Annotated in this window: 39 protein-coding genes and 2 pseudogenes (1 of these 41 running past the window's edge); 22 read left to right on the top strand and 19 right to left on the bottom strand. The window is 71.9% G+C overall.

The annotated features are described in order from the left end of the window. From M8J73_RS32155 to M8J73_RS32145, 3 genes are all read left to right on the top strand, one after another. Positions 1-1006 carry the 3' portion of a hypothetical protein gene (locus M8J73_RS32155; RefSeq protein WP_283947209.1) on the top strand. It extends 194 nt beyond the left edge of the window, so only the last 1006 of its 1200 coding nucleotides appear in the window; the start codon falls outside the window, past its left edge; the stop codon is at positions 1004-1006. Between the two features lie 68 nt (positions 1007-1074). Then, on the top strand, positions 1075-1584 hold the full coding sequence (locus M8J73_RS32150) for a DUF2690 domain-containing protein (RefSeq protein WP_055543189.1): 510 nt from the start codon (positions 1075-1077) through the stop codon (positions 1582-1584). Positions 1585-1740: 156 nt separating this feature from the next. Further along, on the top strand, positions 1741-3126 hold the full coding sequence (locus tag M8J73_RS32145) for an LCP family protein (protein WP_435025295.1): 1386 nt from the start codon (positions 1741-1743) through the stop codon (positions 3124-3126). Positions 3127-3142: 16 nt separating this feature from the next. Here the strand turns inward: M8J73_RS32145 and M8J73_RS32140 are convergent, their stop codons facing one another. Next, positions 3143-3973: a DUF4394 domain-containing protein gene (locus tag M8J73_RS32140; protein ID WP_055539097.1), complete on the bottom strand. Its 831-nt coding sequence runs from the start codon at positions 3971-3973 to the stop codon at positions 3143-3145. A gap of 345 nt (positions 3974-4318) precedes the next feature. Between M8J73_RS32140 and M8J73_RS32135 the strand changes: the two genes are divergently transcribed. The 4 genes from M8J73_RS32135 (at position 4319) to M8J73_RS32120 (ending at position 9452) form a co-directional block, all read left to right on the top strand. After that, complete coding sequence (locus M8J73_RS32135) at positions 4319-5533, top strand: PucR family transcriptional regulator (protein WP_055539096.1); 1215 nt, start codon at positions 4319-4321, stop codon at positions 5531-5533. 48 nt (positions 5534-5581) lie between these two features. Then, positions 5582-6220 carry a phosphoribosylanthranilate isomerase gene (locus tag M8J73_RS32130; protein WP_055539095.1) on the top strand — a complete coding sequence of 213 codons (639 nt, stop codon included), beginning with the start codon at positions 5582-5584 and terminating at the stop codon, positions 6218-6220. Positions 6221-6353: 133 nt separating this feature from the next. Next, positions 6354-7817, top strand: coding sequence for an aminotransferase class I/II-fold pyridoxal phosphate-dependent enzyme (locus M8J73_RS32125; protein WP_055539094.1), 1464 nt, complete (start codon positions 6354-6356; stop codon positions 7815-7817). A 198-nt stretch (positions 7818-8015) separates the two neighbouring features. After that, entirely contained in the window at positions 8016-9452 is a 1437-nt protein-coding gene (locus tag M8J73_RS32120) for a cytochrome P450 (RefSeq protein WP_055539093.1), read from the top strand. Between the two features lie 7 nt (positions 9453-9459). Here the strand turns inward: M8J73_RS32120 and M8J73_RS32115 are convergent, their stop codons facing one another. Continuing rightward, positions 9460-10368 (bottom strand): amidohydrolase family protein, encoded by a 909-nt coding sequence (locus M8J73_RS32115; RefSeq protein ID WP_055539092.1) that lies wholly within the window; start codon positions 10366-10368, stop codon positions 9460-9462. A 199-nt stretch (positions 10369-10567) separates the two neighbouring features. Between M8J73_RS32115 and M8J73_RS32110 the strand changes: the two genes are divergently transcribed. The 4 genes from M8J73_RS32110 to M8J73_RS32095 all read left to right on the top strand — a co-directional run bounded on the left by M8J73_RS32110 (position 10568) and on the right by M8J73_RS32095 (position 14083). Then, complete coding sequence (locus tag M8J73_RS32110) at positions 10568-11713, top strand: ABC transporter ATP-binding protein (RefSeq protein ID WP_055539091.1); 1146 nt, start codon at positions 10568-10570, stop codon at positions 11711-11713. After that, complete coding sequence (locus M8J73_RS32105) at positions 11710-12375, top strand: ABC transporter permease (RefSeq protein ID WP_055539090.1); 666 nt, start codon at positions 11710-11712, stop codon at positions 12373-12375. Before M8J73_RS32110 ends, M8J73_RS32105 begins: the two co-directional genes overlap by 4 nt. After that, entirely contained in the window at positions 12372-13061 is a 690-nt protein-coding gene (locus tag M8J73_RS32100) for an ABC transporter permease (protein ID WP_055711172.1), read from the top strand. The genes M8J73_RS32105 and M8J73_RS32100 overlap by 4 nt, the downstream gene beginning before the upstream one ends. Positions 13062-13162: 101 nt before the next feature. Beyond that, complete coding sequence (locus tag M8J73_RS32095) at positions 13163-14083, top strand: ABC transporter substrate-binding protein (protein ID WP_079055187.1); 921 nt, start codon at positions 13163-13165, stop codon at positions 14081-14083. Between the two features lie 47 nt (positions 14084-14130). On the opposite strand, the gene M8J73_RS32090 is transcribed toward M8J73_RS32095, so the two are convergent. Then, the gene (locus M8J73_RS32090; protein WP_274757664.1) at positions 14131-15957 is read right to left on the bottom strand and encodes a protein kinase domain-containing protein; all 1827 of its coding nucleotides are present in this window, start codon (positions 15955-15957) and stop codon (positions 14131-14133) included. 322 nt (positions 15958-16279) lie between these two features. Here M8J73_RS32090 and M8J73_RS32085 point away from each other — a divergent pair, with 322 nt between their 5' ends. Then, positions 16280-17674, top strand: a complete 1395-nt coding sequence (locus M8J73_RS32085) for an SMI1/KNR4 family protein (RefSeq protein ID WP_055542174.1) — start codon at positions 16280-16282, stop codon at positions 17672-17674. Between the two features lie 1039 nt (positions 17675-18713). Further along, positions 18714-22088: a pyruvate carboxylase gene (locus M8J73_RS32080; RefSeq protein ID WP_055539910.1), complete on the top strand. Its 3375-nt coding sequence runs from the start codon at positions 18714-18716 to the stop codon at positions 22086-22088. 113 nt (positions 22089-22201) lie between these two features. On the opposite strand, the gene M8J73_RS32075 is transcribed toward M8J73_RS32080, so the two are convergent. The 10 genes and pseudogenes from M8J73_RS32075 to M8J73_RS32030 form a co-directional block, all read right to left on the bottom strand. Next, positions 22202-23908, bottom strand: a complete 1707-nt coding sequence (locus M8J73_RS32075) for an ABC transporter ATP-binding protein (RefSeq protein WP_055539909.1) — start codon at positions 23906-23908, stop codon at positions 22202-22204. Further along, complete coding sequence (locus M8J73_RS32070) at positions 23905-24771, bottom strand: ABC transporter permease (protein WP_055539908.1); 867 nt, start codon at positions 24769-24771, stop codon at positions 23905-23907. Before M8J73_RS32070 ends, M8J73_RS32075 begins: the two co-directional genes overlap by 4 nt. Beyond that, complete coding sequence (locus M8J73_RS32065; RefSeq protein ID WP_055539907.1) at positions 24768-25727, bottom strand: ABC transporter permease; 960 nt, start codon at positions 25725-25727, stop codon at positions 24768-24770. Before M8J73_RS32065 ends, M8J73_RS32070 begins: the two co-directional genes overlap by 4 nt. Then, positions 25724-27313, bottom strand: coding sequence for an ABC transporter substrate-binding protein (locus M8J73_RS32060; protein WP_055539906.1), 1590 nt, complete (start codon positions 27311-27313; stop codon positions 25724-25726). The genes M8J73_RS32065 and M8J73_RS32060 overlap by 4 nt, the downstream gene beginning before the upstream one ends. 122 nt (positions 27314-27435) lie before the next feature. Further along, positions 27436-28263, bottom strand: coding sequence for a class I SAM-dependent DNA methyltransferase (locus M8J73_RS32055; protein ID WP_055539905.1), 828 nt, complete (start codon positions 28261-28263; stop codon positions 27436-27438). Then, positions 28260-29522: an MFS transporter gene (locus tag M8J73_RS32050; protein ID WP_249829406.1), complete on the bottom strand. Its 1263-nt coding sequence runs from the start codon at positions 29520-29522 to the stop codon at positions 28260-28262. The genes M8J73_RS32055 and M8J73_RS32050 overlap by 4 nt, the downstream gene beginning before the upstream one ends. Continuing rightward, positions 29506-30570 (bottom strand): dipeptide epimerase, encoded by a 1065-nt coding sequence (locus M8J73_RS32045; protein ID WP_249829399.1) that lies wholly within the window; start codon positions 30568-30570, stop codon positions 29506-29508. The genes M8J73_RS32050 and M8J73_RS32045 overlap by 17 nt, the downstream gene beginning before the upstream one ends. 215 nt (positions 30571-30785) lie before the next feature. Next, positions 30786-31853 (bottom strand): annotated as a pseudogene (locus tag M8J73_RS32040) (PLP-dependent cysteine synthase family protein); the annotation flags it as partial. Next, positions 31850-32653 carry a Rossmann-like domain-containing protein gene (locus tag M8J73_RS32035; RefSeq protein WP_055538150.1) on the bottom strand — a complete coding sequence of 268 codons (804 nt, stop codon included), beginning with the start codon at positions 32651-32653 and terminating at the stop codon, positions 31850-31852. The gene M8J73_RS32035 and the pseudogene M8J73_RS32040, both read right to left, overlap by 4 nt. Before the next feature lie 41 nt (positions 32654-32694). Continuing rightward, complete coding sequence (locus M8J73_RS32030; protein WP_206187807.1) at positions 32695-33951, bottom strand: ATP-grasp domain-containing protein; 1257 nt, start codon at positions 33949-33951, stop codon at positions 32695-32697. 168 nt (positions 33952-34119) lie between these two features. On the opposite strand from M8J73_RS32030, the gene M8J73_RS32025 reads away from it, so the two are divergent. Beyond that, on the top strand, positions 34120-35481 hold the full coding sequence (locus tag M8J73_RS32025; RefSeq protein ID WP_063799182.1) for a cation:proton antiporter: 1362 nt from the start codon (positions 34120-34122) through the stop codon (positions 35479-35481). Here M8J73_RS32025 and M8J73_RS32020 read toward each other — a convergent pair. The 3 genes from M8J73_RS32020 to M8J73_RS32010 form a co-directional block, all read right to left on the bottom strand. Next, entirely contained in the window at positions 35430-36680 is a 1251-nt protein-coding gene (locus M8J73_RS32020; RefSeq protein ID WP_055538146.1) for a vWA domain-containing protein, read from the bottom strand. The two genes, M8J73_RS32025 and M8J73_RS32020, sit on opposite strands and share 52 nt — an antisense overlap. After that, entirely contained in the window at positions 36677-37936 is a 1260-nt protein-coding gene (locus tag M8J73_RS32015) for an AAA family ATPase (RefSeq protein ID WP_055538147.1), read from the bottom strand. Before M8J73_RS32015 ends, M8J73_RS32020 begins: the two co-directional genes overlap by 4 nt. A 66-nt stretch (positions 37937-38002) precedes the next feature. Then, the gene (locus M8J73_RS32010) at positions 38003-39418 is read right to left on the bottom strand and encodes a hypothetical protein (protein WP_206187808.1); all 1416 of its coding nucleotides are present in this window, start codon (positions 39416-39418) and stop codon (positions 38003-38005) included. A gap of 417 nt (positions 39419-39835) precedes the next feature. Here M8J73_RS32010 and M8J73_RS32005 point away from each other — a divergent pair, with 417 nt between their 5' ends. The 4 genes from M8J73_RS32005 to M8J73_RS31990 all read left to right on the top strand — a co-directional run bounded on the left by M8J73_RS32005 (position 39836) and on the right by M8J73_RS31990 (position 48086). Continuing rightward, on the top strand, positions 39836-41323 hold the full coding sequence (locus tag M8J73_RS32005) for an MFS transporter (protein WP_055538148.1): 1488 nt from the start codon (positions 39836-39838) through the stop codon (positions 41321-41323). A 328-nt stretch (positions 41324-41651) separates the two neighbouring features. Beyond that, complete coding sequence (locus M8J73_RS32000; protein ID WP_157873105.1) at positions 41652-41822, top strand: hypothetical protein; 171 nt, start codon at positions 41652-41654, stop codon at positions 41820-41822. A 95-nt stretch (positions 41823-41917) separates the two neighbouring features. Further along, entirely contained in the window at positions 41918-43186 is a 1269-nt protein-coding gene (locus M8J73_RS31995; RefSeq protein WP_055538149.1) for a KAP family P-loop NTPase fold protein, read from the top strand. 166 nt (positions 43187-43352) lie between these two features. After that, the gene (locus M8J73_RS31990; RefSeq protein WP_169797829.1) at positions 43353-48086 is read left to right on the top strand and encodes a glycosyl hydrolase family 18 protein; all 4734 of its coding nucleotides are present in this window, start codon (positions 43353-43355) and stop codon (positions 48084-48086) included. 84 nt (positions 48087-48170) lie between these two features. Here M8J73_RS31990 and M8J73_RS31985 read toward each other — a convergent pair whose 3' ends face one another. Continuing rightward, positions 48171-49808, bottom strand: a complete 1638-nt coding sequence (locus M8J73_RS31985) for a cellulase family glycosylhydrolase (RefSeq protein ID WP_249829397.1) — start codon at positions 49806-49808, stop codon at positions 48171-48173. 175 nt (positions 49809-49983) lie between these two features. Beyond that, positions 49984-51090, bottom strand: coding sequence for a GDSL-type esterase/lipase family protein (locus tag M8J73_RS31980; protein WP_055543311.1), 1107 nt, complete (start codon positions 51088-51090; stop codon positions 49984-49986). A 215-nt stretch (positions 51091-51305) separates the two neighbouring features. Here M8J73_RS31980 and M8J73_RS31975 point away from each other — a divergent pair, with 215 nt between their 5' ends. After that, a complete protein-coding gene (locus M8J73_RS31975) occupies positions 51306-54965 on the top strand; it encodes a S8 family serine peptidase (RefSeq protein ID WP_249829396.1) in 3660 nt (1219 codons plus the stop codon). Positions 54966-55023: 58 nt separating this feature from the next. Here the strand turns inward: M8J73_RS31975 and M8J73_RS31970 are convergent, their stop codons facing one another. Beyond that, entirely contained in the window at positions 55024-55602 is a 579-nt protein-coding gene (locus M8J73_RS31970) for a TetR/AcrR family transcriptional regulator (protein WP_055541275.1), read from the bottom strand. Between the two features lie 210 nt (positions 55603-55812). Between M8J73_RS31970 and M8J73_RS31965 the strand changes: the two genes are divergently transcribed. From M8J73_RS31965 to M8J73_RS31955, 3 genes and pseudogenes are all read left to right on the top strand, one after another. Continuing rightward, entirely contained in the window at positions 55813-56376 is a 564-nt protein-coding gene (locus tag M8J73_RS31965) for a 2Fe-2S iron-sulfur cluster-binding protein (RefSeq protein WP_055541274.1), read from the top strand. Continuing rightward, positions 56373-57365 (top strand): FAD binding domain-containing protein, encoded by a 993-nt coding sequence (locus tag M8J73_RS31960; protein ID WP_055541273.1) that lies wholly within the window; start codon positions 56373-56375, stop codon positions 57363-57365. The genes M8J73_RS31965 and M8J73_RS31960 overlap by 4 nt, the downstream gene beginning before the upstream one ends. After that, positions 57362-57671: pseudogene (locus M8J73_RS31955) on the top strand (xanthine dehydrogenase family protein molybdopterin-binding subunit); the annotation flags it as partial. The gene M8J73_RS31960 and the pseudogene M8J73_RS31955, both read left to right, overlap by 4 nt.

Raw genomic sequence — 57671 nt, 5'->3', positions numbered from 1 at the left:
CGGGGTCGCCGTCTTCGACCGGCGGACCGGCAGTTTCACCGAGCAGCTGAACGCGGGCACGCAATTCCGTTCGGCCTCGATCGTCAAACTGCTGATGGTCCTGGACTACTTCTGGAACCGAGACCCCGGCTCCCCTGTTCCGGCCGCCGACCGTGCCTGGCTGGAACCCATGCTCCGCGGCAGCGACGACGACGCGGCCAACTCCTACTGGTCGAACCACGGCTCCACATCGATCGTCACCCGTATGCGCGACAACCTCGAACTGAGCGACACGGAGCCCCCCGCCGACCCGAATTACTGGGGCTACACCGCCATGTCGGCCCGCGACACGGTGACGGTCTACCGCTACATCCTGGAAAAGGCCCCCACGTCCGTACGCACCTTCATCATGGACAACCTGCGTCAGTCGACCCGCTGCGCGTCGGACAAGTTCGACCAGCACTTCGGCATCGCCGGCGCCTTCAAGCGCCCCTGGGCCGTGAAGCAGGGCTGGTCGGGCGACTCGTACCCGGAGGGCACGTGCGGCCCCGCGAGCACCGTCCCGGCCGGGACGGCGACGGATGCCGAGCCCGCCGCCGCCGCGGCCGTGGACCTGACCCGCCCGGTCCTGCACTCCACCGGCACCGTCGGGGCCGGGGACCGCTCCATCGTGGCCGTCTTCACCCAGCACCAGGCAGGTACGTCCTACGGGAAGGCATACACCGACATCGGTCGACTGACCCGTTCGCTGCATGTTCCCGGTGGCGTCGCGCCGACCGGAAAGTGGTACGGAACGTGGAGTTCCGAGGTCGCTGTCCGCAGTGAACCGCGCATCGGGAACAACGCGCTGACCCGACTGCCCGCCGGAGTGGAGGTACTGGTGGGCTGCCAGAAGAAGGGCCAGTCCGTCTCCGTTCCCCCGTACACCAACGACTGGTGGGCGTATCTGCCCCAGTACGGCGGCTACATCTCCAACATCTACATCAGCCATCCGGACAACCAACTGCCGGATGTCCGCCTGTGCTGAAGTCCCTGGCAGTTCCAGGGCCATGAACACACGACCAGGAACCCGACGATCGGAATGGGACACACGACATGCTCGAGTTGAACAGCGGCGGCCGCCGCAAGACGCTGGCGATGGCGTTCGTCGCAGCCGCCTTCGCGACAGTCTTCACCGTGCAGGGCGCTTCCCCCGCCCATGCCGCCAGCCCTTATGACGGCGCAGACCCGGCGGCCACGGGCTGCGCCTCGAACGCCAAGACCCTCGCCTCCGCGCCCCTCTATCTGCCCGGCACGACCCGTCAGGTCGGCACCATCGAGATGCGCTACAGCAACACCTGCCTGACACAGTGGATCCGCGTCCAGTCCAACACCACCAGTTGCAGCGGGCATCCCTGCCGCAACAACGCGGAGATCACCCGCCCCGCCGGCGCCGACGGCCCGGCCCTGACCGTGGGCCGCGGCAACGTGGCCGCGGGCGAGCCCTATCAGTGGAGCCTTATGGTCTACACCCCCAACACCCGCTCCTGCGGCACCGGCAGCGCCGACACAGGTGTCAACACGGGCTACCCGTACGGCGAGTGGGGCCGCCAGATCTGCGGCTGAGCCCCGCACCGGGGCGTGGCCGGCGGGGTGGGTGAGCCGAGTTGGGCGTCCTTGCGTATCTCTCCAGGGATAGAGTCCTCGGGTTCGGTGATCACAAGTGCCGGGCGTGGAGAGTCAGTCGACCGGCCGGGTGCGGCCGAGGCGGGGGGAACGCCGGTGGGTGGTACGGGAAGGCGGCGTGCCGGGATCGGGAGCGGGGGAACGCGGCTCACACGGCGGGGCAGGATCGTCGGCTGGGTCGCGGGCGTGTCCGCGGTGGTCGTGCTCGGTGTCGCGGGGGTCGGCGCCTGGGTGTACAAGGACCTCGACGACAACATCACGGCCGCCGACGTCGACGACAAGCTCGGCGGGAACCGTCCGGTGAACCTCAGCCCCGGGTCCAAGAACATCATGGTCGTGGGCTCGGACAGCCGTGACGGGAAGAACGCCAAGTACGGCCGGAACCTGACCACCATGCAGTCGGACACGCTGATGGTGCTGCACATCCCCGCGGACCGGAAGTGGGCGACCGTGGTGTCGTTCCCCCGTGACTCGTGGGTCGAGATATCGGCGTGCGAGAAAGGCGGCGGCGGCACCTCGGGCCCGCACCGGGCCAAGATCAACGAGGCGTTCGCGATCGGCGGCTCCACCGGCGAGGTCGCCGGGGCCGCCGCCTGCTCGATCCGGACGGTCGAGGCCAACACCGGGCTGCGCATCGACCACTTCATGTCCGTCGACTTCTCCGGCTTCAAGGGGATGGTCGACGCCCTGGAGGGCATAGAGGTCTGCCCCGAGCAGGCCATCCACGACGAGAACGCCCTCCTCGACATGGAACCCGGCTGCCAGACCGTCAAGGGCGAGACCGCCCTCGGCTACGTCCGCACCCGCTACGCCGTCGGCGACGGCACCGACATCGGGCGCATCGGACGCCAGCAGGAGTTCATGGAGGCCCTCGCCGCCAAGGCGAAGTCCAAACTGACCAGCCCCGGCGCGCTGTACGACTTCATGCAGTCCGCCACCAAGTCCCTCACCACGGACGAGGATCTCGCGGGCATCGACCCGCTGTACGACCTCGCCTCCGAACTGAAGGGCATCCCCAGCGACCGGTTGACCTTCCTGACGGTTCCCAACTACCCCCGCGAGGCGGACGTCCCGAGCGATCGCGCCAACGTCGTCTGGCAGTACCCCTACGCGGCCGACCTGTTCACCGCTCTCGCCAAGGACCGCGAGGTCGACAAGAAGCAGTTCCAGACCCGGGCCAAGGAGGGCCTCGTCTACGCCTCGAACGTACGGGTCCAGGTCCTCAACGGCACCGGGGTCACGGGGCGCGCCGCCGCCGTCGCCGAGAAGCTGCGCGCGGCCGGGATCACCGTCGTCGGTACGGGCAACGCCCCCGAGACCACCGCGAAGACGACGGTCACCTACCCGCAGGACCTGGCGAAGCAGGCGAAGGTCCTCACCTCGCGCCTGCCCGACGTCCGGGCCGCCGAGGACGCGGGCGCCGCGCGGGGCGTGGTCACCCTCGTCGTCGGAACGGACCTCGACCCCGCCACCCTGCGGTGACCCGGACGGGGAGGGGTCAGCTGCCGGTGAGGCTGATCGCCAGATCCGTGATGTTGAGCGGGAACTGACGGATCGGGGTCGCCTGGCCGGTGAGGAGTTCGACGGTGTAGAGCGTCGGGGTGCTCGCACCCGACGGGGTGAGGGAGGCGAAGGCGGCGTTGTCGACCGTCCGCCCGCCGCTCAGGGTGCTGTAGATGTCCATGCCGGCCTTCAGCTGGGCATCGACGCCGAGGCTGCCGGTCGGGGCGAGCGTGCCGTTGTTGGCGGGGGACTGGATCACGACCTGGTCGGTGTTCGTGTTGACGTCGAACAGCGTCGTCGCGGTGGCCGCGTTGAGGTCGTTGTTCGTGTAGGCGGCGGCGGTGACACCCTTGGTCGTGCCCTCGGTGGGCGGGGTGGTGAGGTTCAGGTCCTGGATGGTCGAGTGGTCGTTCAGGTTGTGCCGCAGGTTCTGGCCGTTGTCGCTGATCACCCGCAGCCGGTCGGCCGCCGGGTTGAAGTCGACGCCGAACGTGGTGCCGTTCAGCGCGTACTGGAGCTGGGACACCTTGGTGACCACGACGTCCTGGCCGGTCGTCGGGATCTTGATCGTGTAGATGCCGCCCTTGTTGCCGACCCCGTACAGCAGTCCGTCCTGCACCCGGAAGTCGATGCCGACCAGGGCCGTGTCACCGCTGAGCCCGACGACGGCCCTGACCCAGTTGAGGATGTCGGGGCGGTCGGTCGTGAACGTGGCCATCACCGTGCCGTCGCCGGTGATCCCGAACGCCCGCAGGCTGGGCACGGCGGCGGGGGCGGCCGAGGCGGAGCCCGGAGCGCTCAGCAGCAGCGCCGTCGACGTGGCCATGACCGCTGCCGCCGCCGCGATTCTCTTTCGGATACTCGCTTTCACGGTGTGTCCCTCCCGTTTCGGTGGTGCGCCGGCACCCGGCGCGCAGGCTGAGAGATTTCCGGACCGAATCCGTATTGATTCCCCCGGTGATTGCGGGCCGCGGGCCGGAATCGGTCCCCATTAAGCCGACTTCACAGTGCCTCCACAAGTGGAGTCGATGGGCGAGAACGCCCTGATCCGGGAATTTTGCGCACTGTGACAAAAGCGCCGTAGGTATCCCGGCTTCGGCTTTGCGCACAGTGATGAAGGGGTCCGGAACCGGTCTGTCGGCCGGTTCCGGCGGAATGGGATGCTCCTGCCATGGGGAGCCTCTTCGCCGAGCTGGCCCGGCAGGCGTCGACCAACGCCCGCCGGGAGGTCGAGACGTACGCGCGTGAGATTCCGGAGTTCGCGATCCTGGACACGAACCGGCGAGCCAGGGCCGAGACGCTGGAGTACGCGGTGTGGCTGCGGCGGCGTACCGTAGAACTCTCCCCGGACAACGACGAGTTGAGCGACACCGACCTCGACTCCATCTCTCTGATGGGCGAGGTGCGGGCCGATGCGGGAATGTCACCCTCTTCGCGACAGCAAGTACTGCGCCTGCACACCGCGCTCATGCTGCGTGAGATCAACGAGGCGATCGAGGCGCAGCGCGGCAGCGGAGTGGAAGAACTCATGCGGATGATGAGCTGGTTCGCCCCGCAGGGAGAGCGGGGAATAAGCGCCTACCGGCAGGGTTTCGTGACGGTAATGCGACGCCGTTTGCCGTACGTCGAGCAAATCGACCTGCTGGCCCGGTCACTGCTCACCGGTGATCCCATGGCGGCCGAACTCGCCGCCGTCACGGACACGGAACTGCCCGAATTCTGCGCGGTGACGGTGATCCGGGCCCCCGGCCGCCCCGCCGACGACAGCACCCTGGACCCCGACATCGAGATACTGGTGAAAACCCACCACGTACTGGTCACCCGCTCCACCGAGAGCGGTGAAAAGGACGGTGAACTGATCGTCCTGGTGCCGTTGTCCCGGGACCTCGCCGAGACCACGCCGGCGCACTCCGTGCCCGACCTCGTCGCCACCCCCGTACGGGACCTCGCCCGGGCCCTCGGCCGGCCCTGTGCCGTCGGCACCGCCGCCGCGCCGGTCTCCGAGCTGGCCGACGCCCTCGACCGGGCCCGGCGGGTCAGCCGGGCGGCCCCGCTGCGCCCGGTGTCCGAGCGGCTGCGGCCGTACACCGTGGCCGATGTGTTCACCGAGGTCGCCGTCGCGGACGTACCGTTCGTCGACGCGTGGCTCCGCGCGCTGGTGGGGCGGCTGGAGCCGGGCCCCGACCTCCTCGTCACCCTCGACGCGTACTACCGCCACGACATGCACCGCGGTGCCACGGCCGCCGCCCTCAACGTGCACACCCGCACCCTGGACTACCGCCTGCGCCGGGTACGGGAACTCACCGGCATCGACCCCGGCTCCACCCGGGGGGTCCGCGTCCTCAGCACGGTCGTCACCCGGCGGCTGTCCGGGGCGTGGGACTGAGCCGCACACCCTCCGGACAGGCAGGTCGCGGTCCCGTGGGCGCCCCCGATGAGGCAGTCTGGGGCGGTGAGCAACTCCAGTGACTCCCTTTTCATCAAGATCTGCGGGCTGCGGACCGAGGAGGACGTCGACGCGGCCGTCGAGGCGGGCGCCGACGCCATCGGATTCGTCCTCACCGCCAGCCCGCGCCGCGTCGACGCGGCGACCGCCGCCCGGCTGTCCCGCCGGATCCCCGAGCACATCCTCACCGTCGGGGTCTTCCGCGGGGAGAGCCTGGACGACGTACGGTCCCTGGCCGCCGAGTCGGGCATCCGCGCCGTCCAGCTGCACGGATCGGAGGACCGCGGCTACTACGACGCGCTGGCGGCGGACGGCCGCACGCTGATCCGCGCCGCCGCGTTCGGCGACTCGGTGCCGTGCTGCGGCGAGATGGGCGAGGACATGCTGCTGCTCGACGCGCCCGTACCGGGCTCCGGCATGGCCTGGGACTGGTCCCGGATGCCGGTGGCCGACCCCGGTGCCCAATGGCTCCTCGCCGGGGGCCTGACCCCCGACAACGTACGGAACGCCATCGACACGGCACGGCCCTGGGGCGTCGACGTGTCCAGCGGCGTCGAACGGAGCCGAGGCGTCAAGGACCCCGCCCTGATCACCGCCTTCGTGAAGGCCGCCCGCGGCGGGCGATGACCGACCCTTCGGCCCCTGCAGGGCCGCCCATGCGGTGATCGGCGCGTTTCGAGGGCCCCGCACGTGCAACCCGGTGGGTGTACGTGCGCGGTGCCGAGCGTGCCGCGCGGACGGGACCCCATCTGGAGGAGCCATGGACCACTCGCGGGTACCCGTGCTGGAGGCGCTGCAAGAGTTCCGGCGACGCGGCGACACGGTGTTCGGGCCGCCCGGACACCGGCAGGGCCGCGGTGTGGACCCGCGAGTCGCGGAGATCGTCGGGCTCGACGTCTTCCGCTCCGACGTCCTCTCCCTCAACGGGCTCGACGACCGCCGCCAGTCCCAGGGCGTCATCAGCCAGGCACAGGAGCTGATGGCCGACGCCGTCGGCGCCGAGCACGCCTTCTTCTCCACCTGCGGCAGCTCCCTGTCGGTGAAGACCGCCATGCTCTCCGTGGCCGGCCCCGGCGAGAAGATGCTGCTCTCCCGCAACGCCCACAAGTCCGTGATCGCCGCCGTCGTCGTCAATGGAGTCGAACCCATCTGGGTCCACCCCAAGTTCGACACCGAACGGCACATCGCCCACCCCCCGGAGCCGGACGACGTACGCCGCCGTCTGGAGGAACACCCGGACGCCAAGGGCATGCTGCTGATCACCCCCACCGACTGGGGAACCTGCGCCGACATCCGGGGCGTGGCCCGGGTGTGCCACGAGTACGACATCCCCCTCATCGTCGACGAGGCATGGGGCGCCCATCTGCCGTTCCACCCCGCGCTGCCCGCCTGGGGCATGGACGCCGAGGCCGACCTGGTGGTCACCAGCGTCCACAAGATGGGCAGCGCCGTGGAGCAGAGCTCCGTCTTCCACCTCCAGTACGACCGGGTCTCGCCGGAGGCCCTCAAACAGCGCGAGGACCTGCTCGGCACCACCAGCGCCTCGTCGCTGGTGTTCGCGACGCTCGACGGCTGGCGCCGCCAGATGGTCCAGCAGGGACACGACCTGCTGGAGGCGGCGGTGCGCCGCGTCCACCGGATCCGGGCCACCGCGGGTGAACTGCCCGGCCTGCGGCCGATGGGTCGGGAGGTTGTCGACGAGGGCCTCGCCGCCGAGTTCGACCCGCTGAAGCTGGTCATCGACGTACGGGAACTGGGCATCAGCGGCATGCAGGCCGCCGAGTGGCTGCGGACCCACCGTCACGTGGACGTCGGCGGGTCCGACACCTGCCGGATCAGCGCCTCGATCACCCACGCCGACGACGACGGGACCGAGAAGATCCTGCTCGACTCCCTGCGTGCCCTCGTCGAGAGCGCCGACACCATCGAACGGCAGCCGCCGGTCCATCTGCCGGAGGCGTCGGCACTGGAGCTGGAGCAGGCGATGCTGCCGCGCGACGCGTTCTTCGCCGAGGTCGACCATGTGCCCGCCGAGCGGGCGGCGGGCCGCATCGCCGCCGAGATGATCAGCCCGTACCCGCCGGGCGTCCCCGTGATCGCCCCCGGCGAGGTGATCACCGACGCGGTCCTCGACTACCTGCGCAGCGGCGTCGAGCACGGCGTCCTCATCCCGGACGCGGCCGACCAGTCGGTCAAAACCCTGCGGGTGGTGGCACGGCACTGACGGCCTGGCGCGGGGAGGCCGGACACCCGCCGGCACCGGGGTGCCGCGACCTTTGGCGACGCGTGACCCCTTTGTCGTGTCCCTGCCTGTGAATCCGGCTACCCGTCGTTCTCCGACGGGTTGGCCTGGGGTAAGGTCCCCACCGGTTCCGGCTACCGAATGAAGGTGCGCCGGTACGGGGAGTGTCGGAGGGGCGGCATGGCGGTGGAATCCCAGACGGGCGAGGGCGGGTCCGTGGACGCGGACGACCGGCGGTTGGAGGCGTTGGATCCCCAACCGCTGCTGACCCGGGACTACGAGATGCGCCCCTCCCTCGTGTACGAGCGGCTGCGGCAGCGGCACGGCGCGGTCGCACCGGTCGATCTGCTGGGCGTCCCCGCCTGGCTGGTCCTCGGTTACAAGGAGTCCCTGGAGGTGCTCCAGGACGACGACGGCTGGCCCAAGGGACTGGAGAACTGGCGGGCCCGCTCGGAGGGCCGGGTGCCCGCCGACTGGCCGCTCGGTCCCTCCCTGGAGGTCAACCACGTACTGATCCAGGGCGGCGCCGGGTACAAGCCGCTGCGGACCGCGTGGGACACCGCGCTCCGGCCGTTCCAGGACCCGCGCCACGCCCAGGCCAAGCGGCTCAAGGCGGCCGTCACCGCCTGCGCCGACGACCTGATCACGCTGGTGGGCCAGGCCGGCGGTACGGGCCTGGCGGACCTGTCCGCCCAGTACTCACGGCCGCTGCCGCTGATGGCGGCCAGCCACCTCCTCGGCTTCCCCGGTTCCCAGGGCGACGACGCGCTCATGGACATGTGGCGGGTGCTGGACGCCGGCCCGGACGCCGAGCCTGCCCTGGAACGCCTGCTGGCGGCCCTCGCCGACCTGGCGGCGCAGAAGCTCAAGACCCCCGGGGACGACTTCCCCTCCCACCTCCTCGCCGCGCATCCCGGCCTCACGCTCGACGAACTCGCCCGCGAGCTGTTCATGCTGCTGGGCATGACCTCCGACCACGTCGGCATCCTCATCTCCAACACCGTCGTCGAGGTCCTCTCGGGCGAGGGCAGCATCCGCGCCAGCCTGTCCGCCGGCATGGTCCGGGAGACCATGAACCGGGTGGTCATGCGCAAGCCGCCGCTGGTGAACTTCGTCCCGCGCTTCGCCGCCAAGGACACCCCGCTCGGCAACTACACCATCCGCGCGGGCGACCCGGTCTGGGTCTCCTCCGCCGCCGCGCACGCCGACCCGGTCTTCGCCGGCCACGCGGCGACGAACACCACGGTCAGCACCCGTGCGCACCTCTCCTGGGGCGCCGGCCGCCGCCAGTGCCCCGCCCGCGAGCTGGCCTCCACCGTCGCGGCGGTCGGTGTAGGCCGCCTGTTCGAGCGGTTCACCGATCTGGAGCTGGCGCTGCCCGTCGACCAACTTCCCTGGCGTTCCTCGCCGTTCATGCGCGGTCTGCGCTCACTGCCCGTCCGCTACACCCTGGCCCCGACCTCCGGGCCGTCCACGGCCGAACCCGCGGAGACGGACCTCGCGGGGGAGGCGGTGACGGAGCCGGGGCTGGCCGGGTCGGTGGCACGGGACCGTTCCGCCCGGCAGCGTTCGTCGCTGTGGCGCTATCTGACGGGCCTGATCCGTACCGGCCGTTGACAGCGGTTCAGTCCTCGCCCGTGAGCAGCCGCCGTGGATTGGCGATACGGAAGGCGTACGCCGCCGCTCCCCCCAGGCCGAAGCCGGGGTGGAGCGGCGGCTCCGCGTAGGGCCGGTCGGAGCCCTGGACCACCGCGTCCACCCCGAGGGCCCGCACGACCGAGTCCACCGCGGTGGGGCCGTACGACGACGTCTCCACGAACACCCGCGCGTCCGTCCCCGCGAGCGCCGTGTCACCACGGGCGGAGAAGCGCTCCCCGTGCAACGGCGCCAGCCCGGCCAGCAGGGCGAAGCAGACCCGCAGCCGGGGATGGCGGGGCCGGCCGAAGGCACGGAAGGCGAACCAGGCGGCGTGCATCTGCTGCACGTACGGCACCATCGCCGGCCACCAGCCCGGCCCCTCGGCGCCCGCTTTCCCCGCCGGGCCGGGATGCACGAACAGCGGGAGGTCACGGTCCTCCAGCAGGTCCAGCAGCGGGGCGCAGCGCGCGTAGCCGGCAGCGTCGGCGAGGGCGTCGGCCGGCAACTGCAGACCGGCGAACCCGCCCCGGTCGAGGTCCTCGGCGGTGGCGGCCGCGTCGACGTCCCGTACACAGGCGGCGGCCCATGCCCCGAACGGCTCGGGGAGGGCGGCCGCGCCCTCGTGGTAGGCGTCGAGCAGGGGACGCGCCTGATCACCGGGCAGCCACTCGACGCCGAGCGGGGAGGACAGCGAGACGAGGGCCCGGCCGAGGCCGTCGGCGGCGGCGAGCTCCGCACGCCGGGCGACGTCATGGGCGGCGGGCGCCACCTCGTAAGGCGGCTCCCCGTCCAGGAACAGGGTCCAGCCGTCCATGAACGGCGGCTCCCGGCGGGACCGCAGGGCCGCCACCAGCGAGGGGGTCCACAGATGCTGGTGCACGTCGACGTTGGTCATGATGACTCCAGGAAAGCACGGCCGCCCGGCGGGCGGCCGTGGCACACGAAAGGGAATATAAGCCGCTTGATCCGCATGTTCCGGGCGCCCGCCGGACCGGCATCGTGTGAACGTAACGTGCCGTTCATGAAAGTCCATTGACTGTCATTCAGTCACGGACAAGTGTGAATGGGCATATGCAGTCGGGTAAGGGGCACTCTTGATCAGATTCGACGCGGTGAGCAAGAAATATCCGAACGGTACGACGGCCGTCGACGAGGTCACGGTGGAGCTCGCCGAGGGCGCCATCACGATCCTCGTCGGACCCTCCGGCTGCGGCAAGACCACCACCCTCAGGATGATCAACCGCATGGTGGAACCCACGGCCGGCACGGTCAGCCTGCGCGGCCGGGACATCCGCGAGGTCGACGCGCCCGAGCTGCGCCGCGGCATCGGCTACGTGATCCAGCACGCGGGCCTCTTCCCGCACCGCACGGTCCTCGACAACATCGCGACCGTGCCGCTGCTCCTCGGCTGGAGCAAGAAGAAAGCGCGGGCCCGGGCGGCCGAGCTGCTCGAGCTGGTGGGGCTGCCCGCCGAGATGGCGAAGCGCTATCCCAACCAGCTCTCCGGCGGGCAGCAGCAGCGCGTCGGCGTGGCCAGGGCACTGGGCGCCGACCCGCCGGTGCTGCTCATGGACGAGCCGTTCAGCGCGGTCGACCCCATCGTGCGGGCCGAACTCCAGACCGAGTTCGCCCGGCTGCAGAAGGAGCTCCACAAGACGATCGTGTTCGTCACCCATGACATCGACGAGGCGATCAGACTCGGCGACCGCATAGCCGTGTTCCGGGAAGGCGGCAGGCTCGCCCAGTTCGACACCCCGGAGCGGCTGCTCGCCGACCCCGCGGACGACTTCGTCGCCGGATTCGTCGGCCAGGACCGGGGCATCCGCCGGTTGTCCTTCGTCCAGGCCGGCGGACTGCCGCTGCGCGAGGGCCCGGTGCTGCCGGTCACCTCGCCCGCGACCGAGGCCCGCGCTCTGGACGAGCCCTGGGTGCTCGTCGTCGACGACGCGCGCAGACCCCTCGGCTGGACCCCGGTCGCCGACCTGCCGGGAAGCGGCACCCTCGCGGACGCCGCCCTGGTGCCGCTCGGCCACACCTTCAGCCTGGTCGGGGACTCGGCGCGGGCCGCCCTCGACTCGGCGCTGCTGTCGCCCGCCCGGCTCGCGGTGGGCGTGGACGCCGACGGCAGGGTCGTCGGCGTGGCCGACGCGTACGAGCTGACCGCCGGGGCGGCCCCCGCCAACCGTACGGACGCGGCCGGGAGCCCGGTGGCCGCCGACAGCACGGGCGGTGACCGATGAGCGACGGAGAACCGCTGGTCCGGTGGCAGTGGATAGCCGACCACACCGCCGAACTGGCCGACTACACCGCCCTCCACCTGAGACTCGGTCTGCTGCCGGTGCTGTTCGGCCTGCTTGTCTCGGTGCCGCTGGGCATCCTCTGCCACCGCAGGCGCCGGCTCTACCCGCCGGTCCTGACCGTGGCGAACATCCTGTACTCGATCCCGTCGCTGGCCCTGTTCATGGTCTTCGTCCGCTACACGGGGCTGACCGAACAGACGGTGATGATCCCGCTGACGCTGTACACGCTGTCGGTGCTCGTGCCCAACGTGGTCGACGGTCTCGCCTCGGTCCCCGAGCCGGTCCGGCTCGCCGCGACCGCCATGGGCTTCGGCACCGTCCGCCGTGTCCTCCAGGTCGAGCTGCCCATCGCCGTACCCGTCGTCATCGCCGGCGTGCGCGTCGCCGCTGTCTCCTCCATCAGCCTCGTCGCCGTCGGCCAGCTCATCGGCCAGGGCGGCCTCGGCTACTACATCACCCGCGGCCTCCAGCTCGACTTCCCGACGCCGATCGTCACCGCCATCGTGCTGATCATGCTGCTCGCGCTCGTCACCGACGCCCTGCTGGTCCTCGCGCAGCGACTGCTCACCCCCTGGTCCCGGAGCAGGGTGACGACGGCATGAACGACTTCCTCAACCAGATCCGGCTCGTGGCGGACTGGCTGACCTCGTCGGCACAGTGGCACGGCGACGAGGGCATCCCCGCACGACTCCTGGAGCACCTCACCTACAGCGGTCTGTCGCTGCTGTGCGCCGCCCTGATCGGTCTGTCGGCCGGGCTGCTCGTCGGACACACCGGGCGCGGGGCGTTCGCCGTGGCGAGCGTCGCGAACCTCGCCCGCGCGATCCCCACCTTCGGCCTCGTCGTCCTCGTCGTGACGCTCGCCGGGCTCAGCACGGCCCCGGTGCTTGTCGCCCTGGTCGCGCTCGCGGTACCGCCGATCCTCATCAACACCTTCGAGGGTGTCCGGGGCGTGGACCCGGCCACCCGGGACGCCGCGCGCGGCGTCGGCATGACCGAGTGGGAGGTCCTGGTGAAGGTGGAGGTGCCGATGGCGCTGCCGCTGATCCTGCTGGGCCTGCGGGTGGCCGCGATCCAGGTCGTGGCCACCGCGACCGTCGCCGCCTACCCGGGGCTCGGCGGCCTCGGCCGCTTCATCGTCGACGGGCTCGCCCGCAACGACTACGAGCTGGTCATCGGGGGCTCCGCGGTCGTGGTCGCCCTGGCGCTCGTCGTGCAGGCCGCGTTCACCGCGCTGGGGCGGGCAGTCGTCTCACCGGGGTTGAGGGTCTCGGCGCCGAAATCCTGAACTCCGTCGGTCTCCCGGACTCCGGCGTTCTCTTGAACTCCTCCGTTCTTCCGCTCTTCCCCGCCCTTCGGGCCATGAGAAAGGAAACAACCATGCGAGGCATGTACCGAGGCGTCGCCTTCGGCCTGATCACCGCCCTGTCCCTCACCGCCTGCGGCGGCGGGAGCGACAGCGACGACAATCCGCTGACGGGCGACAGCGGTGGCGGCGGCTCCTCCCTGGTCGTCGGCTCGGCCAACTTCCCCGAGAACCAGCTGCTCGCCGAGATCTACGCACAGGCCCTGGAGGACAAGGGCCTGAAGGTCACCCGCAAGTTCGACATCGGGGCCCGCGAGGTCTACTACGACCAGATCGTCAAGGGCGGTATCGACGTCTTCCCCGAGTACAACGGCGCCCTGCTGTCGGTGGCCGTCGACAAGAACAGCACCGCGACCGGCACCGAGGAGATCAACGCCGAACTGAAGGCCAAACTCCCGAAGTCGGTGGAGATACTCGACTCCGCCGCGGCCGAGGACAAGGACTCGGTCACGGTGACCGCGGGGACGGCGAAGAAGTACAACCTGAAGACCCTCGCCGACCTCAAGCCCGTCGCGGGCGACCTGACCCTCGGGGCCGGTTCGGAGTTCAAGACCCGCACCCAGGGCGGGGTCGGTCTGAAGAAGGTGTACGGCGTGGAGTTCGGCAAGTTCCAGCCGCTCGACGCGGGCGCCCAGGCCACCCTCGTGAAGCTGCTCAAGGACGACAAGGTGCAGGCCGCCAACCTGTACACCACCGACCCCGCCATCATCGAGGACAAGCTGGTCGTCCTGGAGGACCCGAAGAACCTCTTCTCCTCGCAGAACGTGACGCCCCTCGTCTACAAGAAGGCCGTCGACACCAAGGCCAGGGAGGCGCTCAACGCGGTCTCCGCGAAGCTCACCACCGAGGACCTGCTGGAGATGATGAAGAAGCTCGCCAACGACAAGGAGGACGCGAGCGTCGTCGCCGAGGAGTGGCTGAAGAAGTCCGGCCTCACCGGCTGACCTGTCGGCACCCCCGCATCCTCTTCAGGGGTGCGGGGGCGCAACCCTCACTCCGGGCTGCGCAGCGCGGACCAGGTCCTGCGGTTGACGACACCGTTCGCTTTCAGTCCCACGGCGTTCTGGAACTCCTCGACGGCGGCCTCCGTCCCGCTGTCGAACTCACCGTCCACGCTGACGCCGTAGCCGCGCTTGCTCAGGATGCACTCCGCCTGGAGCACCCGCTTGCCGCTGTCGCCGAGACGGGTGCGGCCGTTGCCCGGGTAGTACGTGCAGTCCGTGAGCCAGGCCGGATCACCGGAGTCGGCCGTCGGGTCGCTGGGGGTCGGTTCGGGGTCGTCCGGGGCATCGGAGCCGTCGTCGACCGGGGTGTCCGGATCGGTGCCGGCGGCCCGGTCGTCCTCGGCGGGCGCGGAGGCGTCGGGGCGTGCCGACGTACCGTCGATGGCCGCACTGTCGTCCTTGCCCTTGTCCTTCTCCTTGCCCGACACCTCCGAGAGCGAGGAGCCGCCGCCGTCCGGGTCGGGTGCGCCCTTCGACTTCCCGGACGTCGAGGGGGAGACGGCGTCGTCGGGTGCGCTCTTCCCGGTCGACCAGGTGCCCGTCTCCGGTGCGGCGGTGCTTGAGGAGTCCGGACGGGTGAGGACGAAGACGCCCGCGGCCACCGCGCAGAGCGCGACGCCCGCGCCGCCGATCGCCAGCGCCCGCTTGCGGCGTGTCCGGGTGGGCGCCGCCGGGTCTAACGCCGCCCGGCCGCCCGCCGGGTCGGGGGCTGCCCCCTGCGAGGGTCCGGCGGAGTCGGCCGCGGCGGGCCGGGGATCCTCGGCGGCGGGCCCGGTTGGCTCGGCGGCGGACGCCGGTGCCTGCTCCGCCGCGCCGTCGGCGGCCGGGAAGACGGGGGCCTGCACGAGGGGCAGCCGACACAGCTCCTCGTACGCCTGCTGCCGGACGAGCACCATGCCGCCCAGCGGCTCGGGCCAGTCGAAGGTGCCGGAGGGGCCGGTACGGGGCCCCGCCGTCCGGACCAGGTCCTGCGGTGTGGGCCGGCGCCCCGGCTCCTTGGCGAGGCAGGACCACAGCAGCGTGGCGAGGGCCTCGTCGGACTCGGCGAGCTGCCGGATCACCTTCGCGTTGGGCTCCTCGAAGGCGACCCGATGCATCACGTCGACCCCGGTGCCGTCGCCGAACGGGGCGGTGCCCGTCGCCGCGTAGACCAGGGTGCAGGCCAGCGAGAACACGTCCGAGGGCGTTTCGCACTCACCGGTGCGCAGGTACTCCGGTGACATGTAGGCCGGTGTGCCCACCCGGTCGCCCGTCCCGGTGATCGCGCTCGCGTCGGCGGCCTTCGCGATGCCGAAGTCGATGACGTGGGCGCGCCGGGCGGAGACCAGGACGTTGGAGGGCTTCAGGTCCCGGTGCACGATGCCCGCGTCCGAGAGGTCGGCGAGCGCCTGCCCGAGCTCCGCCAGGAGCCGCCAGACGGCGGCGGTCCGCAGCGGACCCTCCTCGTTCACGGCGTCCGCGAGATCGATGCCGGGCAGGTACTCGGTGGCCATCCACAGCAGTTCGTCCTCGAACCCTGTGCCGCACAGCTTGGGCATGTGCGCGGTGCGGACCCGGCCGTGCACGGCCGCCTCGCGCTCGAAGCGGCGCCGGAAGCGGACGTCCTCCGCGTACTCGGGCCTGATCACCTTGACGGCGACGAGCTCGGGCCCGCCGTCCGTGGGGCGCCCCAGATAGACGCGCCCCATACCCCCGCTGCCGAGCAGCCCCAGCGACACATACGGGCCGATACGGCCCGGATCGCCGGGGCGCAGAGGAAGGGCGCCCGTCTTCCGCAGCGCCGGAGCCTCGTCTGCCGTCGAGCGCGGTGGCACCGGCCGCTGGTCTGACACAACACCCCCGAAGTCACGTTCCGCGTACGTCAGTTCGCTTTCAGGAGTCGAGGCTAGCTCAGCCGGGCGTCATGTACGCGGTTTCTGTCACTTCCGTATCACTGTCGTGCCCGATCCGACAGGTCCGATCCGACGTACGGTGCCGGTCAGGTTGGTGAACGGCACTCGGCCACGTCCGCCGGGGGCCGTCCCCGTCACCCGGTACGCGGCCGGAAGCGCTTCAACGGCGGGGTGGGAGCCGGACCCCCTGCCGTCGCCCGCGACAATCGCCGGGCCCCGCTCGACGGAACCTCCGGAGGTCCCCTTGTCCACGCTCCGCGACTTCACCACCTGGCAACCGCTGTTGAGGGTGCTGCGGGACGGCAACGAGCGGGCGGCGGCCGGGCACCAGGTGGCCGGGCAGATCAGCCGGGGCGCCTGGAGCGTGCCCGTGCGGCGGCGCACCCCGAAACCGGGCCGGGCGTCCCGGATCGAGGACATGCAGGACGAGTTCGACGCGGTACGGCGGGTCCAGGACGCGCTCACCGACACCGGCATCGACGGGGTCTCGTTCACCGCGGCGATCGCACCCACCGGCACGGCCGTGCTCCGGCTGCTCGGACCGAGTCCCGCCGTGGAGTCCGGCGTCGGCAGCCCGCACCCCGGCTCGCTGCTCCTGGTCGAGGGCGCTCTCCCGGAGCCCTGGCGCCGCTTGCCCGAACCCGTCCCCGGCGCCGCCCCGGCCCCGACCGCGGACCTGGAGCTGCTGGAGCGGGAACTGCGTGAGCGGATGCCCGGCGCCATCGGTGCCACGGACGAGGAGATCGCCGCCGCCGAGAAGCGCCTCGGCGTTCCCCTGCCCGACGAACTCAAGGTGCTGTACCGGGTGACGCGGGCTCGCTGGCAGGACCACGCCGAGGGCGACACGGCGGCCGAGCGGGAGTACGAGGCGGTCGGCTGCGAACTGTTCTCCCTGGACGAGCTGTATGTGGCCGACGTGGCCTCCCGGCCCTCCCTGTGGCGGTTCGCCGCGAAGGAGGCGGTCCTCACCCCGCCCGACGCCGCGGTGCAGGGACTCGTCGGCTCGCCCGGCTGGGTCGCCTTCGGCGACAACGGCGGGGGCGACCGCCTCGCGGTCGACCTGACCCCCGGACCGGGCGGACACGTCGGGCAGATCATCATCCTGAGCCATGAGGAGAACATCGGCGCGAGCCTGGTCGCCGATTCCCTCACCGACCTGGTGCTGCGCGGGCCCCTGCAGAACCGCCGCCGTCGCGCCGACGACGGGCCGCCCGTAGTGGCCCACGTCAACTTCCGCGGTGTGCCGGGGGTCGAGGCCGCCGCCCACCCCGGACTGGAGGTCCTCAGCATCGGCGTCTGGGAGGACGAGCCGCTCAGTCTCGCCCCCGTCGTCGGACTGCCTCGCCTGCGCACCCTCGCCGCCTACCCCGGCACCCTCGCCGACCCGCTGGAGATCAGCCGGCTCACCAGGCTGGAGTACCTCCAGCTCTGCCCCGAGGACTGGCGCGTCCTCCTCGACGCCGAGGCGGTCCCGCGCACCCTGCTCGCCGCCTCTGTCGAGCCCCGCCGCGACGCCGACCCGCTGCCCGTCGTCGACCTCGCCAACGAGATCCTCGCCCTCTGGAACCGCCCGCCGATCATCCGGACCCGCGTGGAGGGCGACCTCGGGCCGATCGGCGTAGTGCCGGGCGCCCAGTGACTCGGGGGTGCGCGTTCGTATGGCGGGTGCGGGTGGGTGGGGGTTGTTCGCGCCCACGCGGCGGAGCCGCATGTGTCACCGCCCCGCGCCCCTGAAAAGCGGCCGGGGCTGCGCCCGTGCTTGTCAGGGGGACGACGTGCCGCTTCGCTGAGCACTACCGACAACGCGCGACCTCATCCGGCGCCCGCGCCCGGCATACGAGAACAGCCACGCGCACCGCGTACGAGACCAGCCACGCGCACCGCGTACGAGACCAGCCACGCGCACCGCGTACGAGACCAGCCACGCGCACCGCGTACGAGACCAGCCACGCGCACCGCGTACGAGACCAGCCACGCGCACCGCGTACGAGACCAGCCACGCGCACCGCGTACGAGACCAGCCACGCGCACCGCGTACGAGACCAGCCACGCGCACCGCGTACGAGACCAGCCACGCGCACCGCGTACGAGACCAGCCACGCGCACCGCGTACGAGACCAGCCACGCGCACCGCGTACGAGACCAGCCACGCGCACCGCGTACGAGACCAGCCACGCGCACCGCGTACGAGACCAGCCACGCGCACCGCGTACGAGACCAGCCACGCGCACCGCGTACGAGACCAGCCACGCGCACCGCGTACGAGACCAGCCACGCGCACCGCGTACGAGACCAGCCACGCGCACCGCGTACGAGACCAGCCACGCGCACCGCGTACGAGACCAGCCACGCGCACCGCGTACGAGACCAGCCACGCGCACCGCGTACGAGACCAGCCACGCGCACCGCGTACGAGACCAGCCACGCGCACCGCGTACGAGACCAGCCACGCGCACCGCGTACGAGACCAGCCACGCGCACCGCATACGAAACCGGCCACCCGTCCGGCGTTCGATGGCACTGTGGGACAGGGATCGACCGCATCCTTCACCGAGGATTCGATCCCTTCCTCCGCATCAGTCCGAAAAATACTGGCACTCAGTGACACGACTCTCATGGCATGTGGGCTACATTGCCGCGACCATGGTGTTCCTCATCGCAGGCCGAAGGGATCAGGGATGCTCCGCAAGGTACTGGTCGCCAACCGTGGCGAGATCGCGATCCGCGCGTTCCGCGCCGGGTATGAAGTGGGCGCGCGGACGGTCGCCGTCTTCCCCCACGAGGACCGCAACTCGCTGCACCGGCTCAAGGCCGACGAGGCCTACGAGATCGGTGAGCCGGGCCATCCCGTACGGGCGTATCTCTCCGTCGACGAGATCATGCGCGCGGCCCGCCGGGCCGGCGCCGACGCCGTCTACCCGGGGTACGGCTTCCTGTCCGAGAACCCCGAACTCGCGCGTGCGTGCGAGGAGGCGGGCATCACGTTCGTCGGACCGAGCGCCCACATCCTGGAGCTGACGGGCAACAAGGCCCGCGCCGTCGCCGCCGCCCGCGCGGCCGGCGTACCGGTCCTCGGGTCCTCCGAACCCTCCACCGACGTGGACGAACTGGTGCGCGCCGCCGACGACATCGGCTTCCCGGTGTTCGTGAAGGCGGTCGCCGGCGGCGGCGGGCGCGGCATGCGCCGCGTCGAGGACCCCGCGGCGCTGCGCGAGGCCATCGAGGCGGCGTCCCGCGAGGCCGCGTCCGCGTTCGGCGACCCGACCGTCTTCCTGGAGAAGGCCGTCGTCGAGCCCCGCCACATCGAGGTGCAGATCCTCGCCGACGGCCACGGCAACGTCATGCACCTGTTCGAGCGGGACTGTTCGGTGCAGCGCCGCCACCAGAAGGTCATCGAGCTGGCGCCCGCCCCGAACCTCGACCCGGAGCTGCGGGACCGGATCTGCGCCGACGCCGTACGGTTCGCCCGGGAGATCGGCTACCGCAACGCGGGCACCGTCGAGTTCCTCCTCGACCGCGACGGCAACCACGTCTTCATCGAGATGAACCCCCGCATCCAGGTCGAGCACACGGTGACCGAGGAGGTCACCGACGTCGACCTCGTGCAGTCCCAGCTGCGCATCGCCGCCGGCGCGACCCTCGCCGACCTCGGGCTCTCCCAGGAGACGGTCACCCTGCGCGGCGCCGCCCTCCAGTGCCGTATCACCACCGAGGACCCGGCGAACGGCTTCCGCCCGGACACCGGCCGCATCAGCGCCTACCGCTCGCCCGGCGGCTCCGGCATCCGCCTCGACGGTGGTACGACGCACGCCGGTACCGAGATCAGCGCGCACTTCGACTCGATGCTGGTCAAGCTCACCTGCCGGGGCCGGGACTTCACCACCGCGGTCAACCGGGCCCGGCGCGCCGTCGCCGAGTTCCGCATCCGCGGTGTCGCCACGAACATCCCGTTCCTCCAGGCCGTCCTCGACGACCCGGACTTCCAGGCGGGCCGCGTCACGACGTCGTTCATCGAGCAGCGCCCGCATCTGCTCACCTCCCGCCACTCCGCCGACCGGGGCACGAAGCTCCTCACCTACCTGGCGGACGTGACGGTCAACAAGCCGCACGGCGAGCGGCCCGCGCTCATCGACCCGGCCGGCAAGATCCCCGCCGTGCCCGCCGAGCAGCCACCCGCCGGATCCAAGCAGAAGCTCGTCGAACTGGGCCCGGAGGGCTTCGCGGGCTGGCTGCGCCAGTCGCCGACCATCGGCGTCACCGACACCACGTTCCGCGACGCCCACCAGTCGCTGCTCGCGACCCGCGTCCGCACCAAGGACATGCTCGCCGTCGCGCCCGTCGTGGCGCGGACCCTGCCGCAGCTGCTCTCCCTGGAGTGCTGGGGCGGCGCCACCTACGACGTCGCCCTCAGGTTCCTCGCCGAGGACCCCTGGGAGCGGCTGGCCGCCTTCCGCGAGGCCGTGCCCAACATCTGCCTCCAGATGCTGCTGCGGGGCCGCAACACCGTCGGCTACACCCCGTACCCGACGGAGGTGACCGACGCCTTCGTCGAGGAGGCCGCGCAGACCGGCATCGACATCTTCCGCATCTTCGACGCGCTCAACGACGTCAGCCAGATGCGGCCCGCGATCGACGCCGTACGGGCCACCGGGACGGCGGTCGCCGAGGTCGCCCTCTGCTACACCTCCGACCTGTCCGACCCGGCGGAGAAGCTCTACACCCTCGACTACTACCTGCGGCTCGCCGAGCAGATCGTCGAGGCCGGCGCCCATGTCCTCGCCGTCAAGGACATGGCGGGCCTGCTGCGCGCCCCGGCCGCCACCAAGCTGGTGTCCGCGCTGCGCCGCGAGTTCGACCTGCCGGTCCACATCCACACCCACGACACCGCGGGCGGCCAGCTCGCCACCTACCTCGCCGCGATCCAGGCCGGCGCCGACGCCGTCGACGGGGCCGTGGCGTCCATGGCCGGGACGACCTCGCAGCCCTCCCTGTCGGCGATCGTCGCCGCCACCGACCACTCCGACCGGCCCACCGGCCTCGACCTCAGGGCCGTCGGCGACCTGGAGCCCTACTGGGAGAGCGTCCGCAAGATCTACGCCCCCTTCGAGGCCGGTCTCGCCTCACCGACCGGCCGTGTCTACGACCACGAGATCCCCGGCGGCCAGCTCTCCAACCTGCGCACGCAGGCCGTGGCGCTCGGCCTCGGCGACCGCTTCGAGGACATCGAGGCGATGTACACCGCCGCCGACCGCATCCTCGGCCACCTCGTGAAGGTCACCCCCTCGTCGAAGGTGGTCGGCGACCTCGCCCTGCACCTGGTCGGCGCCGGGGTGGCACCGGCCGACTTCGAGGCCACCCCCGACCGGTTCGACATCCCCGACTCCGTCATCGGCTTCCTCCGCGGTGAACTCGGCACCCCGCCCGGCGGCTGGCCCGAGCCGTTCCGCACCAAGGCCCTCCAGGGCCGCGGCGAGGCCAAGCCCGTGCAGGAGCTGACCGACGAGGACCGCGAGGGCCTGGAGAAGGACCGGCGCGCCACCCTCAACCGGCTGCTGTTCCCCGCCCCGACCCGCGAGTTCGAGACGCACCGGCAGACGTACGGCGACACCAGCGTCCTCGACAGCAAGGACTTCTTCTACGGGCTCGGCCCCGGCAAGGAGTACGCCGTCGACCTGGAGCCCGGTGTGCGGCTCCTGATCGGCCTGGAGGCCGTGGGTGAGGCCGACGAGCGCGGTATGCGCACCGTGATGGCCACCCTCAACGGCCAGCTGCGGCCCATCCAGGTCCGTGACGTCGCCGCCTCCTCGGACATCCCCACCACCGAGAAGGCCGACCGCTCCGACCCCGGCCATGTCGCCGCCCCGTTCGCGGGAGTGGTGACCCTCGCGGTCGCCGAGGGCGACGAGGTCGAGTCCGGCGCCACCGTCGCCACCATCGAGGCCATGAAGATGGAGGCCGCGATCACCGCCCCGAAGGGCGGACGGGTGTCCCGGCTCGCCATCAACCGGATCCAGCAGGTGGAGGGCGGAGACCTCCTCGCCGAGATCCGCTGAGCGGGAACGGCGACACCCGCGTCCGTCCGTTCGCCGCCCCTGCGGCCGCCGTCCCTCGCGTCGCATCTGGACGCGGGGGACGGGGCCGCCGGGAGGACGGCTGATGAGGTTCGTCACCCTGGGCCCGTGGCACGTCCCCGTGGTGCGGCTGCGGCCGTGAGGGAGGCGGTGAACGGGTGGCGCGGCGCCGTCAGGATCCGGTGAGTGGGGCCCTGTTCGACGATCTGTCCGTCGTCCAGGACGGCGACGCGATGGGCGACGGCCGCCGTGTCCAGGTCGTGGGTGATCAGAACCAGGGAGAGGCCGTCGTCGCCGTCGAGCAGTGCGGTGAGGACGTCGAGGATGCCCCGCCGGGTGACGGTGTCGAGCCCGGAGGTGATCTCGTCGCAGAGGAGGACGCGCGGTTGGGCCAGGAGGGCACGGGCCAGGGCGGCGCGCTGGAGTTCCCCGCCGGACAGCCGGGCCGGGCGGCGGCGCACCAGCTCCGCCGGCAGGCCCAGGCGGGCCAGCGTGGTGAGCGCCTCGGCCTCCGCCGCGCCGGGGTCGGCGCCGCGCAGCCGGACCGCCGTCCGCGCGACCTGGGACAGCACCGGGCGGTGCTCGTCGAAGGCGGCGCGGGCGTCCTGGAACACGTACTGCACGGCCGCCAGTTGATCCCGGCGCCGGTCCCGGAGGCTGCGCGGCAGGGGAGCGCTGTCGAGGAGGACCTCGCCGTCGTGGTCGCGGTGCAGCCCCGCCAGACAGCGGGCGAGGGTGGTCTTGCCGCTGCCCGACCGGCCCACCACGGCCAGGCACTGCCCGGCGTACAGGGCGAGTTCGGATGCCCGCACGGCCACGGCCGCCCCCCGCCGGGAGCCGTCCCGGTGCCGGGCGATGAGGTTCCGCACGCGCAGCACGGGCACCGCTGCGGCCTTGGGACGGCCCTGCTCCGTCGCGTCTTCGGGACGGTCTGGCTCCGCCCCCTCCTTGGGGCGGCCTTGCTCCTCCGCATCCTCGGGACGGCCCTTCTCCGTCGCGTCCTCGGGACGGTCCGGCTCCGTCGTGTCCGGCAACGAGGGCCTGGACCGGAGGAGTTCGCGGGTCCACTCATGTCGGGGCGCGAGCCACACCCGCTGTGCCCGGCCCGACTCCACGATCCGGCCGGCCCGCATGACGTGGATCTCGTCGGCGAGCGCGCGGACGACGTCCAGGTCATGGCTGAGCAGCACCACCGCGAAGCCGCGGGCCGCGACGGCCGCCAACTGGTCGACGACCCGGCTCTTCGTCAGGGCGTCCTGGCCGGTCGTGGGCTCGTCGGCCACGACGACCCGGGCGCCGAGCAGCAGGGCCTGCGCGAGGACGACCCGCTGCTGCTGACCACCGGACAGCTGATGCGGATACCGCCGCAACAGCGTCTCCCCATCCGGTAGTTGCGCGTCGGCGAGGGCCCGCAGGACCCGCTCGCGGGCAGCCGCCCGGCGTGCCGGCCGGGGCAGGTCCCGCACCTGGGCGCGGGCGATGTCCATCAGCAGCGCCGAGACCCGGCGGGCGGGGTTGAGGACGGCCGCCGGGTGCTGCGGCACGTACCCCACCGGCCCGCCGGCCGCCACACGGACGCGGCCGGTGACCCGCGCGCCCGCCGGGAACTCACCCAGCAGGGCCAACCCGGTGGTGGTCTTGCCGCTGCCCGAGGCACCCACCAGCGCGGTCACCCGGCCGGGCAGCGCCCGCAGCCCCACCCCGTCGACGATCACCCGTCCGCCGACCTCGACCCGCAGGTCCACGATCTCGGCCAGGGGCTCCCCGGCGGACCGGCCGTCCTCGTCGTCGTACCGCTTCACGGCCGTCGTTCCTTCCGTCCCCGGCGCGCACCGGGCGTCCTCGGTGCGGTTCTCTCCAGTGCGGCGTCGAACAGCAGGTTGGTGCCGGTGGTCAGCGCGACGATCAGCAGCGCGGGCACGACGACCGCCCACGGCTGCACGAACAGCCCCGTGCGGTTCCGGTCGACCATCACCGCCCAGTCCGCGGCGTCGGGCTCCACCCCCACCCCGAGGAACGCGGCCGTGGCCACCAGGTACAACACCCCGGTGAGGCGGGTCCCGGCGTCGGCGCCCAGGGTGCGCAGGATGCCACGGCCGACGCAGCCGAACGCGGTGCGCCACCAGCTCTCGCCCTGCAGCCGCAGCGCCTCCACGACCGGCCGGGCGGCGGCCTCGGTGGCGGCGGCGCGGACCAGCCGTGCCGCGTCCGGCACATTGACCAGCGCCACCAGCAGGGCCAGCCCGACGGCCCCCGGCGTGAACACCGACGCGACCAGCAGGATCAGCAGCAGCGACGGCACGGCGATCAGCACGTCCAGGGGCCGCATCAGCAGCTCCTCCAGCCACCGCCGATGCGTCAGGGCGGCAGCCAGACCGACCGGCAGCGCGACGAGATAGGCGAGCACACCGGCACCGAGCGCGGTCAGCACGACGGGCCGCCCGCCGTGCAGCACCTGCCGCCATACGTCCCGGCCCACGAAGTCCGTCCCCAGCCAGTGCCCGCCGCCGAGCGTGAACGACACCGCGCGCGGGCCCGGTTCACCCGCGAACACCGGGCCCAGCAGGGCGAGGAGGAGGGGGACGGCGATGATCGCGACACCGAGCGCGAAGCGGCCCGTACGCCGCCCGGCGGTGGCACGAGGCGTGGGGGAGGCCGTGGTCACGCGGCCACCCCCGCGCGCGGGGCCAGCCGGTGGGCGATCACGTCGGCGCCCAGATTGAGGACGACCGTCAGCACGCCGAACACCACGGCGAGGCCCTGCACCACGGGCACATCGCGTTCGGCGACGGCGTTGAGGAGGACGGTGCCGAGTCCGGGGACCACGAAAAGGGCCTCCACGACGATGACACCGCACAGCAACCAGTCGACGGTGCGGGCGAGTTGCTGGGCGGCGGGGGCGAGCGCGTTCGGCAGGGCGTGGGCGTAGCGGACCCGGGCGCCCGGTACGCCGTACCGGCGGGCGTGGGCCGCGTACGGGGAGGCGAGGGCGTCGACCATGCCGGCGCGCACCAGACGGACCAGGGAGCACACCGGCCGGGAGAGCAGCACCAGCACGGGCAGCACGAGCGCGGCCGGATGGGCGAGGAGATCGGTGCCGTAGCCGACGGCGGTCGGCGGCAGCCAGCCCAGCCGCAGCGCGAACACCGTCACCAGCAGCACCCCGAGGGCGAACTCGGGCACCGCGTACACGGCGAGCGTCAGCCCGCTGACGAGACGGTCGACGAGCCCGCCCTCGTGCCGCGCGGCCAGCACACCGAGGCCGAAGCCGATCGGCACGAGCAGCGCCACGGTGAGCGCGGCCAGCAGCAGCGTCGGGCCGAAGCCGTCGGCGATGTACCGGCTCACCGGGCGGCCGGATGCCAGGGAGGTTCCGAAGTCGCCGTGCGCCAGTCCGGCCGCCCAGTCCCCGAGCCGTTCCAGCACGGGCCGGTCCAGGAGCAGGGCCTCCCGGATGGCGGCGACGCGTTCCGGGTCGGGCTGGTCCCCGGCCAGGGCGATGGCCGCGTCGCCCGGCAGCGCCTCGGTGAGCGCGAAGACCAGCAGCACCACGGCCACGGTCTGCGCGGCGCCGAGGAGCAGCCGCCGGGCGACGAAGGAGCGCAGTCCGCTTCCGCTCACGCGAGCCACACCTTGTCGAAGCGCGCCCAGTCGAGCGTGTTGGCGGGGGCCCCGGTCTCCACTCCCTTCACGTTCTTGGCGGTGCCGAGGATCCAGTCGGCGAACCCCCAGATGAGGAACCCGCCCTCCGCGTACAGACGGCGTTGCATTCGCTGGTAGACGGCGGCCCGCTCGGCCCGGTCACGGGTGGACTGGGCCTGCCGGTACAGCGCGTCGAAGTCCTTGTGCCGCCACTGGGTGGCGTTGGTGGTGGAGCCGGTCAGCAGCCGCTGCGAGATGTGCGCCTCGATGGGCATGGCGCCGGAGCGGTAGCAGGCGAGGGTGCCGGAGTCGAGGATGTCGCTCCAGTACGAGTCCTTGCTGCCCATCCTCACCTCGACGGTGACACCGGCCTTCGCGGCCTGGTCGCGGAAGATGCCGGCCGCCTCGGTGAACCCGGCGGCGACGGCCGAGGTGTCCAGCCGGACCTTCAGCTTCTCGGCGCCGGCCTGCTTCAGCAGGGACTTGGCGCGGTCCAGGTCCTGCTCGCGCTGCGGGAGGTCGGCCGCGTAGTACTCGTAGCCCTTGCCGAAGAGGTCGTTGCCGACGACACCCGCCCCCGACAGGGCGCCGTCGACGAGTTCCTTCCGGTCGGCGATCAGGAAGAACGCCTCACGGACCCGTCTGTCGTCGAAGGGCGCCCGGTCGGTCTTCATGCAGAACCCCTGCATGGCGCTGTTGCGGAGCCGGACGATCTCGATCTGCCCCTTGCCCTCGTGGGCGCGCGCGGTGGTGGGGTTCAGCTCGTGGGCGTACTCGACCTGCCCGCCGAGGAGCGCGTTGACCCGGGCGGACTCCTCGTTGGCGACGACGAACTCCAACTCGTCGAGGTGCGGGGCGCCCTCCCAGTAGGCGTCGTAGCGGCGCAGGACGGCGGACCGGCCGGGTGTGAAGGACACGAAGCGGAAGGGGCCGGAGCCGATGGGCTTCCTGTCGAAGTCGCCTGCCTTCCGACCCGCGTTCTCGGGCACGATGTACGCGCCGAACGCGGCCAGCACATTGGGGAACTCGGCGGTCGGCCGCTTCAGCACGAACTCGATGCCCCGCTCGCCGGTGGCCCGGCTCGCGTCGAGGTCGATGGGCTCCAGGGACGCCTTGGCGCGGTACGCCTTCTCCGGGTCGGCGATACGGCGGTAGCTGTAGAGCACGTCCTTCGCGGTCACCGGCCTGCCGTCGTGGAAGGTGGCCTCGCGCAGCGTGACCTGCCAGCGGTCCATCGTCCTGTTGGCCTCCCACTTGGTGGCGAGGCGCGGCTGCGCGGACAGGTCGGCGCCGTAGTCGGCGAGCTTGTCGAACAGAGCCTTGGCGCGGGCGACGTCCGCGAAGAGGTTCGCCAGGTGCGGGTCCAGGGTCTCGCTGGCGCCGCCGCCCGCGAACGCGGCACGCAGCCGTCCGCCGCGCTTCGGCGTACCGCCGTCGCCGCCGCCCGCCTCGGAGTCGGTACCGCTCCCGCCGCACGCCGTCAGGGCGAGCGCGCCGAGTGTGGCGGCACCGGTCGCGGTGAGGAAACCGCGGCGGCGCAGGCCGGGGAAACGTTCGTCGTGCATGGAGGTTCCTTGGGGTGTGGTGGTGGATGGGAGAGGGGGGAGGCGCGCGACGAAGGTCAGTGGGGGGAGGTGCGTCGTGCGGGTGGTCTTGAGCCGGGAGCGGTGAGCCGTGCGGGTGGTCTTCAGCGGGGAGCGGTGAGCCGTGCGACGAGGTGCAGCCGGTCGGCGTCCGTCGTACTGCCGGGCAACTGGCCCTCTCGCCAAGGCGGTTCGGTGCGAGGGCCCGGCCCGTCGTGCAGTTCGAGCACCTCGAAGCCGTGCGCGGCCAGGACGTGGCGCAGTTCCAGTGGGAACAACAACCGCCAGGCGGAGCGCTGTTCGAGGGGCGGCGCGCCGTCGTCGGAGGTCCACACCCGGACCCGGCGCAGGAGCTGGGCGGTGCGGTCCACGGTGAGGGTGGTGGTGGACCGGTAGGCGGTGCCCCGCCAGGTGAAGCCGTCGACGGTCGGGGTGTCGAGCAGATCGGTGCGGCCCAGGAAGTAGGCGCCGTTGCGCATCTCCGCTACCAGCAGCCCGCCGGGGACGAGCGCGTGGCGGCAGGAGGCGAGGAAGCCGTCGAGCTGGTCGCCGGTGTGGCAGTACAGCAGGGAGCTGTCCAGGCACACGACGGCGTCGAAGACGGCCCGCCCCAGGTCGAAGCCGTGCAGGTCGGCCCGGACGTACGCCGGTCCCGGATGGTGGACGCGGGCGTGGGCCAGCATCGCCCCGGAGAGGTCGGCGCCGGTCACGGTACGGCCGGCGTCGTGCAGACGGGCGGCGTCGCGGCCGGTGCCGCAGCCCATGTCCAGCACCCGCGCGCCCGCGCCGTGACGGCGCAGACAGTCCTCCGCCCAGCGCCCCGCGAGCCGCTCGGGGTCGGGGAAACGGGCCTCGTACAGCTCGGGGTTGTCGGTGAGCAGATTCCGGGTCGCCGCCCGGCCGACGGTCTTCTGCTCCCGCGACGCGGTCACGCGCTGCTCCGCTCGCCGGCCGGGGTGGGGGAGACGGGAGCCGGGGTGGCGGGCAGCGCGCCCAGTCGGTGCAGCCAGGCGATCCCGGTCGCCGAGACCAGTCCGAACACGGCGCAGCACAGCCAGGGCAGCCAGCCGTGACCGGTGCTCTGCCCGGCGTCCATGGTCCAGCCGACGACGGCGTTGCCGACGGCCGCGGCCACACCGGAGACGACGTAGAAGATACCGAAGTAGGTGCCGGTCAGCTCCGGGCGGCCGAAGCGGGGGATCAGCTCCATCACGAACGGGGAGGCCACCATGATCCCGAGGTACAGCAGCAGCGCCCCCAGCAGCACGGGCACGGCGTCGAACCACCCGCCCGGGCCGACCCCCGCCCCCAGCGCGGGCGACACGAACGCCAGCCCCATCACGGCGAGCCCGGTCGCGATCCAACGCCCCCTGTTCCCCCTCGACTTGAGGGCCGTGGTGATCCTGAGCTGGAGCGCCAGGTTGGCGAGGGTGCCGACGAGGAAGACGAGACCGGCCGCGCCGTCCCAGCCGGTGGCCTCGCGTGCCCCGGCGGGCAACAGCAGATACAGCTGGTTCTCCAGGGTGAACATGCCGACCATGGCGAGCGCGAACGCGAGGAAGGCCCGGTTGCCTAGCACCTCACGCCAGTCCCCGAGGACACCGCCCCCGCTCGCCTCCACCCTGCGGGCGGGCAGGACGAGGGCCTGCGCCACGGTGAGCACGGCGAAGATCCCGGCGGCGGTCAGCGCGGACGTGCGGAAGTCCACCAGCAGCAGCGCGCTGCCCAGCAGCGGCCCGATCAGGGCACCCGTCGTCGCGAACACGTTGAACAGCGCGAACGCCTCCGCTCTGCGCTCCCCGGCCTCCTGCGCGAGGTAGGCCCGCACCGCAGGGTTGAACAGCGCCCCGGCGAGCCCGCTCAGCACGGACGCCGCCAGCAGCACGGCCAGTCCGTCACCGAGCGCGAACAGCCCGAACCCGACGGTCCGCAGCGCGCACCCGGCGATGATGACGCCCCGTGCCCCGAGCCGGTCGGAGGCGGAGCCGCCGATGATGAACAGGCCCTGCTGGCTGAGGTTGCGCACCCCGAGGACCACACCGACGAGAGCCGCCGACATGCCCAGGTTCTCGGTGAGATGGGTGGCCAGGTAGGGGATCAGGAGGTAGAAGCCGATGTTGACGCCGAGCTGGTTGACCAGCAGCAGGCGCACGGCGAACGGGAAACGGCGTATCTCATGCCACGTCCGCACCATGCACCTCCTTCCTGAGCCGAACTCCCAGTCCTGGAAGGTCGCTTGCCCGGACGACCCCGTCGTGGCCGCCGATGCCGGTCCACGGGTCATGGGCGAGGAGGAGATGTCCGTCGAGGTCGGCCCAGCGGGCCCGGTCGGCGAGGTGGACTGCCGGGGCGAGGCCGAGGCTGCTGGCGGTGAGGCAGCCGAGCATGAGGTCGGTGCCGCTGCCCTCGATCGCGGCGGCGATCCCCAGGGCCGCGTGGACGCCGCCGCACTTGGCGAGCTTGACGTTCACCCCGTGGACGCGCCCGGCGAGCCGCCGTACGTCCTCGGCGCTCACGGCGTCCTCGTCGGCGATCACCGGCAGCGGCGAGCGCTCGGCGAGGGCGGCCAGCGCCTCCGGGTCGCCCGGGACGAGGGGCTGCTCGACGGCCTCGACGCCCAGTTCCGCGAAGCGCGGCAGCAGGGCGTCCGCGCGGGCCGCCGTCCAGGCGCCGTTGGGGTCGAGGAGCAGCCGCACGCCGGGCGCCGCGTCCCGCACGGCCCGCACACGCGCGAGGTCGTCCTCAGGATCGGGCGCGCCGGCCTTGATCTTGACGACCTGGAAGCCGTTCGCGGCGAGTCGGCGGGCCTCGGCGGCGGCCCGCGCCGGCGCGGTGATCCCGATGGTCCGGGCGGTGGCCGCCACCGGGGCGGCCGGCGCGCCGAGCAGCCGGTGTACGGGGCTGCCCGCCCGCTTCCCGACGAGGTCGAGCAGTGCGGCGTCCACGGCCGCGGTGACGGCCGGCGGAGTGTCCGAGCCCGCCGGCTCACCGTCGGTCAGCGCGTGGAGCGCGCTCTCCGGATCGGGGAGGCGCTCCAGCTCGGTGGCGACCGCTGTGAACAGCCGCCCGACGGTGTTGGCGTCGAGGCCGTAGTACACGCTGGTGACGGCCTCGCCGTGGCCGTGCAGCCCGTCGTGTTCGACGGTCAGCCACACCGCCTCGCGGGCGGCCATCGTGGAGCGGGAGATGCGCAACGGCTCGGCGAGATCGAGCCGTACGGTGCGCTGGGTGACCTTCACAGACTCTCTTCCGGTACGGGCGGGGCGGAGACGTTCCGGCGCCGGCCGCCCGCCGGGACGGCAGGGGCCTCGGCCGATTCGGCTGCGGCGGCGGTGGAGGCGGGAGCGGGCTCGCGAGAGGGGGACGTGACAGGCGCGGTCTCGCGAGGGGGAGACGGGGCAGGGGCGGGCACGCGAGAGGGGGACGGGGCAGGGGCGGGTTCGGGCGGGACGGCTGGTGCGGCCAGGGGGTCGCTGACCCTGCGGCAGCGGACCCAGCCGACGGCCTCCGTCGCGCCGGGATGCGGGATCTCCACGGGCCGTACGGCCGCCGTGGTCCGGTCGATGCCGTGGGCGGCGGCGAAGTCGTCGTCGTAGACGCTGCCGAGGTAGCGGTGCGGCCCGTCGGGGAAGACGGTCGCGACGACGGCGCCCGGATGGACACGGGCCGCCCACGCGGCGACGAGCGCGACCGCCCCGGTGCTCCAGCCGCCGCTGACGAAGCTCCCGCGGGCGAGCCGCCGGCAGCTGTCCACGGCCTCCGCCGGACCCACCCAGTGGACCTCGTCGAACGCCTCGTAGGCGACGTTGCGCGGATGGATGCTGCTGCCCAGCCCGCGCATCAACCGCGGCCGGGCCGGCTGCCCGAAGATCGTGGAGCCGGTGGAGTCGACGCCGATCAGACCGAGCGCGGGCCAGTGCCGCCGCAACGGGCCGATGATGCCCGCGCTGTGCCCGCCGGTGCCGACACTGCACACCAGGATGTCCACATGGTCGAGCTGCGTGGCGAGTTCGGCCGCGAGGGAGGCGTAACCGGCCTTGTTGTCGGGGTTGTTGTACTGGTCGGGCCAGTACGCGTCGGGCAGCACGGCGAGCAGTTCCCGCAGCCGGGCGAGCCGGGCCGCCTGCCAGCCGCCGTGCGGCGCGGGCCGGTCGACCAGCTCCAGCCGTACGCCGTGGGAGCGCAGCAACTGCCGCATGGACGGCTCCAGTTCGCTGTCGCCGACCAGCACCACCGGATGCCCGAGGGCCTGACCGGCGAAGGCCAGTCCGATGCCCAGGGTGCCGGACGTGGACTCCACGACCGGGGCGCCGGGGCGCAGCTCACCGCGCTCGCGGGCCCCCAGCAGCATGGACACGGCGGCCCGCGCCTTCATGCCGCCCGCCGAGAGCCCTTCGAGCTTGGCCCAGAAACCGGGCTGCGGGCCGGGCAGGTCGGCGGTGATCCGCGCCAGCGGTGTACGTCCGACGAGCGACAGCAGTTCCGGCCGGGCGACGGAACGCAGAACGGTCGGCGAGGTCACCGGCCACCTCCTGGGCCAGGACACTCCAGGCGGTAGCGGTGCAGGACACCGGGGCCCGCGTCCAGCCAGAAGAACGGGTACGGCTCGGCGCACACGGCGCTCACCCCGTGCCCGAGGAAGCGGGGCAGTACCGCACTGCCGGTCTGCGCGAACATCACGAGCTGGCTGCTGTGCCGAAGGGCGTGGCGCCGCAGCGGTTCGAACGTGTCGTTGCCGAGCGTCATCCCGGAGACGAGCAGCGCGTCACAGCCGCCGGCCGCGTCGAGCGCGTCGGTGACGACCTCGTCGCCCCACTCCGTCACACCGCCCTTGAGATCGCACGGCACGTACCGGAGCGCACGGGCACGCAACGCCTCCAGGAGGGAGTTGACGACCCCGACGACGAGGACCGTCGAGCCCGCCGGCAGGTCGAGCAGGTCGACGACCGCGTCCGCCCGCGCCCGGGACTTCTCCAGGGAAGTGCCGGCCGGCAGGGGGAACGGACGCGCCCCGTTCCCGGGGGTGTGCGGGGTGATGTGCATCAGATAGGCGTCGAGCGCCGCCACCCGCACCGGCGCCAGCGGATGGTCCAGCAGCCGGGCCACGTCGGCGCCCACGCAGTCGTCGATCGCCGCGTCGGGCAGGGCGCCCGGCTCGACCGCGCAGGAGCCGACGGCACCGGCGAGCCGCAGGCTGAGCACCTCGTTGCGGTAGCCGGTGCCGCGCCCGTCGTGTCGTACGGCCTGCCGGGTCGCGAAGGCCACCGCGATCCGCAGGGTTCTCGGGTCGGGACCGAGCTCTCCGGCCCTGGCCCGCTCCATGAGTTCCCCGTACGTGGCCGCGCGGGCCGTCGTGGCGGTGGTCACCGGATCACCAGCCCGGCGCTCAACTCGCCGAGCAGCGCCTCGACCAGGGCGCGGGCGCCCTGCCCGTGGGGGTCGCCCACCATGACGTGGCCGAGGTACTCGTTGTTGCTGCCGGCCGACCTGACCGGCCGTCCCGGCTCGGCGAGCTGCACCTCCAGCACACCGGCGGCGCCCCGCAACGGGGTGTCGTCCAGGGCGTCGAGCGTGCCCGACACCTCGGGCACGAGGAAGCCGACCGCCGCGCTGCGCAGCCCGGTCCCGCGGTGCGTCAGATCGGGCGCGAGGCCGAGGGCGACCTCGACGGCGGCAGCGGCGAGATCGATGCCGGTGACATGCCGGATCAGCTCGGTGATGCGGTTCCCGGCGGGCCGCGGGTTGACCTCGACGACACGGGGTCCGTCCGGCGTCAGCTTGATCTCGGTGTGCGCCACGACGCCGTCGGTCAACCCGAGGGCCTTGAGCGCGCCGAGCGCCGTCTGCTCGGCGGCGTCCGCGTCGGCCGACGACAGGCCGGCGGGGAACATGTGCCCGGTCTCGATGAACGCCGGTGCCCCGCCGACGCTCTTGTCGGTCACCCCGACGACGTGCACCGCCCCCGCGTACGAGACGGTCTCCACGCTCACCTCGGGGCCGGTCAGCAACTCCTCCAGGAGAACGGAGGACGCCCGCCGCTGCCCGCGCGCGTTCAGCGGGAAGTCGGCCAACGCGCTTACGGCGGCGGCCAGTTCGCTCTCGTCGTCGACGCGGCGCACGTACATGCCCGCGCACAGGTCGACCGGCTTCACGACCAGCGGATAACCGATCTCCCGTGCCGCCCGCGCGAGATCGGCCCACTCCTCGTGGACGGCGAAGCGCGGTCCCGGCACCCCCGCGTCGGTGAGGACGCGACGGGTGGCGTCCTTGCGGCAGGCGTTCTGGACCGCCTCAGGGCCGGGGCCGGGCAGCCCGAGATGTCCGGCGATCCGGGCGACTGTCGGGAGGTAGTAGTCACAGGACGAGATGACCCCGTCGAAGCCGAACACCGCGTGCAGCCGCTCGACCTCCGGCAGCAGGGTGTCCAGGTCGTTGGTGTCGGCCGTGATCACGTTGCGCGCGCCGAGCAGGGGGTGCGCGGTGCCCTCGGGGGCCGAGCGCAGGTAGTGGTGCAGGTCGCGGGTGAGGAACGTGAACTCGTGTCCGCCTTCCCGAACGGCCCGTGGCAGCAGCCTGCTCATCGATCCGACCCAGCTCTCGACCACCAACAGATGAGCCACGGCTCCCCTTTTCGTGCGGTGTGGTTCAGGCGTCAGGGCAGCCCGACGGCGCCTCGGCAGGGAGGCGCCCGGGTTGACATGCTCACCTTATCGATAATCATTTTCATTGTCATGTGGTTGGAGTGAGGGAGCGGGTTGGAGTGAGGGAGCGGGGGAGACGTTCTCCCTGTGACGAACCACCAGCTGACGACGCTGTTCCTCGCCCTCGCCCTGATCTCCCTGCTCGCGTTCGGCGCGGGCGCGCTGGCCCGGCGGCTGAGGCAGCCGCCCGTCATCGGCGAGGTCCTCCTCGGTGTCCTGCTCGGCCCGACGCTGCTGGGCGAGGCCGTCTCGGGCACCCTCTTCCCCGACGACGTCCGGCCCTTCCTGGCCGCACTGGCCAACCTGGGCGTGGCCCTCTTCATGTTCACCGTTGGCGCGGAACTCGACACCGGACTCCTGCGCGGGCACCGGGCCGTGGCCGGTGCCGTCGCCGCCGGCTCCGTCGTCCTGCCCTTCGGGCTGGGCGCGCTCCTCGCCCTCCATCTGTTCGACAGCCACCCCACCGCCGACCGGACCGGGTTCGTGCTGTTCATGGGCGCCGCGATGTCCGTCACCGCGTTCCCGGTGCTGGCCCGCATCCTCACGGACCGCGGGATCCGCCACACCTGGCTGGGTGCCGTCGCGCTGGCCTGCGCCGCGATCGACGACGTACTGGCCTGGACCCTGCTCGCCGCGGTCGTGGCGATAGCGGGGGCGGCCACCGGATCGCACTGGCTCCTGCTGCTGTTCGTGCCGTACGCGCTGCTCATGTTCACCGCGGTCGGACCCGCGCTGCGTCGCTTCCTGGCCGGGCGATGGGCGGCGGACCGGGGCCGTTCCGCCTCGACGGTCGTCACCCTGGCCGGTCTGCTGGCGTCCGCGGCCTTCACCGAATGGATCGGACTCCACTTCATCTTCGGGGCGTTCCTCTTCGGCGCGATCATGCCGAGACGCGCCGCGCGCGACACGGGCGACACACGCGACATGGGCGACGGCCGACCGGACGCCGCCGCTCAGGTGCCCGCCTCTCCGGGGCGGATATCGGAACGTGTCACGGAGCGGGTCTCGCACCTCAACGACCTTCTGCTGTTGCCCGTCTTCTTCGTCGTCGCGGGCCTGAAGGTCGATCTGTCGGGCATGGACGGCGGCGACCTGACCGAACTGGCCCTCATCCTCGTCGTGGCCGTCAGCGGCAAGTTCATCGGGGCGTTCGGCGCGGCCCGCGCCACCGGACTGCCGGGCCGTCCGGCGGCGGCGCTCGCCGTCCTCGTCAACACCCGCGGTCTGACCGAACTCGTCATCCTGACCGTGGGTCTCCAACTCGGGGCGCTGGACGACCGGTTGTACTCCTCCATGGTCGTCATGGCCCTCGTCACGACGGCGATGGCGGGGCCCCTGCTGCACCTGATCCTGCCCACGCGCCCGGCGGCCCAGGACCTTCCGGACACCGCCGCCCCCTACCCGATCTCGACCACCCGCGCCCAGTCCGGCGGTGAGTCAGGCACGTAGTCGGGGTCGTCCTCGTCCCAGGAGTGGCCGTGCCGGGGGAACAGGCCCACCACCGTCCGGCACGCGGGCCGGCTCGACGGCCACGGTGTCTGACCGTCGGTGAGCACCACGACGACATCGGGCCGGAGCCGCGACCGCAGCGCCCGGGCGAAGCCGCTCCGCAGATCCGTGCCCCCGCCACCCATCAGAGGGATGCCCTCCGCCCGGCACAGCGGATGGGCGATCCGGGCCGCCGCGTCACAGGGCACCACGGTGACCAGGTCCCGTCTCCCGCCCACGGCACGGGAGATCGCGGCCACCTCCAGCAGCGCACTGCCCAGTTCGGCGTCGCTGACCGACCCTGAGGTGTCGATGATCACCGAGACCCGGGGCGGGGTCCGCCGCAGACTCGGCAGCACCGCCCCCGGCACGCCCGTCGACCGCCGGGACGGCCGGCCATAGGTGTAGTCGTCGCCCCCGCCCGCGACGGCGACCGCCGCACGCACCGCCGAGCCCAGCAACTCCCGCCACGGCTGTGGCGGATGGAACGCGTCCTCCGCCCAGCGCCGCCACCCCTCCGGAGCGTTGCCCGGGCGCCCCTTGATGCCCTGGGCCACCCGGAACCGGACCCCGTCCTTCTCCTGCTCGCTCAGGCCGTGCGCCCCGTCCGGGCCGAGGTCCCACTCCCGCTCCAGCCCGTCGGCGCCGCTGCCGCAGTCCAGCCAGGCCAGATCGTTCATCAGCGGCCCGAGCCGGAACAGCCGCAGGTACTCCTCCATGAGCAGCCCCTCGCGCAGCCGCAGGGTCGCCGGCTCGACGGCGCCCTCCGGCTTGACCAGCCCGTCGCCGAACGCGTCGTCGTTGATCTCGCAGTCCGCGGCGATGTTGATCCGCAGCCGGTCCCCGCGGCCGGTCAGCCCCAGCTCCTTGGCGATCCGGTCGCCGCGCCCGTGGTGGTCGCGCAGCAGATGGGACACCTCGTGCACCCAGACGCCCGCCAGTTCCTCCACCGGTGTGCGGTCCACGAAGGCCGGGGAGACGTAGCACCGCCAGTGCGGGTCGACGGCCATGGTGGGCACCTGCCGCGACACGACGGGATGCAGCGCGAACAGCGCCGTCGCCAGATAGGGCCGCGCCCTGGCCGCCTGGAGCCTGGCCGTGAACAGCTTGTCGCGGTCCAGAGCCGCGTCGAGGCGCGCCCTCGTCGGGCCGGCGCTCATCGGCGGACCTTCGTCGCCGCGGCGGCGCGGCTCGCCGCCTCGTCCGCCCGCCGGGACAGCGTGACCACTCCGGCGAGCTGTTCGATCTCCGCCGGCACGTCCCAGTCCCTCTGGCGCAGCGAGGCGAGCGTCGTCGCGGGGACGACCACCAGATCCGGGGCGCCCGTTTCGAGTGCCCGGACCAGCAGCGCCCACGCGGCGTCCCAGCGGGACTTCTCCGGGCGCCCCCGCACGGCCGCCACCACCCCGTCCAGCACCGCCTGACGCAGATCCCCCCGTTCGGGCAGCACCGCGCCCGCCGGGTCCGCGAGCAGCACCTCGGGGTCCGGCAGTTCCATGCGGTCCAGGCTCGCCAGCAGCTCCAGCCCCGGACCGTCGCCGACGGTGCCCCTGACCAGCAGGGACAGGACGTCACGGGAGACCCCGGAGGCGGTGGCGAAGGCGATCAGCCGCAGGGTCATCTCCCAGCTGCGCGGCGACGGCCAGGCGCCGCCCCGCCGACTCTCGCTGCTGGGCAGTTGGTGCACCAGCTTGGGGCGGGCGGCGAGCAGCCCGCACACCGCGCGGCGGGCGTGGTCCACGGCTTCCGGGAGTCGCTCCGGGTCGAGCCGGGGCAGGGTCGCGCGCGGCCAGGTTCCGCCGAGACCCCGGACGACGACCTCGTGGTCGTGGGTCCACCGCAGGTGCACGAACCGGTTGGCGAGCGGCGGGCTCAGCTCCCAGCCGTCGGCCGCCGAGGACCGGGGGTTGGCGGCGGCCACGATCCTCACCTCGGGCGGCAGTTGGAGCGTGCCGATCCGCCGCTCCAGCACCAGCCGCAGCAGGGCGGCCTGCACGGCCGGCGGGGCGGTCGACAGCTCGTCCAGGAACAGCAGGCCCCGCCCGGCCCGCACCAGGCGCACCGCCCAGTCCGGCGGGGCCATCGGCACCCCCTGCTCGGCGGGGTCGTCGCCCACGACGGGCAGGCCCGAGAAGTCGGAAGGCTCGTGCACGCTCGCGATCACCGTCGTCAACGGCAGGTCCAGCGCGGCGGCGAGCTGGGTCAGCGCCGCCGTCTTGCCGATGCCCGGCTCACCCCACAGCAGTACGGGCAGATCGGCGGCGACGGCCAGCGTCAGCGCCTCCAGCTGGGTGTCGGGCCGGGGTTCGGTGGTCGTGTCGCGCAACAGGGTCAGCAGGGCGTCGGCCACGTCGAGTGGGGAGGCGAAGGACTCCACGGAAGGAGAAACAGGAGCAAAGGGTGCGTAAGTCGTCATGTGTGATCACCTGTGAGTGTGTGGTGGGACGGGCCGGGGCCCGGAAGGAAGGGGGATGCGGAGAGGTCAGTAGAAGAGCGCGTCGCGTGAGCGGCGGGCGCGTGTGGGGCGGCGTCGGTCGTCCAGGCGGATGCGTTCCGGGCTGGGCCCCATCAGCCCCGACCGGTACAGCCCGTAGGTGATCCGCCGCCGGGCGGCCGCCTCCAGTTCGTCCCGCAGCGGGCCGTCGCGCAGTACCGCCTCGGGACCGAGCAGACCCTCGACGACGGCCAGCGCACCGGCGGTGTCCCCGTGGTCCAGCCGTTCACGCACGCCGGACAGACCGTCCGGGCGGCGGTGCGCCCGGTCGATCGCCTGGAGGCAGGGCAGGGGAGTGCCGGTCAGCGCGACGAGCAGTTCCTCCCGACGGATCTCGTCCGGATCGTGGTCCAGGGGCGCGAGCACCCCGTCGACCAGCCCGATCCGGTGCCGTTCCCCCCGGCACTCCACGACACGCGGCTCCCCGGCGGGGTCCGCCGCCCGGGGCGGCCCGACGGGCACATGGCCGGGGACCAGCGCCGAGGCGACCAGCGGATGCAGCCGGTCCCCGTCGATTGCCCCGGAGCGCAGCAACTCCAGATCGGGCGGCACCCAGGTCGCCGCGTCGGGCAGCACCGGCAGGGGGAGGGAGGCCCCCTCCCCGTCGGACGCCACCTCGATGCGCAGGGCGGGTGATCCGGCGCCGTCCGAGCCGCCGTCGAGGTGCAGCAGCAGTCGGCGCCGCGCCCCGAGCCGTACGAGGACGGGCCCGTCCGACCGGCCCTCGGCGGCCAGCACGATCCGCGCCTCGTCCGCCCACCGGCCCACGGCACAGCCGTACTCCGGTGACACGGCGCCCGACGCCTCCCCGCCCGCCAGGACCGGGCCGTCCGCGGACGGCTGGTCGGCCCCGGAACGCGGGCGCAGCTCGGGGGCCCTGCGGGCGTCCCACAGATGCCGGTGCAGATCGAGTCGGTAGCGGCGGCTGGGCCGGGGATGCGGGTGGCGGCACGCGTCGGGCGCCGCGCGGGACCCGGCGGATCCGTCCCACAGCGCGAGCCCGATCCGCTGGCCGGCGTCCGCCCAGGCGGGCGGGGTCCGCACCACCAGGTGCACCGGGTACGGGCCCGCGCGCCCCTCGGCTCCGTACCGGGCCAGTGTGATGGTCAGCCCCGGCCGCAGCAGCCCGTCGGGGGCGATCCTCGGCAGGTGCCAGCGCAGCAGGTCCGGAGCGAGATGCCGCAGGTCGGCCCGTAGCCGGGCGGCGACGTCCTGGCCGTGGCGCAGGGCGACGGTACGCGGATGGAGGTCGAGGTCGATGCCGGCTGCGGCGCAGGCCCCCGCCCAGTCGCCGACCTCGCGGCGGGCGGTGGCGGTCTCGATCATCGACGGTGGCACGGCGAACCGGCGCACGCGCGACCAGAAGGAGAGTCGGGAATCCCCGTTCGCGACATGAGTGAGCATCAGCACTCACCTTGCGCGGACGGGACCCCCATTCTGTCAACGGAATGAGTCGTCATCGCGGCGAGCATAGCCCTCACCGTCCGCGCGCCGGTACAGGTTTTCGAACCCGAGGTTCCCCCGCGAGTTTCCCCCGTGGCGGAGACGCGTGCGTCCACGGCGGAGCGCCGAGCGGCGCGGCCGGCGCTCGGCGGTCGGGGCAGGCGCTGGAGTGGCGATTCGAGTGGTGGGCCGAGCGTTGATCCGCGTGGTGACCCGAGTGGTGAGGGGCATGGCGCGGGCGTACGGTCGAACAACGGACGCATGAGTGGACCGTTCCGTCCACCGATGAGTGCCGAGCGACACGCTATGAGCAGCGATCCCCAGTCGACCTCCCCAGTAGAGACCACCACCCGGGAATCAGGTGGTGGCGGGAGCGCGATGGCGCTGCTGGTGATCGCCTCCTGTCAGCTGATGGTCGTCCTCGACATCACGATCGTGAACATCGCGCTGCCGGACATCCAGCGCTCCCTGGACTTCTCCACCACCAGCCTGGCCTGGGTGGTGAACGCCTACACGCTCACCTTCGGCGGTCTGCTGCTGCTCGGCGGAAGGGCCGGTGACATCCTCGGCCGACGCCGCGTCTTCATCTTCGGCGTCCTGCTGTTCGTCCTGGCCTCCCTTCTGGGGGGCCTCGCCCAGAACGCCGGTCAACTCCTCGCCGCCCGCGCCCTCCAGGGTGTCGGCGGCGCCATCGCGTCCCCGACGTCCCTCGCCCTGATCAGCACGACCTTCCGCGAAGGCCCCGAACGCAACCGGGCGTTCGGCGTGTTCGCGGCGGTCTCGGCGGGCGGCGGCGCGATCGGGCTGCTCGCGGGCGGTGTCCTCGTGGAGTGGCTCAACTGGCGGTGGGTGCTGTTCGTCAACGTGCCGATCGGCCTGCTCATCGTGCTCGCCACCCCCCGCTGGATCCGGGAGTCCGAGCGGCACCCCGGCCACTTCGACGTCACCGGCGCGCTGACCTCCACCGCGGGCATGGTGCTCCTGGTGTACGGGTTCATCCGCGCCGCGCAGGAGGGTTGGCGGGACGCGCTGACGCTGGCGTCGTTCGCGGGCGCCGTGGTGCTCCTGCTGCTGTTCGTCCTGGTGGAGAAGAGATCCCGGCAGCCGATCACGCCGCTCCACATGTTCGCCGACCGCAACCGCGCGGGCACGTACGGCATCATGCTGTGCCTCGCCGCCGCCATCTTCGGCATGTTCTTCTTCCTGACGCTCTTCGTGCAGAACGTGCTGGACTTCAGCCCGTTGGCCACCGGGTTCGCGTTCCTGCCGGTCAGCGCGGTGATCGCGATCGGCGCCGGGTTGGCGTCGCGATTCCTGCCCGTGTACGGGCCCAAGCCGTTCATGGTGGTGGGCGCGATCCTCGCGGCGGCGGGCCTGGGCTGGCTGACCCTGACCGACGTGCACTCCACGTACGCGGGCAGCGTCCTCGGCCCGATGCTGGTGTTCAGCCTGGGCATGGGCATGGAGTTCGTCTCCCTGACCCTGATGGCCCTGTCCAACGTCGCCACCGAGGAGACCGGCGCGGCCTCCGGGCTCCTCAACGCCACCCAGCAGGTCGGTGGTTCCCTGGGCCTGTCCATCCTCGTCACCATGTACGGCACGGCCAGCACGAACGAGGCGGAGGAACAGATTCCGCGCTTCCTCTCCCAGGCGACCCCGCTCGAACGCCTCCAGTTCCAACGCACCGGCCAACTCCCGCCGCCCTACAGCGACGAGATCCTCACCGCCGGCGTCTCGGCTGCGTTCGTCATGGCCGCGATCTTCACGGTGGTCGCCGCGCTCATAGCGGTCCTCGCCATCCAGGTCCGCCCGTCCGACCTGGAACGACTGAAGGGGGATGGGGTGGGGCCGGGGGCCGGTACCTGAACCGCCGGAAAGGCGCGGAAAGACCCGGCATGCGTACGATGGCCGCGGCGGGCCGCACGAGCCCCGGACCACCACCGGCGCACCGGCACGCCGCCGCCGGCGACATGGGGCGCTCGGCCGCGGGCACCGATCGGCGTCGGCGGGCCGGAACGCAATCGAAGCGTCCGGGGTCCCACCCGGTCGAGGCCCTGGAGCAGCGCGCTCCGGCCCGGGCCTGCGCGTGCGGGTGGACACCTTCGGCCCACGCTCACTGGTCGCCCGAGGCGCGGCGCCGCCGAGGATCCCCGGCTCGCCCGGGCCATGGCCGAGGGCGAGGGCACCCAGCGCCATGCGCGACGTCGGTGCGCATCGTCAGGTCGCCGAACTCGCCGCCGTCGTAGCGGACTCCGGGTGCTTCTCGCTGGCCCTGAGTCTCGACCCCCAACTCCGGCGGGCGTTCCCGCACGGCCGTGAACCGGACGGAACACCGTCGGCCCCCTGGCACTGGCACGACCTGTGACGACGGCTCTCCGTTCCGCTGACAGCGTGACCACCGAACTGAATAATCGTCACCCGAAGGCCGCGTCTCCCCTCGAAAGCACTGGAGAATCTCTGTTGCGTCCCCTGACCGACAATCCCGTCAGCAACCCCGAGGACGACTCGTTCCGGTTCGGACCGTACGTCGACGTGTTGCACAAGGCCGTGGAACAGGCCACGCCGCTGCCGCTGACCGTCGGAGTCTTCGGTTCCTGGGGCGCGGGAAAGTCGAGCTTCCTGCAGTTGTGGCAGCGGCGCTTCGAGGCGACCCGGACCAGGACGATCTGGTTCAACCCCTGGAAGTACGACCGCAAGGTCGAGGTGTGGGCGGCCCTGCTGCACACGATCCTCTCCGAGATGGAGAAGGAGGACACACTCAAGGACAAGGCGAAGAAGCTGGCCAGAGCCGCCACCTGGCTCTCCGTACGGGCCGGACTGGGCGCGGCGGCGGCGCTCGCCACGGGTGGTGTGGTCAAGGGCGAGCAGGTCGACAAGATGCTGGAGGGCCTCGCCGAGGAGGACTCCGCGCAGTACCGGCAGGTCAACCGCTTCGAATTCGACTTCGCCGAAGCCGTCAGCGAATTCGTCGGTGAGGACGGCCGTCTCGTCGTGTTCGTCGACGACCTGGACCGGTGCACGCCGGAATCAGCGATGACGGTGCTGGAGTCCTTGAAGCTCTTCTTCGCGCAGTCGCAGTGCGTCTTCGTCCTGGCGCTCGATCTCGACGTACTGGCGGCGGTCGCCACGAACAAGTTCGACGAGGCGCTCAAGGGGGCGCCCTCGGACGTCGTGTCCGGCATGGCCTACCTGGACAAGATCGTCCAGTTGCCCTTCTTCCTTCCCGACGTGGGGTTCGACACGCTGCGGGAGGCGTTCGGGCCCTACCTCTCCGAACTGGCCGACGACTCCTTCTTCTGGGAACTGCTGCGGCGCGGTCTCGGCGTCAACCCGCGCCGGCTCAAGCGGTACATCAACGTCTTCAACATGGCCGTGGCGGTTTTCCAGGCCCATGGGACACAGCCCCTCAGCCGAGAATTCCGGCTCCAGCTCGCGGTGCTCCTGATCGTCCGCAGCCGGCACCGCGCCTTCTTCCACACGCTGACGTCGGAGCCGGAGGCCTGGCGGATCTTGACGGCGTTCTTCGAGCGAGTACAGGGGAACCCGGGTGGGCGAAACGGCTACAGCCTGGACCTCGACGAGCACCTGCAGCCCTTCGCAAAGGACAAGGACATCGAACGCCTCCTCACCCACGGCGGCGCCGAACGCGTCCAGCCACCGGCGAACGAGACCGTCCTGGCGATGATCAGCACTCTCCGCAGCGCCGCCGGACCCGAGCTGTCCGACTGATCGTCACGACCGTGGAGAACGCCTCCGACCAGCGAGAGTGAGGACTGCTGAGATCCCTGCCAGGCGGAGTTCGCCGAGACCACGCCACGCCGCTTATAGTTGCGAAACTATTGAGCTTTCAACGATCGGTTGATGCTGATCTGTTGATATGAGAAGTGGGGGGCTCTTGTTACGCCGACTGATCTCCGCAGTGGTGGTGATGGCCGGGCTGACAGCGGCACTTGTCGTTCCGGCCTCCGCCACCGACTTCCCTGCGGACAGCACGACCTCGGTCTCCTGGAACATGCAGGGTTCCAACATCAGGGCGAAGACCGGCAGCAAGTGGACCAACACGGTCCGCCAGCAGGCGATGCAGGTGCCGATCGTGATGCTTCAGGAGGCCGGCCCTGAGCCTCCTCCGCGCAGTGACGCACAGCCCAGCCAGACCTTCACCACGACCGACAGCCAGGGCAACACGCATCAGCACACCGTGCTGCACAACAGCTGGGTCATCGACACCGGTTTCCGCAATCCCAACCCGACCCGTCAGGTCTACTTCCTGCAGACCGACGACGACGCGACCAACCCGCGCCGGATCGGCGGCCGGGTCAACATCGCGCTCGTCCTGATCGAGGCGCCCGACGAGCTGATCGTCGTCGGCAACCCGGTCGACGCCGGCCGCAACGCGCTCGGTGCGCGGTTCGGCAACGAGTGGTACTTCACCTTCCACGGCCTGTCCGGCGGTGGCGGTGACTCCGCGGTGATGCTGGGCGCCATCAACGACCGGATCGCGGCCCTCGGGACCCAGCGTGGCGCCACCTACCACGCGACGATCGGTGGCGACTTCAACGTCGAGCCGGGGGTCCTCTCCCGGCGGGCGAACTTCCCACAGGGCATGGAGATCGAGGCCTCGGGCAGGGCGACCCACCAGAGCGGTAGTCAGCTCGACTACTTCGTCACCACCCACCCGAACCTCGATCCGGGGGTCGAGGTCCGGTCCGACGGCGACTCCGACCACCGGCCGGTCCAGTTCGGCCGGCTCAGGGCGGCCGGACCCACTCCGTCGCCCGCCGCCGGCCCGGAGATCGACGAGCTCCGGGTGATGCCGGCCGGTGACGGGATCACGGCCGGTGTGAACAGCACCGACGAGACCGGCTACCGGGGCTACCTGGACACCATCGTGAAGGGCCTGTACACCGCAGCGGTGATCGGTGGCACGGCGGCGACTCTCCTCTTCAAGCGCACGGACTTCGTCGGTGAGCAGAAGAACGGCAAGCGCGGCGACCCCGACCACATGGGCTTCGAAGGCAAGGGCATCGACGACATCAAGGCCCGGACGATCCCCGCGTTGCAGACGCTGCGGCCGAACATGATCACCCTGGTCGCGGGCACGGCCGACCTGACCGGCGGTGCCGACGGCGCCGCGACGGCCGCGAAGATGCGGGACTTCCTGGACGCGATCCACCGGACCTCGCCGACGACCACGGTCCTGCTCGGGACCCTGCCGCCGTCGACGAACCCGACGTACCAGGCCCGGATCGACGCCTACAACAGCGCGCTCACCAAGATGGCCTACGCCAAGATGGACGGCGGCGCACGGCTGGTGCTGGTCGACCTGGGCTCGGTCACCCCGGAGGACATCACCAACGAGATCTACCCGACCGACGCCGGCTACCAGAAGATCGCGGCAGCCTTCGGCGACGGCACTCGGATCGCGGTCCTGCAGCGCATGATCAGCGGCCGCTCGTACGTCTGGGAGCCGATCGGCAAGATCCGGGACGCCGCCGCGACCGGCTCGAAGATCGCCTTCCCCGATCTGAACGGCGACGGCAAGGCCGACTACGCGGTGGTCGGCACGGACGGCAAGGTCACCGGCTGGCGCAACGACGACCCGCGCAAGGAAGCGGTCTCGCTGGGCGACATCAGCCCGGCCGACCGCGGGAACAACCCGGCGCTGGTCTACTTCGCCGACCTCGACGGCGACGGCAAGGACGACTACATACGGATCCTTCCCGCGGCCGACTCGCCGACCGGCATCGCCGCGATGCGGATGTCGCGCAACACCAGCAGCGGCGGCAAGGTCAGCTGGGACAGCGCGAAGATCGTCGCGAACAACCTCGGCTACGAGCCGGAGTTGTACTTCACCGACCTCGACGGTGACGGCCGCGACGACCTGATCACGCTGGACCGGATGAGCTTCCCGACCGCCTGGCAGAACAAGGGCAAGGGAATGCCGACCGAGGGCGGCTGGACCAAGATCTCGGGCTTCACCACTCCGGGCGAGTCGCGCGGCGCGCAGGTCGCCTTCGCCGACATCACCGGTGACGGCAAGGCCGACACGGTCCGGGTCGAGTTCACCACCGGTGAGGTCCGGGCGTGGGAGAACACCGGCGCTCCGTGGAGTGTCACCAAGGGGTGGAAGTCGCTGGGCGTGATCCGCGCCGACGACCCGTTCCAGGGCACCTTCGGGACCTTCGCCGACCTCAACGGCGACGGGATCCAGGACTTCGCGATGACCCGCTCCGGTATGACGGCGAAGACGGCCGCCAAGTCCGGTACGACGGCGAAGACCGCCGCCAAGGTGGCCGCGGCGAGTGGTGCCGGTGACATCGAGGGCTGGCTGGTGCCGAGCTACGGCGACGGCAGCCGCAGCGACGGCGGTGCCGGTGATCTCGGGGTCAACGGCGGTGTCGGCGACCCGATGGAGTCGCACCCCGGTGGCGACGACGGCGGTACGCGGCCGGCCGCGACCGGCGACTGCCGTCCGGAGGGCCTCGCCACCACACCGGGCGTGGCGACGCCGTACTGCAAGGTCTACCAGAGCGACGGCCGCGAATGGCTCGGCCAGGGCCGGGGCCGCCGGGTCGTGGGCTACTTCAACGGCGGCCGCACGGGCGCCGACGGCACGCCGCACTACCTGGTGAAGAACATCCCGTGGTCGAAGGTGACCCACCTCAACTACGCGTTCGCGTCGGTAGAGAACAACAAGATCAAGGTCGACGCGAACGCCACCCAGAAGGAGTGGCCCGGCGAGGCCGGCGCCGAGATGGACCCCTCGCTGCCCTACAAGGGGCACTTCAACCTGCTGACGAAGTACAAGCGCCTGCACCCCCGCGTGAAGACGCTGATCTCGGTCGGCGGCTGGGCCGGTTCCGGTGGCTTCTACTCGATGACCACCAACGCGGACGGCTCGGTCAACCAGGCCGGGATCGACACGTTCGCGGGCTCGGTCGTCGACTTCCTGCGGACGTACGGTTTCGACGGCGTCGACATCGACTTCGAGTACCCCACGGTCCTGGAGGACACCGGCAATCCTGCCGACTGGGCGGTGTCGAACCCGCGCCGCAAGGGCCTGCCCACGGCGTACGCCGCGTTGATGAAGACGCTGCGGGACTCGCTGAACCGGGCCTCGGTCGCGGACAACAAGTACTACCTGCTCACCTCGGCGTCGTCGGCCTCCGGCTACCTGGCCCGTGGGATGGCGAACCAGACCGCGCTGAAGTACCAGGACTTCACCAACCTGATGGCGTACGACTACCACGGCACCTGGAACGACGTCGTGGGCCCGAACGCGGCGCTGTTCGACGACGGCAAGGACCCGGAACTCGCCGACCAGTACGCCACGCCGGAGTACGGGAAGATCGGGTACTTCAACACCGACTGGGCGATGAAGTACATGCGCGGCGCGATGCAGGCCGGGCGCGTCAACATCGGTGTGCCCTACTACACGCGCGGCTGGCAGAACGTGACCGGCGGCACCCACGGCCTGTGGGGCACGTCGCGCAAGCAGAACGGCTGCGAGCCGGGTACGGGCATCAAACGGCCGTGCGGTGACGGGGCTTTCGGCATCGACAACATCTGGCACGACGAGACCAACAACGGCAGCGAGCTCGGCTCCGGGACGAACCCGCTGTGGCACACCAAGAACCTGGAGAAGAACATCACCCCGGTCTACGCCCCCAGCGTCGGGCTGAAGCCGCAGACCGACGCCACCGACCGGCGCACGGGCCAGTACACCCGGTACTGGGACGACACCACCAAGACGTCATGGCTGTGGAACGCCGAGAAGAAGGTGTTCCTGTCGACCGAGGACGAGCAGGGCATCGACGCGGTCACCGATCTCGTCAAGTCGACCGGCGCGGGCGGCGTGATGATGTGGGAACTCGGCGGCGACTACTCGTGCCCGGCCGACGTCCAGCCGGACACCCCGTGTGGGATGGGGTACACGCTGACCACCCGGCTGAACGAGAAGCTGGGCAACATCGGCGCCTACAACAACAGTCTGCGCGCCGGCACCGGCGGTGCCGGGCCGACGGTGACCGCCAATGTGAGCGTCGAGATGGTCAACTACCCGACCTCCACGGCGAACCTGTGGCCCTTGCAGCCGACCGTCCGGATCACCAACAACACCGGGCGCACGCTCGGCGGTGGCAAGGACACGAAGCTGTCGTTCGACATCCCGGCCTCGACGTCACCGCTGGTCAAGGACGGCAACTGGCAGACGGGTGCCCAAGGCGGCCAGTGGCAGCTGACGGCCGGTTCGACGTTCCACCGGGTCAGCACGACGCTGGACTACTGCCAGATCATCCCGGCCGGGAAGTCGCTCGACCTGCCGATCATCTACTTCCTTCCGATCACCGGTCCGGTGAACACGAGTCTGTCGATCGGCGGCACGGCGTACGCGCCGGTGACCGACAACCTCAAGGGACTCAGTACGGCGACCCCGCCTGCCGGTGGCTGCAGTGCCGGGAACTGGGACGCGAACAAGGTCTACTCCCCGGCCAGCCAGCCGATCGAGCAGACCACGGTCAAGTACAACGGCAAGGTCTGGAAGGCCAAATGGGAGACCAAGGGTAGTGCCCCGGGCACCGCGGCCGACTCCGACCACGAGCCCTGGAAGCTGATCGGCAGCGCCGGCTGACCGTCCTCGGCCGGACGGCGGAGCCGAAGTACCACTGGCCGGGGCGAGCGGTGACACCCCTCGCCCCGGCCCGCGGTGCGGGGATCATGCCGACGTGCAGGCGGCTCCGTTGAGCGAGAACGCCGTCGGCGCCGGGTTCGTGCCGCCCCTGCCGGCCGTGAAGCCGAGGGTGGCGGAGCCCGACGCCGGGATGTTCGCGGTGTACGGGGCCGACGTGACGGTGACGTCGGCGCCGCTCTGGGCCACGGTGCCGCCCCACAGGTTGGTGACCCGCTGGCTGTCGGGGAACGACCAGCGCAGGGTCCAGCCGTTGACGGCCGAGCCGCCGGTGTTGCGGATGACGATCTCGCCCTGGAAGCCGCCGGGCCACTCGTTCGTCACCCGGTAGTCGACGGAGCAGGACGCCGTGGTGCCGCCGGGCGGTGTCGTGACGCTCACCGTGCCGGAGCGCGGCGATCGGTTCCCGGCCGCGTCACGGGCGTAGACGGCGAACACGTACGACGTCGCCGGCGCCAGCCCGGTGAGGGTGGCGGACGTGCCGGTGGTGGTCGTCACCGGTGTCTCCGCCGTGCCGTTCACGCGGACCACGTCGTAGCCGGTGACACCGGTCGCGTCGGTCGCGGCGGCCCAGGCCAGCCTGGCCGACGAGGACGTCACCGACGATGCGGTCGGGGTGCCTGGGGCCGTCGGGGGAGTGGTGTCGCCGCCGCCGGAGGAGGCGTAGATCGCGGCCTCTTTCGAGGTGGCGGCGATACCGTTCGCACCCTCGAAGAGTCGGCGGCCCCAGCTGGTCAGCTGGTTCGGGTCGAAGTTCGTGACCATGTCCAGATACTCGACGCCGCCGCCGTTGCCGCTCCACGACCAGCCCAGATAGCCGAGGCCGAGCTGTTGGGTGGTGGCCAGGATGGTGTCCTCGTCGGGGTTGCCGTCCGAGTGGTCGTGCCCGAACTCACCCACCACGATGGGGAGTTTCGCGGCGACGAAGCGCCCCAGATAGTCGGTGATCTCGGCGGCGGTGTCGAAGACGCCATACATGTGGATCGAGAAGATCGTGTTGGCGTCCGGGTCGGCGCCGAAGACCGACGCCGCGTTGTCGCGCATCGTGAACGCCCAGTCCTGGCCCCAGTTGGGGGCGTCCACCATGATCGTGTGCTGGAAGCCGGCGGTGCGCAGCTTCTGGATCGCCGCCTTGGTGTCGGCGGTCCAGCCCGCGTAGTTGTTGTTGCCGTACGGCTCGTTGCCGATGTTGACGATGACGTAGTCCTCCTGACCGGTCAGCGCGCTCTGCACACTGATCCAGTAGTCGGCGGCCCGCGACAGCGTGACGGCCCCGCTCTGCTCGCCGTAGCCCGTGGTGTCGTGCACCTCCAGGACGCAGATGAGCCGGTTCTGCTTGCACTGCGCGACCACGTTCGCCACGTCCGCGGTGTCGTTGCGCGTCCAGCGGTCACCGCTGGAGAGCACCACCCGCACCGTGTTGGCGCCCTTGGCCTTGATGTGGGACAGGGAGCTGGTCCGGTTCGCATACCAGGTGTGGGCGTGATTGACGCCCCGCATCACGAAGTCGTTGCCGGAGCGCTCCAGCAGTCGGCCGTTCTGGATGCGGAATCCGGTGGGCGCGGCCTGCGCGGACGGGCCGATCACCCACAGGGGCAGCAGCAGTCCGAGGAGGGCCGCGGCCACGGTGGCCACACGGCGGACGGTCGGCGTACGGGATCTCATCGCGGCTCCAGGTGGGGTGGGGGTGGGGAGAACGGGGTGAGCGGGGCGTGGTCAGGGGTGACCGTTCGTGTGTGGGGGGTGTGGGACGGCCGTCACCCGGCGGCGGACGGCGCCGCCGTCCGGGCGACGGCCGCTACGGGCCCCGGCCCGCATCGACCGGCGGGGCCCACCGTCATCAGCCGGCGACGCCCCTCGCCGTGCAGCTGACGGTCGCCGACGGTGTCCCGGACGTCGTCGAGGTGTCCGCGATGAAACCGAACGTGGCGCGGGCGCCGGGGGCGAGCGTGCCGTTCCAGTGGGCGTTCGTGACGGTGGCCGTCCCGTCGGCCGCCGTGCTCAACGTGCCGTTCCATGCCTGGGTCAGCCGGGCTCCTGCGGCCGGTACGACGGTCGCGGTCCAGCCCGAGACGGCGGAGGCGGACGTGTTGGTCACCGTCACCTCGCCCTGGTAGCCGCCCTGCCAGACGTTGACGGCACGGAAGGCCGCGCTGCACGGCCCGTCACCCGGGTCACCGGGGTCACCGGGGTCGCCGGAGCCAGGCTCCAGCAGCGCGCCCAGCGCCGGGTACCAGCGGGCGGCGATCTTGTTGTCGCCGGCCGCGTTCGGGTGCACCCCGTCGTAGGTGTCGGCGGCCGTGTCGAAGCCGGTCCACTGGTCGACGACGGTCACGGACGAACGGCTGGTGCTCGTCGCCCGCGCCCAGGCCGGGATCCGCGCGTTGAAGTCGACGACGCGCTGCGCGCAGCCCGCGCAGCTGCTGGGATTCATGGGGATGATCTGCGCGACGAGGATCTTCATGTCGGGGTTGGAGGCCCGCATCTGCCCGACGAGCCTGGTGTAGGCGGCGAGGATGCGGTCGGGGGAGACGCTGCTCCACACATCGTTCGTGCCGAAGTGCATGACAACGATGTCCGGAAGCGTCGCGGCGAGCCGTGCGGGCAGCAGGTTCTGGTCGGCCACGTGGGTGACGAGTTCGCCGCCGTGGCCCTCGTTGTCGCCGTCGTGGGCCTGTCCGCAGCCCTGGGGGCCGAGGGTGCCGACGAAGTCGATGTCCGTGTAGCCGGCGCTCCGCAGCCGGTTCCACAGCACGGCCCTCCAGCAGCCGGGCGAGCCGGTGATGGAGTCGCCGAGCGGCATGATGCGCACCGGCTCGGCGGCCGTTCCCCTCGCCGCGGCGGCCGAGGCCGGCGGCGCGAGGGTGAGGGTGAAGGGGAGGAGCAGGGCGGCCGGCAGGCCGAGAAGCGGAAGGATCCGGGTGGGGGAGTGGCGGGTGCTGCGCATCGTGTTCCCTTCCCTGGTGAGATGGGAGCGCTCCCATGGGAACATGCCACTGTTGTCATTTACACGTCAAGATGTGTGCGTCGAGCGGCTCAATTCCCTTGTGATCAAAGGGAGTTGCCCTCTCAGGAAACGATCACCTTTTCGGTACCGTGACACGCGTTCCTTCGTTCACCTCCGTATCTCCTTCAACACCCCCCACCTCGAACGGAGTTCGTGTGACCAGACCACGTGTCCCGGCATGGGCGGGCGGCGCCCTGGCCGCCGTTCTGCTCGTGACCACCCAGAGCGGGTTATCCACCGCGGCCACCCCCTCCACCTCCTCCACTCCCGCAGTCACCCCCTCCACTCCCTCCGCTCCCGCAGCCACCCCCGCCTCTCCGGCGGCTGCGGACGGGGCCGCCCCGCTCACGGGCAAGCGGTTCACCCTCGTCACCGGCGACGTCGTGACCGTCGGCGCCGAACGGGGCGAGCCCCGCATCGACATCGAGCCCGGCAAGGGCCGCGAGGGCATCGGCTTCGTCCGGCGGGGCGGCGGCGCCGACCTCCAGGTCATCCCCATGGACGTGGCGCCGCTGGTCGCCACCGGCGCCGTCGACGACCAGCTCTTCGACCTGGGCGCCCTGCACCGCTTCGGCTACGACGACGGTGCCCTCGACGACCGGGGCCTGCCCCTCATCGTCCGCCACCGCGGCCCCCTGCTGCCAGCCGCCACCCGCGCCGAGGCGCTGCCCGGGAACACGGTGGCGCTGGAGTCGATCGACGCCACCGCCGTGACCCTGCCCGAGGACGACCGCGGCGCCCTGTGGCGGACGCTCACCACCTCGGAGGACGGCGCCGATCCCGAACTCGCGCCCGCCGTGCAGAAGGTGTGGCTGGACACCCCCGTCGAGCTCACCGACGAAGGGGGCGCGGCCGGCGAACCGGAGACCACCCCGGACGGCGACGTCGCGGTCTCCGACCTGGTCGGGCAGATCAACGCCAAGGGCCTCAGGGCGCGCGGCCTCGACGGCAGCGGCGTCAAGGTCGCCGTGATCGACACCGGGGTGCGCGCCACCCACCCCGACCTGGAGCAGCGCGTCTCCAAGGCGGAGAACTTCATCTCCTGGGACGACGAGAAGAACGACATCGACGGCCATGGCACCCATGTCGCCGGGATCATCGCCGGGACGGGCGCCGCGTCCGACGGCCGGTACGCCGGTGTCGCGCCCGGCGCCGAGATCCTGAGCGCCCGTGTGCTGTCCGGCCCGATCGGCTCCGTCTCCCACGTCATCGACGGCATGGAGTGGGCGGCCGACGAGGGCGTCGACATCGTCAACATGTCCCTCGGCGCACGGGCGTTGAGCGACGGCACCGACCCCTGGTCGCTGGCGACCGACGCCCTGCTGGAGCGCGGTGTGCTGCCCGTGGTGGCGGCCGGCAACGACGGACCCCGCTCCTACACGGTCTCCCCGCCGGCGGCCGCCGAGGGTGCCCTGGCCGTGGGCGCGGCCGGCGGTGACGACGCCGTCGCGAGCTTCTCCAGCCGCGGCCCGCTCTTCGGCGACCACAGCGTCAAGCCCAACGTCAAGGCCCCCGGTGTCGCCGTGACGGCGGCCCGCGCCAAGGACACCCCCATCGGCGACGTCGACCCGGCCGGCCCCGAGGGCCCCGTCGACGACGCCTACACCCGCTTGTCCGGTACGTCCATGGCGTCGCCCGCCGTCGCAGGGGCCGCCGCCCTCGTGATGCAGGCCCACCCCGACTGGACGCCCCGCCAGGTGGCCCTCGCGCTGGTGTCCGGCGCCCGGCCCGGTGCCGGTGAGAGCGTCTACGACCAGGGCTCCGGGCTGGTCGACGCCGAACGGGCGGTGGACCAGCGGGTCACGGCCACGTCGTCCGCCCTGGACTTCGGCCGGCTGTCCTGGCCGCGCGCCGCGGAGGACACCCGGCGCAAGGTGTCCTTCGCCAACGACACCGCCGAGGACCTCACCCTGGACCTCGCCCTCGACGTGAAGTCCACCCGGGGGAACCTGCCCACCACGCTGCTCGCCCTGGCCGAGGACCGGGTGACCGTCCCCGCCGGGGGCACGGCCTCCGTGGCCGTAGAGTTCCACGACAACGGCATCCGCACGGGCGGCGCCCTCTCGGCCCTGCTGACCGCCCGGTCCGGCTCCACGGCCGTACGTGTCCCGGTCGGCCTCAGTCTCGAACCCGAGAGCCACCAGCTCACCCTCAACCTCCGCGACCATCTGGGCGAGGGCGCCGACGGCGTCTCTCTCGTGGACATCCTGCCGCTCGACCGGTCCCTGGAGCCGTTCGAGGAGCCGCAACTCGCCACCCTCGGCTCGAAGATCGAGGTCCGGGTCCCCGCGGGCACCTACGCCGTCTCGGCATTCATCGGCCGCCACGAGGACGACTCGTACTGGTTCGACAGCGACATCATCCTTGCCGGCGAGCCCCACGTCCGCGTGGACAAGGCGACCGAACTGACGCTGGGCGGCACGGCGGCACGCAGACTCGCCCACAAGGTCGACGACCGCGAGGCCGAGAACATCTACCGCCAGGTCGGGGTCGCCCAGCGGCAGGCGAAGGCCCCCGCGGGGGAGCGCGGCCCGCTCGCCCTCCACACCGACGTGCAGTTCAGGCATCGGGCGCCCGACTACTGGGCGGTGCCGTCCAGGACCCGCGCCAAGGGCAACCGGTACACGGCGTACTTCCGCGAGGACCTCGCCGAGGGCTATGTGTACGGAAAGGCCCCCGACGGCACCCCCGGCGGCGAGTACTCCTATCCGACGGCCACCGGGCCCGTGTACTACCTCGCAGCCTTCCGCGAGGGCCGCATCCCGGCCGATCTCACCGGACGGGTCAGGGACTCCCAGCTCGCGCGGACCAAGGCGCGCTACCACGCCGCCGAGCAGACCGGTGACTTCGACCGGCCCTTCCCCCTGAAGTCGAAGCTGGCCACGCCGACCGTGAAGGGCGTCCCGGTCGGCGGACGGCGCGTCAACGTCCCCTCGCCCGGCACCCGTACCGAGTTCTTCACCGCGTCCAAGGACATCGCCTGGGCGCAGGAGCTGCGGTGGAGCTGGCAGAACACGGACAGCTTCGACCCGCTGGAGCACCGTGCGCTGCTCACCCGGCCCGAGGTGTTCCGGCCCGGCCCCCGCACCGAGCACTGGAACCGTCCGGCGGGCGCCCCCACGCTCGCGCCCGACGGCCGCCGGCTCACCCGGACCGGGGACACCGTCACCGTGGACCTGCCGCTGGGCGGCGACTCCGACCCGCGGCACCTGTTCACCAGCGACGATCTGTACGCCACCTACTCCTACACCCTCAGCCGCGGCGGCGAGCAGCTGGCCAAGAGCCGGGACGGGGCGGAGGAGTTCCCGCGGAACACCGCGCTCGCGGCCTGGGACGTGCCGGCGGACACCGGGACGTACACCCTCAGGGCCCACGCCGACCGCACCCAGTGGAACGCCGTGAGCACCGAGGTCGACGGCGTGTGGACGTTCCGCTCGGGGCGGACCGCCGAAGGGACGACGGCCGCGCTGCCGCTGACCGGTGTGCGGTTCGCGCCGCCGGTCGACACGTGGTCCCGGGTCGCGGACCGCCGTACGGTCGCCGTGCCGTTCACGCTCCAGCGGACCGGTGACCGGGCCCGGGGCCGGGTGCGTGCGCTGACCGTCGAGGCGTCCTTCGACGGCGGTTCGACGTGGCGACGGGTGCCGGTGGTGAAGAACCGGGCGCTGATAGCGCATCCCTCGCTCGCCACGCTGCCCGCCGAGCACCTCGACCGCAACGGGCACGGTTCCGTCAGCCTCAGGGTCAAGGGAACCGACCGGGCGTCGACCTTCGCGATCACCGTGAAGAACGCGTACAAGATCAAGAAATCCTGACCCGGTCGTCCGCCGGAGGGCCGCCGCACACAAGGGCGGCCGGCCCTCCGGCGGTCTCTCACTGCTTCGGCGCCCCCGCGCGCAGGGCGTCCATGACGAGATCCATGAGACGGCCGGCCCGGGCCTGCCAGTCCTCGCTCGGGCCGATCTGCCAGAGGCCCGCGATGGCGAGGAAGAAGTCGTCCGCGCTCACTCCGGGCCGGATGGTGCCGGCCTCCTCGGCCGCGCGCAGCAGCACCTCGGCGGCCTCGAGCACCGGGGTCGGGCGAGGTCTTCCGGGGCTTCCCGGAGCGCCCGCGGCCTGCCGGATCGCGTCCGCGAGCCCGACCTTGGTGAGGGCGAACCGGGCCAGACGGTCCATCCACTCCCGCAGCGCCCGGTCCGGCGCGTGGACCGCGAGCAACTCGGCCGCGCTGTCGGCGACCTGCTGCATCTCGTGCCGGTAGAGCTCCAGGACGAGAGCCTCGCGGTTCGGGAAGTGACGGTAGAACGTGCCCTGCCCTATGCCCGCCTTCTTGGCTATGGAGTTCAGTGGCGCGTCGGCGGACCGGGTCAGTTCCTCCAGGGCGACCGCCAGGATGCGCTCGCGGTTCCGTCGCGCGTCGGAGCGCAGAGGCGCGTTCTTGTCCTCTGTCACGCGTCCTCCTCGCCGGCCCCTGGCCGGATTCCGTCCTTGTTGATCCGGACATCTGTCCGTTAAGTTGTCCGGGTAGACGGACACGTGTCCGCTTGCCGCATCCTAGCGCTGCCGCCGCGCCGCGCGGCACCCTACCGCCCTGTCCTCGCACACCTCTGCCTGCCGGAGCCTGCCTCGGGCCCGCTCCGGATACGCGAAAGAAGGCTGTTCATGTCCTCAGCCCCCTCCTCGACGTACAGCGCCGTCACCCTGACCGTCAACGGCGAGAAGCACACCCTCACCGTCGACCACCGCACCACCCTGCTCGACGCCCTGCGCGAGCGCCTCGATCTGACCGGGACCAAGAAGGGCTGCGACCAGGGGCAGTGCGGTGCCTGCACCGTCCTCGTCGACGGGCGCCGCAACGTCTCTTGCCTCCAACTGGCCGTGGCGGCCGAGGGCCGGGAGATCACCACCATCGAAGGAGTCGCCGAGGGTGACCGGCTGCACCCGGTGCAGGAGGCGTTCCTCGAACTGGACGGCTACCAGTGCGGCTACTGCACCCCCGGCCAGATCTGCTCCGCGATCGCGGTGATCGAGGAGCACGCGGCGGGCTGGCCCAGCGCCGCCACCGACGACGTACGACCCGAGGCCGGCCCACCACCCCTCACACCGGAGGAGATCCGGGAGCGCATGAGCGGCAACCTCTGCCGCTGCGGGGCGTACGTGTCCATCGTGGAGGCCGTGGCCCGCGCCGCCGCCGACCGCTCGGCCGCCAAGGAGGCCGCCGCGTGAGGGAGTTCGACTACCGGCGCGCCCATGACGTCCCCGGCGCCCTCGCCCTGCTCGACGCCGACCCGGAGGCACGCTTCCTCGGCGGCGGCACCAACCTCGTCGACCTGATGAAGACCGGCGTGGAACGGCCCGCCCGGCTCGTCGACGTCCGTGACCTCCCGCTGGACCGCGTCGAGTCCACCCCCGACGGCGGGCTGCGGATCGGCGCGACCGTCACCAACAGCGACCTCGCCGCCCACCCCGAGGTACGCCGCCGCTACCCGGCGCTGACGCAGGCCGTCCTCGCCGGTGCCTCCGGACAGCTGCGCAACATGGCCACCGTCGGCGGCAACCTGCTCCAGCGCACCCGCTGCGGCTACTTCGCCGACGTCACCAAACCGTGCAACAAGCGCGTCCCCGGCAGCGGTTGCCCCGCCGTCGAGGGCGAGCACCACAACCACGCCGTCCTGGGCGCCTCCGAACACTGCGTGGCCACCCACCCCTCCGACATGGGTGTGGCCCTGGCGGCCTTCGACGCCGTCGTGTCCTACGAGACCCCGGACGGGCCGGGCGAGCTGCCCTTCGCCGACTTCTACCTGCCCGTCGGCGACACCCCGCACCGGGAGACGGCCCTGCCGCCCGGCGCGCTGATCACCGGCGTCACCCTGCCGCCCGCGCCCGTCGCCGCCCACTCCCGCTACCGCAAGGTGCGCGAGCGCGCCTCGTACGCCTTCGCCATCGGCTCCATCGCCGCCGCCCTCGACGTCCGTGACGGCGTCGTGCACGACGTGCGCCTGGCCTTCGGAGCCGTCGCCTCCCGGCCCTGGCGGGCCCGTACCGCCGAACGCGTCCTCATCGGCGCGACCGCCGACGCCGAGAATTTCGCCGCCGCCGCGGACGCCGAACTGGCCGCCGCCCGGCCCCTGCCCCACAACGCCTACAAGGTGACGCTGATGCGCAACCTCGTCGTGGCCGAACTGACCCGACTCACCGAGGAGTCCGCCCGATGACCACCGCCCCCGCCGCCCGCCGGGGCACCGTCGGGACCGCCCACACCCGCGTCGAGGGCCGGGACAAGGTCACCGGATCCGCCCGCTACGCGGCGGAGATCCCCTTCACGGGACTCGCGTACGGCTGGCTCGTGCTCTCCACCGTCGCCCGCGGCCGGATCCGCGCCCTCGACACCGCGCCCGTGCTGGCGATGCCCGGCGTCCTCACCGTCCTGCACCACGGCAACGCCCCGCGCGTCGAGACCGACTACCCCGGCCTCATGGGCACCAAGCCGGACCCGACCACCGCCGTCTTCCAGCACGATC

It is taken from the genome of Streptomyces neyagawaensis, from assembly GCF_023516595.1.
Classification (GTDB): Bacteria; Actinomycetota; Actinomycetes; order Streptomycetales; family Streptomycetaceae; genus Streptomyces; species Streptomyces neyagawaensis.
Note: the sequence above shows the minus strand (reverse complement) of the source record. Positions and strands in the feature narration are given on the sequence as shown.

Excerpts from the sequence above, each read along its gene's own strand:
- M8J73_RS32035 (WP_055538150.1), bottom strand. The coding sequence starts at position 32,653 with ATGGAGCGGGCCAGGGCCGGAGAGCTCGGTCCCGACCCGAGAACCCTG.
- M8J73_RS32120 (WP_055539093.1), top strand. The coding sequence starts at position 8,016 with ATGGCGGTGGAATCCCAGACGGGCGAGGGCGGGTCCGTGGACGCGGAC.
- M8J73_RS31980 (WP_055543311.1), bottom strand. The coding sequence starts at position 51,090 with ATGCGCAGCACCCGCCACTCCCCCACCCGGATCCTTCCGCTTCTCGGC.
- M8J73_RS32005 (WP_055538148.1), top strand. The coding sequence starts at position 39,836 with ATGGCGCTGCTGGTGATCGCCTCCTGTCAGCTGATGGTCGTCCTCGAC.
- M8J73_RS32015 (WP_055538147.1), bottom strand. The coding sequence starts at position 37,936 with ATGACGACTTACGCACCCTTTGCTCCTGTTTCTCCTTCCGTGGAGTCC.
- M8J73_RS32000 (WP_157873105.1), top strand. The coding sequence starts at position 41,652 with ATGCGCGACGTCGGTGCGCATCGTCAGGTCGCCGAACTCGCCGCCGTC.
- M8J73_RS32115 (WP_055539092.1), bottom strand. The coding sequence starts at position 10,368 with ATGACCAACGTCGACGTGCACCAGCATCTGTGGACCCCCTCGCTGGTG.
- M8J73_RS32130 (WP_055539095.1), top strand. The coding sequence starts at position 5,582 with ATGAGGCAGTCTGGGGCGGTGAGCAACTCCAGTGACTCCCTTTTCATC.
- M8J73_RS32010 (WP_206187808.1), bottom strand. The coding sequence starts at position 39,418 with ATGCTCACTCATGTCGCGAACGGGGATTCCCGACTCTCCTTCTGGTCG.
- M8J73_RS32095 (WP_079055187.1), top strand. The coding sequence starts at position 13,163 with ATGTACCGAGGCGTCGCCTTCGGCCTGATCACCGCCCTGTCCCTCACC.
- M8J73_RS32105 (WP_055539090.1), top strand. The coding sequence starts at position 11,710 with ATGAGCGACGGAGAACCGCTGGTCCGGTGGCAGTGGATAGCCGACCAC.
- M8J73_RS31985 (WP_249829397.1), bottom strand. The coding sequence starts at position 49,808 with ATGAGATCCCGTACGCCGACCGTCCGCCGTGTGGCCACCGTGGCCGCG.
- M8J73_RS32080 (WP_055539910.1), top strand. The coding sequence starts at position 18,714 with ATGCTCCGCAAGGTACTGGTCGCCAACCGTGGCGAGATCGCGATCCGC.
- M8J73_RS32125 (WP_055539094.1), top strand. The coding sequence starts at position 6,354 with ATGGACCACTCGCGGGTACCCGTGCTGGAGGCGCTGCAAGAGTTCCGG.
- M8J73_RS32060 (WP_055539906.1), bottom strand. The coding sequence starts at position 27,313 with ATGCACGACGAACGTTTCCCCGGCCTGCGCCGCCGCGGTTTCCTCACC.
- M8J73_RS32150 (WP_055543189.1), top strand. The coding sequence starts at position 1,075 with ATGCTCGAGTTGAACAGCGGCGGCCGCCGCAAGACGCTGGCGATGGCG.
- M8J73_RS32100 (WP_055711172.1), top strand. The coding sequence starts at position 12,372 with ATGAACGACTTCCTCAACCAGATCCGGCTCGTGGCGGACTGGCTGACC.
- M8J73_RS32135 (WP_055539096.1), top strand. The coding sequence starts at position 4,319 with ATGGGGAGCCTCTTCGCCGAGCTGGCCCGGCAGGCGTCGACCAACGCC.
- M8J73_RS31965 (WP_055541274.1), top strand. The coding sequence starts at position 55,813 with ATGTCCTCAGCCCCCTCCTCGACGTACAGCGCCGTCACCCTGACCGTC.
- M8J73_RS32140 (WP_055539097.1), bottom strand. The coding sequence starts at position 3,973 with ATGGCCACGTCGACGGCGCTGCTGCTGAGCGCTCCGGGCTCCGCCTCG.
- M8J73_RS32020 (WP_055538146.1), bottom strand. The coding sequence starts at position 36,680 with ATGAGCGCCGGCCCGACGAGGGCGCGCCTCGACGCGGCTCTGGACCGC.